We start from the raw sequence: 57,186 nt of genomic DNA, 5'->3' as shown, positions 1-57,186 counted from the left end.
AGGCGACGAGCTCCGGCGTCCGGTCGGCCGGCACCTCGAGGTACCCGGCGCCGGACTTCGTGCCGAGCTCGCCCGCGTCGACGTGCTGCTGCAGCGAGGACGGGGTGGCGAAGCGCTCGGGCCAGCGGGTCTGCAGTGACTCGAAGCAGAACGCGTACACGTCGAGTCCTGCCATGTCGGCAATCGCGAACGGTCCGAAGAACGGCAGGCGGAAGCCGAAGGTCGTCCGCACGATGGTGTCGATGTCGTCGGGGGTGGCGATGCCCTCGTCGACGATCTTCGTGGCCTCCTCGAACAGCGCGTACTGCAGGCGGTTCAGCACGAACCCGGTCGAGTCCTTCACCCGTGCCGACTGCTTGCCCGTCGCGGCGACGACGGCCTCGCCGACCTCGATCGCGTGCTCGTTCGTGGTGGGGTGCGGGATGAGCTCGACGCCGGGGATGAACGGTGCCGGGTTCGAGAAGTGCACGCCGAGGAACCGCTCCGGGCCCACGACGGCCTCAGCGAGCGACTCGATCAGGATCGTCGAGGTGTTCGAGCCGATGATCGCGTCGGGCCGGGCGGCTTCGCTGATGCGTCGGAGCGTCGCGTGCTTGATCTCGATCTTCTCGGGGACGGCCTCCTCGATGAAGTCGGCCGTGGCGACCGCTTCCTCGATGGAGGCGGCGGCGCTGAGGTGGGCGTCGACGCGCGCCACGGCGTCCGCGGGGAACAGGCCGTCCGCGACGAACTGCTCGGTCTCTGCGATGAGCCGGGCGCGGTTGGACGCGGCGATCTCGGCCGAGACGTCGGCGATCCGGACGGTGTGGCCGGCGAGGGCGAGGACCTGGGCGATCCCGCCGCCCATGTAGCCGGATCCGACGACGGCGATGTCGAGGGTGCTCATCGGGTTGCTCCTTCGTTGCTGGTTGCTGCAGTCGGGGTCGCCGTCGCGTCGAGCTTCGTCGTCGCGAGGACGGATCGGATGTACTGCTGGTTCGTGGCGCAGACGCCGAGGCTGTCCCCGCCGTACTGCTCGGTCATGACGATCCCGCGGAACCCGTCGGCGACGGCGTCGCGCAGGACCTGGCGGTAGTTGATGAGGCCCGTCTCCATGGTGCTCGGCACGCTCGTCGCCCAGCTGCCGTCGCCGGCCTCGTCACGCGTGTAGTTCTTCACGTGCAGGTAGTTCGTGTGCGGCATGGTCTTCGCGAAGAGCTCCCGCCAGTCCTCGATCGGCCGGTGGAGGCGGATGAGGTTGGCGACGTCCGCGTTGAGGCCGACGTTGTCGAGCCCGATGTCCTCGACCAGGCGCACGGCACTGTCGGCGGTGCCGAGATAGGTGTCCTCGTACAGTTCGAGGGCCATCGGCAGTCCGACGGAGGCGGCGTGCTCACCGAGCTCCCGCAGGCGCTTGACCGCCGCGTTCCAGACCTCCGGGTCGTCCGGGTCCTTCGGGCCCTGCGCGGTCCAGAACCACAGCGCGCGCTTCTGGGCCTCGGTGAACGGCTGGTGCAGGCCCGTCGAGAACACCTGCATGCCCCACTCGGCCGCCGCGTCGATGGTGCGGTGGGCGTACGCGAGGTTGTCCTCCTCGTGCCCGGGCTGGATGACGCTCTTGCGCTGCAGGTGCACCGACGGGATCCCGATGCCGTGCGACTTCGCGACGGCGAAGAGCTCGTCGCGGCGTGAGCGCTCGAGGTCGGCGGGGCGGATGTGGCTGTCGGCGAGTTCGGCGAGCGAGAACCCGGCGGCTGCGATCTGGGCGAACACGTCGTCCCAGACCTCGGCCGGGGCATCGTGGAACGTGGTGCCGTCGCGCGTGACCTGGGCGAAGCCGTGCAGACAGGCGGCGATCGGCCAGGTGTCCGACGTCCAGGTGGTGGGGTCCCAATCCTGGTCGACCCAGTCCTGCGGTGTGCTCACGGAATGCTCCTTCGCATGTCGGGGTTCGGCGATGAACCTCTTTCCTATAGGAAAGATACTCGCACCTCGACAGAGCGCAACCCCTGCGGGATCAGCTCGTGTGCGAAGCGTCCGCGCGCGACCGGAGCCGGACGGCGTCGATGTGGTGCCGCATCGCCGCGACCGCTTCGGCCGGGCCGACCGCGAGAGCATCGACCACCGCTCGGTGCTCGTGCACGGCGCGGTCGGTGTCGTCCCCGCCGCCCTCGACGATCTGCCGCATCCGGTGCACGCGGGTCGTGATGATCTCCGACATCTCCTCGAGGAACGGGTTCCGCGTGGCATCGAAGATCAGCTGGTGGAACTGCCAGTCGCTCCGGAAGAACCGGGCCATGAGTTCCTCTGACGCCTCAGCCGCACCGACCGCCGCGACCTCGTCGGCCACCGCAGCCTGCTCGTCGAGCGCCGTGCTGAGTCGCTCCCGCAGAGCGTCGACGTCACCGCGTGCGGCGAGCTCGACGGCACCGCTCTCCACGATGAGCCGGGCGTCGAACAGTGCCTCGAGTTGGTCGCCGGCCAGGGGTGGAGAGACCCGGTACCCCTTGTTCGCCTCTCGGGTGACGAGGCCGGTGCGTTCGAGCTGCACGAGGGCTTCGCGCACCGGCGTCGGGGAGACGCCGAGGGTTCGGGCGAGTCCGTCGATCGACAGCCGCATGCCGGGTTCGACGTCGTGGCCCATCAGGACCTCGAGCACCCGGTCGTAGACGCGGTCACGCAGGCCGAGCTGCGCGATGCGTTCGGTTCCGAAGCCGGGCATGGTCGTGGACATGGGTCGATCCTAGAGAATCCACGAATCCGACTGCTCGGCCCGGCGGAATCGGAGAGCATCCCCGTCAGGTCGTCCTCCGAGGGCAGTGCCGCCCGAAGCGTCGGTGGAAGGAGGTCGTACCGAGCGACGCCGACCGGGGCTCCGTGCCCGCTGAGGGCGTACCGCACGACCGGGTCGTTCTTGTCAGCCACGAGCAGGAGCCCAACGGTGCCCGAGTGCTGTTGGCGCCGGAGCCGGTCGACGTGGAAGAAGAGAAGATCGACGAAGAAGTCGTCACCGTGAACCTCGAAGTGGACTTGCCGCCCGACGAACGAAAACCCAGTGCCGAGCTCCCGGAGCGTGTCGATGATGCGGTCGACGAGCCGCTCCTCGAGCTGTCGCTCCGTTGCACCTGCGTCGAGCGCCAAGAAGTCGAGCACGTACGGATCGCGCGTGATCTGCTGCGCCAGATCGGAGTCAGCCTCGTCGAGGACACGGTCGAAGTTGGTCAGTGCTGAGGTGCGCTCGTGGGCGTTCGTCGCGACGTGGTGCTCGAGGACGTTCCGGGACCAACCGTGCTCGAGCGCTTGCGCCGCGTACCAGTCACGGCGCTCTCGGCCGTCGAGGCGACCGAGCAACACGGTGATGTGACCCCACGGAAGTTGTGCAACAGGCTGTTGCACGACATCCGGGCCAGGCCACGCTGCCGCGAAACCGCGCATGTAGAACACGTTCCGCCGTGAGAAGCCCTTCATCTCAGGAAAGGCGGTCCGGAGATCACGCGCCAACTGGTCCACGAGCCCACTCCCCCACCCGGCGGTCTGCTGGCGGTCGAGGATCATTGCGCCGATCTGCCAGTAGAGGCGGACCAGCTCCGTGTTGACACGGCGCTGCGCCGTGAACCTGGCGGATTGGACGCGCTTCTTCAGCGCATCGAGCGTTGCCGCGTAATCCTCGGGCAGGGCAGGTTGGGTCATCGCGAACGACCGTAGCCAGTGCGCGCGGTCAGCGGGCCCGTCCAGCCGATCCTGTGGACAGATCGACGACGCCGTCGCGTCCGCTCAGTACAGCGCCGCGATGCCTCGCAGATCGCCGAGCCCGAGTGTCCGCTGCGCCGTGTCGCACACCGTGGACGACGGCTTCATCACGAGCCCCGACTTCTGTGCCGAGTGCCCGAGCCCGTACGAGTGCCCCCACTCGTGCGTCGCGATGCCGCGCAGGTCGAACCGGTTGCCCGAGCAGGTGCCGGTCGATCCCCACCGGTGGCTCGTCGAGTACCGCTGGTCGGTCTCGAATGCGACCCCGCCCGTGAAGGACCAGATGCACGTCAGCGCAAGGGTCTTCGTCGGCAGCTTGCCCCACCCGATGACGCTCGTCCGGTTCGAGGTTCCGCAGCCCCCGTCAGCAGTGACCGCAGCCTGCTGCTTCGCGGTGCCGAGGTACTCTTGCGCCGCCGTCGACCGGACCGTCTCACCGCACGCCGTGATCGTGCCGGTCCAGGCCTCGGCACCGCGCTGGATCGCTGCGACGTTCGACACTCTCGCCCCGGTCGGGTTGTACCGCCACTGGACGGTGGACTCCCAGTGCGCGCCGGTCAGCACGTACGCCTTGCTCCCGCAGCTCGCGGACGTCGTGGCGCCGCTGTGCGAGACAGTGCCACGGATCGTCGCTCCGAGCGCTCGGCGCTGCTGGGCTGCGCGTTCCTGCCGGACGGCGGTGGGCGATCCGGCCCACACCTCGTCGACCTGCACGGCGATGCCCGCGGCACCACGGTTCGCGATCACCACGTCACCGGGGTCGGCGTTCCCTTCGGCGACCGGGGCAGCGGTGAGCGTGACGCCGGCGGCGGGTACCGCGAAGGTCCGGCCGTCCTCGAGCGCGACCACGCCGGAGCTGACGCGACACCCGGACGCCAGCTCGTGGATCGAGATGCTGCTCCCCTGGCAGCTGGGCGCTCCCGCGATTCCCGGTGCGGCGACGACCGCCGTCAGGGCGAGCCCGAGTGCGACCGCGGCTGCGGCCTTCCACGACGTGCGCACAGCGCCTCCTTGATCACGCCGTACCCGCACCCCGGTGGCGGACGGCTGCATCAGTGTCCGAGGGAGCGGAAGGGTCGACAAGCCCCCAGAACGGCCGCGGTGCGCAGAGCGGACCGGGTAACGTGCCGCCATGCCCTGGGGCGACACCGGACTCGACGACCACCAGATCGCGTTCGTGCTCCGCACGCTCCCCGATGCCGTCCTCGTGGCGGACGACTCGTGGGGCCTGCTCGACACGAGGGTCCTGCACGTCGTCGACGGCGACGTCGGCTACACCGTGAAGGCCTCGGGCCAGGACAACACCCACTTTCCCCGGGAACTCGAGGCGCACCGGACCGTGACCGACACCCTGCGCGCTGCCGGGGACACCGGTGCCCTCGTGGCCGCGGACGAACAGCACCGGGTCCTCATCCTCGAGCGCGTCCCCGGTCACCTCGCGCTCGGCACCGTGGACGAGCACGCCCCCGAGGTCCACCGGCAGGCCGGCGTAGTCCTCCGGCGTCTGCACGACCACGGAACCCGGCACGACCCGACGTTCCTGCTGCACGAGCAGGCGAAGGCGCTGGCCGCGCTCGATGCCCCGCACCGGATCTCGCCCGAAGTCGTCGCCCGGACCCGCGCGGCACTCGAGATGCTTCCCACCGGCCACCCGGACGAGCCCCTGGTCCCGACCCACGGCGACTTCCACCCGCGCAACTGGATCGTCGACGACGACGACGACCGCCACGGACGGCTCCGTGTCATCGACTTCGGCCGCTTCGGCTGGCGCCCAGCCGCCTTCGACCTCACCCGCCTCGCGGTGCTGCACTGGCAGGACGATCCGACCCTCGAAGCGGCGTTCTTCGACGGCTACGGCGACGATCCGCGCGAGTCGGACGCCTGGCGCTGGCTGCAAGTCCGCGAGGCCGTCGGTACCGCGACCTGGGCCTACGCCGTCGGCGACGAGGGCTTCGAGGCACAGGGCCACGACATGCTCCGGGGCGCCCTCGCCACCTTCTGACGGTCAGGAACGCGCGCGTCGAGTGACCAAGCGGTTCATTCGTGGTCCGGCAGGACCCCTGTGATTGCCAGGACGACGAACAGCGTCCCGCCGATCGCCAGGATCACGCCGATGAACCGAACGAAGCCCGGCGTCAACGGTCGTCCGTTCGCAAGGCGGTCACCGCCCAGCTTCTGCGCCCACTGGTTGAAGACGGCGATCGTGAGACCCCACAGGCCGACGATGGCTCCGCCGATCCCGAAGAAGAGCTGCGGGTTCATCAGTCGCTCCGCCGTGCGAGCTGTTGACGGAGGTTCCGGACGAAGACCACTTCGAGACCGACCGCGATCGCGAAGCCCACGATCGCGAACGCGATGTGGACCAGGTCGTGACCCGAAGTGAGCGCGATGATCGGCAGTGCAACGACGAGGACGCCACAAACGACCACGTTGAACATGGCACCGATCACCCCACCGGGAGAGCGGCCGGAGCGCTCGTCGGAAGAGTTGGGCATGTATCAGATCGTAGCGATGGCGCCGTCGCTCACGGCACCCGCACGAACCGCGGCGCCCCGCGATCCCGCAGCCGGAACCCGAGGTGCTGGTACAACCCGATCGCCCCGGTGTTCCCGGCAGCCGCGTGCATGAGCGGCGTCTCCCCCCGCTCGCGGATCCCGTGCGCGACGGCGAGCACCAGCCGACGCCCGAACCCCTGGCCTCGGTACTCCGCATCGGTGCACACGGCGCTGATCTCGGTCCACCCCGGCGGGTGCAGGCGCTCGCCCGCCATGGCGACGAGCCGTCCGTCGCGCCGGATGCCGAGGTACGTGCCGAGCTCGATCGTCCGCGGCAGGAACGGCCCCGGCTTCGTCCGCTCCACCAGGGCGGTCATCTCCGGCACGTCGTCCGGCGTCAGCACGACGGCCTCGGGGTCCGGCGCACCTTCGATCGCTTCACCGGTCAGCTGCACGCCTCCGGCGCCCTCGACGAGCTCCCACCCCGACGGCAGGACAGCAGCGGCACCGACGCCGAGCATCCCGCCCGACCCGAGCAGCGCCCGGACGTCGTCCCAGTCCTCGGCGCTCGGCCGCTCCGGGATCCCCGTCCACACCGACACGTCGGTCTGGTACCGGACGACCTCGCCACGGCGCTCGGCGAACCGTGCGTGGTGGCTGTTCAGCGCGGCCATCGCGGGTGCGTCGAGCAGCCGCGTCGGGGTGCCGTCGTCGGCGATGGTCAGGTCGAGCGTGCGGATCGCTGCGCCGCGGGCGTCGCCCCCGCGAAACCCGAGGTCCTCGATCCGCCGACGGTCGCCGTCCGCCCACCCGGCGGTGTCCGCGACGACCCCGGAGGCGTAGTTGTTCGTGGCGCGTTGGACGACCTGTTCGACGTCCGCTGCCGAGGTCACGAGGACCTCTCCGGGCTGGGTCAGGACGGTCGATCGCGCACTGGTGGTCACGGTTCCATCTTCCGACTCGGTACGGCTGACCGCCGAATCGTTGCACCGCGTGACGTGAAGGTGCGAGGTCCCGCACAGTGTGCGACCCGAACGGCCCCACCGCGTGACGTGACGGTGCGAGGTCTCGCACAGTGTGCGACCCGCGCGGCCCCGCACCGTGCACGGAACCTCGCACACTGCCCCCACGCCACGCCCCGCGCCCCGCGCGCGCCCGCCCGCAAGCACCCGCCCGCGCCCGCGCGCCGCACCGCGCCGTGCGCCTCACCCCAAGCGCGACGCCACGAACTCCACCATCCGCCGCACGAGCATCGCCCGCGATGACGCCCGCCGGTACTCGTGCCCCTCGCCCTCGAGCTCCAGGTACTCGACGTCGTGCGATCGATCGCGCAGCGCCGCGACCACCTGGTGCGCCTCGCCGATCGGCACGTTCGTGTCGAGTTCTCCGTGCACGACGAGCAGCGGCGCCGTGACGTCGTCGATCGCGCGCATCGGCGAGAGTGAGTCGAGCAGCGCAGCATCGTCGACGGGGTGCCCGTACTTCGTCGCAGCGGCGGCCGCGATCCACGGCTCGGTGTCCCGGTAGAACGTCGCGAAGTCGCTCATCCCGCACACCGCGACCCCGGCCGCGAACACGTCGGGCGTGAACGCCAACGACGCGAGGGTCGCGTACCCGCCGTAGGAGCGGCCCTCGACGGCAACGCGGGAGCGGTCCGCGTACCCGTTCGACACCAGGAACCGCGCGCAGTCCACGACGTCGGCGAGTGCGTTCCAGCGCAGGCCGAGGTCGTCGGCGTGCACGAACTCGTGCCCGTACCCGGACGAACCGCGGATGTTCGGTGCGAACACGGTCACCCCAGCGGCGGCGAGCGCCTGGTGCTGCGGCGAGAACGTGGGTCGCTCCTGCGACTCCGGTCCGCCGTGCAGGTGGACGAGCGCTGCGCGGCCGGGAGGCACAGCACCAGCAACGGGGTCGGCTTCCGCCGCCGACGGGGCCGGCTCCACGGCCCGGTACAGCCACCCGGTCAGCTCCAGTCCGTCACGCGCGCCGAAGCGCTCGAGCGTCGGTTCGACGAGCGTCGCGTCGGGCAGCACGGGCACGTCGGTGACCCGGCTCCAGGTGAGCGCGTTGGTGTCCAGCCGCCACAGTTCGCGGGGTCGGGTCGGCCCCTCGACGGCGAGGAGCACGCTCCGGCCGTCTCGGCTGAGCACGGGGTCGGTGACGACGTACCCGGGCAGGTCCGGCACGGGGGTGCGCGAGGCATCGTGCATGTTGATGAGGTCGAGCTCACTGCGGCCGTCGACGTTCCAGACGAGCAGCAGTGTGCGGCCGGCGTCGTCGGCGTCGAGGTACTCGAGTTCGGCGTCGGCGCGCTCGATGATCCGTCGGGGCGTGCCACGCCAGCCGTGTGGTCCGACCGGCTGGGCGACGAGTCCGCGGCGGGGCAGTCCGGCCTCGGTGGCGACGTAGGCGACGAGGGGGCTGGTCTCGCTCGCGGGCGAGGGCCGCAGGAACGCGATCTCGGCGGACCCGTCGGGGTCGTCGGCGAACAGGGCGTGGCTCTCGTCGGTCAGTCGGTCGACGACGACGACGAACTCCTGGCCGCGCTGCCCGTCACTGAGCACGACGAGGCGTTCTTCCACCGACAGGTCGAGGATGTGGATGAGTTCGCCGACGGCCAGGTCGTCGCGGTCGCCGGACACCGGGTCGACCAGGTACGAGCGGGCGGGCTGGTCGGGCTCGGTGGACGGCAGGGTGATGACGACCCGGTGTCCGCTGCGGCTCCACGGGCCGAGTTCGGCGTGCTGGTACCGCGAGCCGGCGATCTGCGCGGCGTCGGTGCCGTCCGGTCGGACCACCCAGACCTGCTGCTTCACGCCGCCGTCGGTGGCGATGGCCACGGCGAGCCACTCCCCGTCGGACGACCACGACACCCGGATCACGGGGTCGTCGGACAGCGCGATCCGCACCGGTTCGGGCAGTTCGCCGTCGACGACGACGTCCTGCACGAACACCTCGGGGGTGCCGTGCCGATCGGACACGAACGCCACGCGACGGGCGTTCCGGGTCATGGTGGGGCCCCACGACCCCCAGGCGGCGGCGAGCCGCTCACCCAGGTCGGCCGCGGCCCTGGTGGTGACCGAGGGGCGGACGTCGGCCGACGACGTGACGCTCGCCGCGCCTCCAGTCCGGACGGAACCCACGTTCACCGCACCCCCTGCTGCTGCAGCCACATCTCGATCAGGCCCAGCTGCCAGAGCGCGTTCGCGCCGATCTCGGTCCGCGTGCTGTTCGGGTCCTGGAGCATCCGCTCGACCGTACCCGGGTCGAACAGGCCGCGCTCACGTGCTTCCGGCGCGTGCAGTGCCGCGCGCACCCGCTCCAGGTAGGGGCCCTCGAGCTGCCGGATCGCGGGCACCGGGAACGACCCCTTGCTGCGGTCGATGACGCTGTCGGGGACGATGCCGCGCGACGCCCGCTTCATGACGCCCTTGCCGCCGTCCGACAGCTTGAGCGCGGGCGGGATCGCGCCGGCGAGCTCGACGAACTCGTGGTCCAGGAACGGCACGCGGGCCTCGAGACCCCACGCCATCGTCATGTTGTCGACGCGCTTCACCGGGTCGTCCACGAGCATGATCGTGGTGTCGCTCCGGAGTGCGGCGTCGACGCTCGTCTCCGCTCCCGGAACCGCGAACGAAGCGTCCACGAACGCCGACGGAGTGTCGTCGTCGCTCTTCCAGCGCTCGCCGAGCATGGCCTGCAGCGCCGGCCAGCGGCGGTCCATGAACACGGAACGGTAGGCCTCGGCCGCCTGGTCGCGCGGGACGTCGGCGAGCGGTGGGTACCAGTCGTAGCCGGCGAGGACCTCGTCGGCACCCTGCCCGGACTGCACGACCTTGACGTGCTGCGAGACCTCCTGGGAGAGCAGGTAGAAGGCGACGCAGTCGTGGCTGACCATCGGTTCGCTCATGGCGGCGACCGCACCGTCGATCCCGTCGAGCAGCCGAGACGACGGGATGTGGATGCGGTGGTGGTCGGTGCCGAAGTGCCGCGCGACCTCGTCCGAGTACTCGAACTCGTCGCCGGACTCGCCGCCCGCCGCCTCGAAGCCGATGCTGAAGGTCGCGAGGTCCTGCTGTCCGGCCTCGGCGAGCAGCCCGACGACCAGCGAGGAGTCGATGCCCCCGGACAGGAGCACCCCGACCGGCACGTCGGCGACCATGCGACGCTCGACTGCCGTGCGGAGCGAACCGATGAACGCCTGTTCCCAGTCCCGCTCGGACCAGTCGGCCTTCGCCGGGTCGCGCTCGAAGCGGGGCTCCCAGTACGTGGTGTCACGGAACGCGCCCGACGGCTCGACGACCCGGACGGTCGCCGGTGGGAGCTTGCCGACGCCCGACAGGATCGTCCGCGGTGCCGGCACGATCGAGTGGAAGCTCATGTACGAGGCGAAGGCGACGGGGTCGATGGACGTGTCGATGCCGCCACCCGTGCCGCCGTCCCCCGCCAGGATCGCGGGCAGGGAGCTTGCGAACCGCAGCCCGCCCCGGACCTCCGCGACGTACAACGGCTTGATGCCGAGCCGGTCCCGCGCCAGGACCAACCGGCCGCTGGCGTGCTCCCAGATCGCGATCGCGAACATGCCCACCAGGTGCTCGACGAACGCCGTGCCCCACTCCGCGTAGGCGGCGACGATGACCTCGGTGTCCGACGACGAGAAGAAGTCGTGGCCCTTGCCGCGCAGCTCGTCGCGGAGCTGCCGGTAGTTGTAGACCATGCCGTTGTAGGCGATCGTCAGGCCAGCACGCGGCACGACCATCGGCTGCGCGCCGGCGGTCGACAGGTCCACGATCGACAGGCGTCGGTGACCGAGCGCGACCGGCCCGCGGGCCCAGAGCCCGTCGCCGTCCGGACCCCGGTGCACCATGCACCCGGTCATCCGTGCGACCGCGCCCACGTCGGGGGACGTCCCGTCGAACCGGATCTCACCGGCGAGTCCACACATCAGCGTTCTCCTTCGGTCGTCGCCGACGCGGGAGCGCCGATGATCCAGGTGTCCTTCGCGCCGCCGCCCCGTGAGGAGTTGACGACCATGCTGCCCTCCGGCGCGACCCGGGTGAGCGCGACGTCGGCCAGGTGCGTGTCCTCCGGGCCGGTCCCGGTGACGTAGACGAAGGCGCGGAGGTCGACGTGCCGGGGGTCGAGTCCGGCCGGGCCGATCGTCGGGTGCGACGACAGCTGCACGACCTCTTGTCCGACCCAGCCGGCGGGGTTCGCGGCGATCTCACGGCGGCGTTCGGCGACCTCGGGGGCGCTGGCGCTCGGGCCGATGAGGACACCGCGGCCCCCCTCGCCGTCGACGGGTTTCGTCACGAGCTCACCCACCCGGTCGAGCACGGACAGTCGTTCGCCCTCGATGCTCGTCCGGTAGGTCGGCACCGACTCGAGCAACGGCTTCTCGTCGAGGTAGTACCAGATGAGGTCCGGCACGTTCACGTACATCGCCTTGTCGTCGACGAGCGCGTTGCCCGGCGCGTTCGCCAGGTACACGCGGCCCGCGGCTGCGACGTCGATGATCCGGGCACCCAGGTCGGGTGCGTGGTCCGCGGTCAGGGCGCTGGCGTCGCGGTCGATCCGCAGGTACAGCCCGTCGAGGACGTCCCCGGTCGTCACGTCGACCACGCGTCCGTCACGCACGTCCAGGTCCGACCCGGCCAGGAGGCGCAGCCCGGCCCCGTCGGCCAGCGTGCGGTGCTCGAACCACGCGCCGGCGGCGGGGCCGTCGCTGATCAGCGCCAGCACCGGGTCCGGGTTGCCGGTGACGGCCGCCGCGTTCACGCGGAGGGTGTCGCGCAGCCGATAGGTCACGCCGTGCGGGTCGCGCAGGTTCTCGGGGCGGGGAGCGTCGGGCACGACGTCGTCCATGAGCTCGCGGAGCGCGATGCCGTACGCGACACCGGAGGGTGAGCGCACGTTGTCCTCGAGGACCCGCCAGCCGCCGAACTCGTTGCGCACCAGGTCGAAGCCCATCACCGGCGCGCGGACCGCGTGCTCCGGCAGTCGTGCGGCGTCGGCGTCCCAGCCGTTCGCGCCGACGAACTGGTGCTCGTCCATCGCTCCGTCGGACACGATCCGGCGGGGGCCGTAGGCGTCGCGGAGGAACAGCTCGATCGCCCGGGCACGCTGCCCGAGGCCGTCGGCGAGCTGGCTCCACTCGTACGCGCTCACGGTGCGGGGCACCAGGTCACAGCCGAACGCCTGCACGCCGCCGTCGACCACGAACCCGACCTCGTGCTCGCGGGTCCAGACGTCGCGGGCCGCGCAGCGGTCGATGGTCGTGTCGGCATCCCAGCCGCGGAAGAACGCCGCGAGGTCGCGGAACGCCGGACGGGGCCGGGCTCCTGGGCCGATCGCCTCGTCCCCGGCGCGGACCCGGTAGGACGGCACCGTGGCGGGGGTCTGCTCGGGCCGGCCGGACGGGGTGCCGGCGGTGTCCTCGACGACCAGGGCCACGACGTCGTCGAGTTCACCCCGCTCGGCGTAGGCGGTGCGCTGTCGGTCCGTGGAGTTGCCACGCGCGAGGAGCGCCTCGGTGAGGTCCGCGACGGTGCCCCAGTCGCCGAGCTCCTCGAGCTGCGGGCGGAGCCGGTCGAGCAACTGCCGGACGGCCGTCTCGGCGGGCAGGCGCTCCGGGTGGCGGCCGAGGGCGAGGAGCTCACCGGTCAGCCCGCTCCGTGCTGCCTGCCACATCGCGGCACGGTGCAGGGGTTCGCTGCGGGGCTGCCACTCAGTGCCGGCCTCGACCGCGAGCTCGGCTTTCCGCACCGCGGCCCGGAAGAGCCCGGCGATCAGCACGGCGTCGTCGACGATCGGTGTCGCGTCGCAGACCCGGAGCTCGAGCGTCGGCGCATGGGACGACGGTCGCACGTCGAAGTAGGCCATCTTCTTGTCGGCGATCACGCCGGAGGCGATGAGGTCCTCGAGCATCGCGTCGTACTCGGCGGCGTTCGAGACCCGACCGAAGCTGCCGGCGGACGGCCACCGCTGCCAGATGATGCTGCGGAACGACGAGTACCCGGTGTCCTGCCCGTTCCAGAACGGACTCGACGCACTGAGGGCCAGCAGCACCGGCAGCACCGGCGCGACCCGCTGCGCGATCTGCACCGCGAGGTCCCGGTCGCTCACACCGACGTGCACCTGCAGGCCGCAGATGAGCTGCTCGTCGACGAGCATCCGGTACTGCTCCTGCATCCGGCCGTAGCGCCCGCCGCTGGTCAGCTCGAAGTCGGCGTACTCGGACCTCGGCGCGGTGCCGGCCGCCGCGATCGTGACGCCGGCGGGTTCGATGGCCGCGCTCAGCTCACTGCGCAGGTCGACGATCACCCGCCGCAGGTCGTCGAGGGTCCGCACCACGGGGGTGTTCGTCTCGATGGTCGTGCGCTGGAGTTCCGCGCCGAAGCGATCGGCGGGCAGCTTGGGCAGAAGGCGCGGGGCCTTCGCGGAAAGTCGGCCGGACTCGAGGTCGATGAGGTGCAGCTCTTCCTCGGCGCCGAGCGTCAGCTCTGCACTCATGGCTGGAACCTACGCGCGGCGGCTGTGGCGCGCGCCGCGGCACACCGCCCGACTCGTGCCCGTAACACAGCCGCCCCGGGCCGCCACCGTGCGAGGTTCCGCACAGTGTGCGAGGCGCGCGGCCCCGCACACTGCGCGGACCCTCGCACACTGCGGGCGGGAGCGGGCGCGGGCGCTCAGCCGCGGGTACGGGACAGGCGGCGGTTCAGGGCGCCGTTCAGCAGGGCGACGAGCAGCCCCACCGCGAACACGAGCGTGCCGAAGCACAGCACCTGCGGCGGCATCCCGGCCTTCGCGGCGCCGTACACGAACAGCGGGAACGTCACCGCCGGCCCGGCCACGAAGGACGTGATCACGTAGTCGTCGATCGACATCGCGAGCGCCAGCAGCCCGGCGGCGAGCATGCCCGGTGCGAGCAGCGGCAGCGTCACGAGCCGGAACGCCTGGAACGGTGTGGCTCCGAGGTCGCTCGCGGCCTCCTCGAGCACCCGCGAGGTCCCTGCGATCCGGGCACGGAGCACGACGACCACGTACGCCACGTCGAACGCCACGTGCGTGATGAGCACCGTCAGGAACCCGGTGCCGAGCCCGACCGACAGGAAGAACGACAGTGACGCGGACCCGACCACGATCGACGGCGCCGCGATGTCCGCGAACACCACGGCGTTCACGGCTCCGCGGCCCGGGAACCGGTACCGCTCGAGCGCCAGGGCCAACGGCAGGCCGATCGCCACCGAGACCACGGCGGCCAGGAACGCGACGACGACCGAGGTGACGAACGCCGCACCGAGCCCCGACACGTTCACGAGGTTGGCGTACCAGTACGTCGTGAAGCCGTTCCAGGCGAACGACAACCGGTTCGTGGGTGCGTCGTTGAACGAGTACACGATCATGTAGACGATCGGCACGAGGGTGATCGCGATGACCACCCAGTACACGATCGCGAGCCACGGCCCGCGGCGGTTGACCCCGTGCCGACCCGGTCGACGGGGGACGGAGCCGGTGACGGGCGACGAGGGTGCGGTGGTGCGGGGCGGTGCCACGGCGGTCATACGAGGTCCTCGAGGTCGTCGGTGCCGGAGACGCGGGCGTAGATGAACAGGATGATGCCGAGCACGACCATGAGCACGGTCGACAGCGCAGCGGCGACGTTGTACTGCTGGTTCCCGGAGTAGGCGTCCTGGATCGCCTGCCCGATCGTGTAGGTGTTCGTCCCGCCGAGGAGCGCCGAGTTCACCGGGTCCCCCACGCAGTCGATGAAGACGAGCAGCACCCCGGCGAAGATGCCGGAGCGGGACAACGGCAGCGTGGTGTGCCAGAACGCGCGGAACTTGCCGGCGTACAGGTCGTTGGCCGCCTCGCCGAGCCGGGGATCGATGCGTTCGAGTGCGGCGTAGATCGGCAGGACCATGAAGGCGAGGTCGTTGTACGCGTCGCCGAAGATCACCGCACCCCCGGTGCCGAGGATGTGGAAGTCCTTGCCGGCCAGGCCGAGCGCCTGCAGCGTCGTGACGACCGGCCCCTGCGACGCGAGCACGAACGCCCACATGTCGGTGCGGATGATGAACGACACCAGGAAGCTCACGAACACGAGCATGAGCAGCGGGTTCTTCCACCGCGGCGACACCCGGAACGCGATGAAGTACGCGACCGGGTAACCGACGATGATGGTCACGACCGTCGCAGCGGCGCCGTACCAGAGCGACCGGAGCAGGAACGTCAGGTACGGCACCTGCGGGTCGACGAACAGCGACGCGTAGATCCCCCAGTTCCAGGTGAAGGTGTAGCCGTCGTCCGGGTTGCCGGACATGAGCGAGACGATGAGCCCGGACAGCAGCGGGATGACGAAGAACACGCAGAGGTACGCGGTCCCGACCAGGGCGAGCAGGAACGGCGTGCTGCGACGACGCCCGCGGCGGACCGGGACATCGGGCGGAGCCCCGACCGACAGCGCGGTCACGACTGCACCACCGCGTTGAAGATGCCGTTCCACTCCGAGTACTCGTCGTAGTTCTTGAACACCCGGAACTCGTGCGACTTCTCGAGCACGGACGCGTCGGGGAACACCAGCGGGCTGTCCGCCACCGTCGCGTCGTCGAGCTCGTCGCGCACGTAGTCCTCGGCGGCGGGCACCGGACAGACGTAGTTGACCCAGTCCTCGACGATCCCGGCGGTCTTCGGCGTGTAGTAGAAGTTCATCCACTCCAGCGCCGACACGGGGTTGGAGGCTTGGCGCGGGATGAGCATGTTGTCGTGCCAGGTCATCTGTCCCTCTTCCGGCGTGACGAACTCGAGGTCGGGGAACCCGGACTGTTGCGCCTGGAACACGTCGCCCGACCACGCCTGGGTGATCCAGGTGTCGCCGTTCTCCAGGCGGTTGATGTAGCTCTGGTCGTAGAACCCGGTGACGCTCGGTCGCAGGTCACGGAGCCAGGCCTGGGCCTTCCGCCAGTCCGCGGGGGTCGAGGTCTCGGGGGCGATGCCGAGCGCGAGCAGGGCGAGTGAGCCGAGTTCGGTGTTGTCGCTCATCAACCCGATGCGCCCGGCGAACTCCGGGTCGAGCAGGTCCTTGAAGGACGTGATCTTCCGGCCGGTGTACTTCGGGTTGTAGGCGAGCCCGGTGAACCCGGTCTGCCAGACGACGGAGTGCTTGTTGTCCGGGTCGTAGTTCGGGTCCTTCACCGAGTCCGACGCGTTCGCGGCGAAGTTCGGCAGCCGCGAGTGGTCGAGCTCGCAGACGAAGCCGTTCTTGATCATCTCGGTGAGCTCGTACCCGTTCGTCATCACGACGAGGTCGTAGCCGGTGGCTCCCTGCGCACGGAGGATGGGCGAGACGGTCGCGTAGAACGTCGCGTTGTCCTGGATCACCGCCTGGTAGTCGACGGCGATGCCGGTCTTCTCCTTGAACAACGCGAGGGACTCGGACTTGCCGTGGTCGGAGTCGATGTAGAGCGGCCAGTTCGCGAACTTCAGCTCCTTGGTCGGCTTCGCGTCCTTCCAGAACGCGTCCCAGTCGACGTCGTTCTCGGCCATCGACGCGGCCGAGCCCTTGATGCTGCAGCCCGCGAGGAGTGCTGCGACGGCGGCGGCGCCGCCACCGGCCAGGAACCCGCGTCGGCTGACGCGGGCGGACGTCAGTCCGCGCAGCAGGTCCGGACCGGGCCCCGCGCCGGTCACGCGAGCGATCCTGCCGTGGCGGGTTCGGACTGGAGGCCCGTGGCGGCGTGGGTGGTGACGGTCGCGTCCGACGCGGGGTGCGCCTCCAGGCCGAAACCGTGGTCGACGCCCCACGTGAGCCAGACCTCGGTGCCGGTCGGGATCCTCGGCCCACCCTTCGAGTTCTGCGCGAAGACCGAGACGCGGCCGGCGCCGGGGACGTCGACGAGGTACTGGGTGCTGACGCCGGAGAACGAGACGTCGACCACGCGGCCGGGGCCGAGGATGTTCCGGCCGGCCTCGGGCGTGGGCTCCGAGGTGCGGATCTTGAGCTTCTCGGGGCGGACACCGACGACGACACGGCCCGTGGTGGCGACGGCCCGGTCGGTGGGGACGGCGATCGTGCCGGCGGGGGTGGCGACCACGAGCAGTGGGCCCTCGGTGCCGCGGACCTCGCCCTCGAGCAGGTTCGACTGCCCGAGGAAGTTCGCGACGAAGGCGGTGCGGGGCAGCTCGTAGAGGTCCTGGGGACTGCCCATCTGCTCGATCCGGCCGCCGTTCATCACGGCGACCGTGTCGGCCATCGTCATCGCCTCTTCCTGGTCGTGCGTGACGTGCAGGAAGGTGAGCCCGACCTCGGCCTGGATCGTCTTGAGTTCGAGCTGCATCTGGTGCCGGAGCTTCAGGTCGAGCGCGCCGAGGGGTTCGTCGAGCAGCAGGAGCGCCGGCCGGTTCACGATCGCGCGGGCCAGGGCGACACGCTGCTGCATGCCGCCGGACAGGGAAGCGGGGCGCTTGTCGGCCGAGGCGTCGAGCTCGACCAGGTGCAGGGCCTCGCGCGCCTTCGTCATCGGGTCCGGGATCCGGCGGCGCTTCAGCCCGAAGGCGACGTTCTCGAGCACGCTCATGTGCGGGAACAGCGCGTAGTTCTGGAACACCGTGTTGACGGGCCGCTGGTACGGCTTCGTCTCGGTCACGTCGCGGCCGCCGATGGTGATCGTGCCGCTCGTCGGCTCCTCGAGCCCGGCGACGAGCCGCAGCGTCGTGGTCTTGCCGCAGCCGGACGGCCCGAGCAGGGCGAAGAACGACCCGGCCGGCACCGTGAGGTCCAGGGCGTCGACCGCCGTGTGGCCGGGGAACGACTTGGTGATCTGTTCGAGCCGGAGATCGGCTCCCGATTCAGCGAACGTGCCGGTCATTGCCATGGTGCCTCCAGGGGGTGGTCGGCTTCAGCCGATGTAGGACATGACGTGCTTGATGCGGGTGTAGTCGTCGAACCCGTACTGGGACAGGTCCTTGCCGTAGCCGGAGTGCTTGAAGCCGCCGTGCGGCATCTCGGCGACGATCGGGATGTGGGTGTTGATCCACACGCACCCGAAGTCGAGGTCGCGGGCGAAGCGCATGGCCCGCGCGTGGTCGGTGGTCCACACCGAGCTGGCGAGTCCGTACTCGACGCCGTTCGCCCACGTGAGCGCTTGCTGTTCGGTCGAGAAGCGCTGCACGGTCTGCACCGGGCCGAAGACCTCCTGCTGCACGGCGCGGTCGTCCTGGCGCAGCCCGGCGACGATCGTGGCCTGGTGGAAGTAGCCCCGGTCGCCCTGTCGTGCTCCGCCGAGCGCGATGGTGGCGTGGTTCGGCAAGGTGTCGACGAAGGACCGCACGTGGGCGAGCTGGTTGGCGTTGTTGACCGGGCCGAAGTACGGGCCGACCGTGTCGGTGCCGGTGGCCCCGGCCGTGCCGGTGGTCGCGTTCGACCGGGCTTCCTCGGCGAGCGCCGCCACGAACTCGTCGTGGATGCCGTCCTGCACGAGCAGCCGGGTGGCGGCGGTGCAGTCCTGCCCGGCGTTGAAGAACCCGGCGGCGACGATCCCGGCCACCGCCGACGGGATGTCCGCGTCGTCGAACACGATCACGGGGGCCTTGCCGCCGAGCTCGAGGTGGGTGCGCTTCAGGTCGCCGGCAGCGGCGCGGGCGACCTCCATGCCGGCGCGGACGGACCCGGTGATGGACACGAGCTGCGGGGTGGGGTGGTCGATCATCGCGGCGCCGGTGGTGCGGTCCCCGACGACGACGTTGAGGACACCCGGCGGCAGGAACTCGGCGGCGACCTCGGCGAGCAGCAACGTCGACAGCGGCGTGGTGTCGCTCGGCTTCAGGACGGTGGTGTTCCCCGCGGCGAGCGCCGGGGCGAACTTCCACACCGCCATGTTGAGCGGGTAGTTCCACGGGGTGACCTGGGCGACGACGCCGATCGGCTCGCGCCGGACGAACGAGGTGTGGTCGGCCATGTACTCGCCGGCGCTCCGGCCCTCGAGGTTCCGCGCGGCTCCGGCGAAGAAGCGGATCTGGTCGACGGAGAGCAGGATCTCGTCCTCGACCAGGGTGGCCCGGGGCTTGCCGGTGTCGAGCGACTCGAGGTCCGCGAACTCCGCTGCCCGCTGCTCCATGGCGTCGGCGATCCGGAACAGCGCGAGCTGGCGTTCCCCGGGGGTGGTGCGACGCCAGGTCTCGAACGCGGTGCTCGCGGCGGTGAAGGCGGCGTCGACGTCGGCGGCCGTGGAGACCGGTGAAGTGCCGTAGACCTGCTCGGTGGTCGGGTCGATCAGGTCGAACCGGGTGTCCGCGCCCGACTCGACGAAGGCTCCGCAGACGAAGTTGCGCACCTCGTGCGTCGCGGTCACCGTTTCCGTCGTGTCCAGCATGGCGGTGATCCTGACACGGATTGCAGCAGTGCGGAAGACTTGTAACAACGGAAATCGTCGTGAAACACGTTGTTCACAACGGATTCCCTTGCGTGGCGGAACGCCCGCTGCCATGCTGTCCGGCATGGCGGCAGCACCACGACGTCCGGGACCGATCGACGACACCTCGAAACGGATCATCGAACAACTCCAGGCGGACGGCCGCCGTCCGTACGGCGAGATCGGCAAGGCGGTCGGTCTCAGCGAGGCGGCGGTCCGGCAGCGCGTCCAGAAGCTCACCGAGACCGGCGTCATGCAGATCGTCGCGGTCACCGACCCGATGCAGCTCGGCTTCCACCGGCAGGCGATGATCGGCATCCGGGTCAGCGGCGACACCCGAACAGTCGCCGACGCCCTCGAACAGCTGCCGGCGGTCGACTACCTCGTCATGACCGCCGGCAGCTTCGACCTCATGGTGGAGGTCGTCTGCGAGGACGACGACGACCTCATCGAACTGCTCAACGGCACGATCCGGGCCATCCCGGGCGTCGCCGGCACCGAGACCTTCGTCTACTTGCAACTCCGCAAACAGCTCTACGACTGGGGAACGCGATGACCATCTCCGAACAGCCCACCCGGCTCGGCTCCTACGACCCGTTCGCACCGGTCGACGACGCCGACCTGCAGCGGAAGTCCCGGGACCACCTGTGGATGCACTTCGCCCGACACGGTGCGAACCAGGCCGGTGCCGACGTGCCGATCATGGTCCGCGGCGAGGGACACCACGTCTACGACAGCCACGGCAAGGAGTACTTCGACGGGCTGTCCGGCCTGTTCGTCGTCGCCGCCGGCCACGGCCGGAAGCGTCTGGCCGAGATGGCCGCGAAGCAGGCGGAGACGCTGAGCTTCTTCCCGATCTGGTCCTACGCGCACCCGGCGGCCATCGAGCTCGCCGACCGCCTGGCCGAGCACGCCCCCGGCGACCTCAACAAGGTCTTCTACTCGACGGGTGGCGGTGAAGCGGTCGAGACCGCCTTCAAGCTCGCGAAGTACTACTGGAAGCTCCAGGGCAAGCCGATGAAGCACAAGGTGATCTCGCGGGCGGTGGCCTACCACGGCACCCCGCAGGGAGCACTGGCGATCACGGGCATCCCGGCGATGAAGCAGATGTTCGAGCCGCTCACCCCCGGCGGCTTCCGGGTGCCGAACACGAACTACTACCGCGCCGAGGAGATGGGCTTCCCGGGCGGCACCGAGGAGCAGTTCGGCTTCTGGGCGGCCGAGCGCATCCGCGAGATGATCGAGTTCGAGGGCCCCGACACCGTCGCCGCGGTCTTCCTCGAGCCGGTGCAGAACTCCGGCGGCTGCTTCACCCCGCCGCCCGGGTACTTCCAGCGGGTCCGCGAGATCTGCGACGAGTACGACGTGCTGCTGGTCTCCGACGAGGTCATCTGCGCCTTCGGCCGGATCGGCACCATGTTCGCCTGCGACACCTACGACTTCGTACCGGACATGATCACGTGCGCCAAGGCGATGACCTCGGGGTACTCGCCGATCGGCGCGACGATCATCAGCGACCGCATCTTCGAGCCGTTCTCCAAGGGCGACACGACCTTCTACCACGGCTACACGTTCGGCGGGCACCCGGTGTCGGCGGCCGTCGCCATGGAGAACCTCGACATCTTCGAGGAAGAGGGGCTGCTCGCGAACGTGCGGCAGAACGCCCCGCTGTTCAAGGCCGAGCTCGACACCCTGCTCGACCTGCCCATCGTCGGCGACGTCCGCGGTGACGGCTACTTCTACGGCATCGAGCTCGTCAAGGACAAGGCCACCAAGACGACCTTCGACGACGACGAATCCGAGCGACTGCTCCGTGGGTTCCTGTCGAAGGCGCTGTTCGACGCCGGGCTGTACTGCCGAGCCGACGACCGCGGCGACCCCGTGGTGCAGCTCGCACCGCCGCTGACCATCGGGCAGCCGGAGTTCCGCGAGATGACGTCGATCCTGCGGAGCGTCCTGTCCGAGGCCTGGACGAAGATCTGACCGTGAGCGGCTACCGGGGCGTCTCGTTCTGGCTCGACCAGCTCGCGTCCAGCGGACGCGACGACCTGACGCCCCGGCCGCCGCTCGACGGCGACACGACCGCGGACGTCGCGATCGTCGGCGGTGGACTGACGGGTCTCTGGACCGCCTGGTACCTGCACCAGGCCGACCCGGGCCTCCAGATCGTCGTCCTGGAACGCGAGATCGCCGGGTTCGGCGCCTCCGGTCGCAACGGCGGCTGGTGCTCGGCGCTGTTCCCGCGGTCAGCCGCGTCGATCGCCGAGGAGCACGGTCGCGACGCGGCACTCGCGCTCCGCGCAGCGATGCGCGACACCGTCGACGAGGTCGGCCGCGCAGCGTCCGAAGCCGAGGTCGACTGCGACTACGTGAAGGGCGGCACCGTCCTCTACGCACGCTCCGCGGTGCAGGAGCGCGCCGCCCACGACGAGGTCGCATCGTCAGCCGAGTGGGGCGACGACATGACCTGGCGCCAGGCACGACCCGGCGACGCCGCCGGCTCGGCCGGCGTCGCGTGGACCCCGGACTGCGCGCGGGTCCAGCCCGCAGCACTGGTGCGTGGCCTGGCGGCCGCCCTGGAGGCACGGGGCGTCCGGATCGCGGAGCACACGCCCGCCTCGTCCTGGGATCGCGGACGTGTGGTCACCTCGCGCGGGACCGTCACGGCCGGCGCCGTCGTCATCGCCGTCGAGGGCTACGGCGCACAACTGGAGCAGACGAAGCGGCGGATCCTGCCGCTGTACTCGCTGATGATCGCCACCGCACCGCTCCCCGCATCGGCATGGGACCGGATCGGCCTCGAGCACGGCCAGACCTTCTCCGACTACCGACACCTGCTCGTGTACGGGCAGCGCACGGCGGACGACCGGCTCGCGTTCGGCGGACGCGGAGCCCGCTACCACTGGGGGTCCTCGATCACGCCCGGGTACGACCGGGTCCCGCGGGTGTTCGCACACCTGCGTTCGGCGCTCGTCGACCTGTTCCCCGTCGTCTCGGACGCCCCGATCACCCACACCTGGGGCGGCCCGCTCGGGGTGCCCCGGGACTGGTGCGCGTCGGTGACCTGGGACGGCCACGTCGGGACCGCCGGCGGCTACGTCGGTGACGGGTTGTCGACGACGAACCTGGCCGGGCGCACGCTCGCCGACCTCGTCCGCGGGGTCTCGTCCCCGCTGACCGCGCTGCCGTGGGTGAACCACCGGTCGCCAGACTGGGAGCCCGAGCCGTTGCGGTTCCTCGGGGCGAACGCGGGCCTCGTGGCGACCGACCTGGCCGACCGCGAAGAAGCACTGACCGGGCGGCCGAGTCTGGCCGCGCGGCTGATGGCGCCGCTGACGGGAGGCCACTGATGGCTGCGCTCCATGCTGACGTCATCGTGGTGGGCGCCGGGGTCGCAGGGCTCGCCGCCGCACGGGCCCTCGCACTCGGCGGGCAGCGCGTGGTCGTGCTCGAAGCGCGGGACCGCATCGGCGGCCGCACCTGGACCGACACCTCGCTCGGGGTGCCGGTCGACCTCGGCGCCTCGTGGATCCACGGCATCGACGGCAACCCGCTGTGGTCGCTGGCGTCGTCGTTCGGCATCGAGACGGTCGAGTTCACGGTCGGGAGCTTCCAGTTCGACGGCCGGCCGATCGCCTGGCACGCCCAGTCCGGCGCCCGCCTGTCCGATGCCGACGCAGCGTCGTTCGTGGCAGACCTGCACACCGTCGACGCCGCGCTGCCCGCCGTCGTCGGGTCGGCCCCACCGCCGTCGACCTACGCGGCCGCCGTGGACACGGTGCTGCGGGCCCTGCGGTGGCAGGGTGACCGGGCCGCGCGGGTCCGCGAGTACATGGCGCACCGCTCCGAGGACCTCTGCGGGGCACCCGTCACCGTCCTCGACGCGCACGGGCTCGACGAGGAGCACGTCCCCGGCGACGAGGTCGTGTTCCCCGGCGGGTACGCGCAGTACGCCGCCGCGCTGGCCGACGGGCTCGACGTCCGGCTGTCCTCGGCGGTGCGCTCGGTGACGCACTCCGCCTCGGGCGTCGAGGTCCGACTCGAGGACGGTTCGTCCGTCACGGCGGGCGACGTCGTCGTGACCGTGCCGCTCGGGGTGCTGCAGGCCGGTGACGTGACCTTCGACCCACCGCTCGCCGACGCCGCCGCCGGTGCGCTCGGTCGGCTCGGGATGGGCACGTACGACAAGGTGTTCCTGCGGTTCCCATCGCGGTTCTGGGGAGACGCGTGGGTGGTCCGCCAGCAGGGGTCGGCCGGCGTCGACTGGCACTCCTGGTACGACATGTCCCGCGTGACCGGTGCGCCGGTGCTCGCCGCCCTGGTCGGTGGAGCGGGGGCCCGCCGGCTCGAGACCCTGCCGGACGCCATGATCGTCGAAGAGGCCGTCGAGGCGCTCCGGCGGATGTTCGGCCCGTCGGTCCCCGCACCGGAAGCCGTCCGGATCACGCGGTGGGCCGACGATCCGTTCTCGCGGGGGTCGTACTCGTACCTGCACGTCGGCGCGTCACCGGAGGACCACGACCTGCTCGGCACGCCCTCCGGCCGGGTGCAGCTCGCGGGCGAGGCCACGTGGGGCGAGGACCCGGCGACGGTGCACGGTGCGCTGCTGTCGGGGCTGCGGGCGGCCGGGCGGCTGCTCGGCCACGAGGTGGACCCGCTCGCGCTCGCCGAGACGCTCGCGCCGGTCCCGCTCGACCACTGAGCGGCTCAGTCGAACGCCGGGGTGTCCGCCGAGCACGTCACGGCCTTGCCCGCAGCCGAGGTCTCCGCGGCGATCTCGCGCTCGCCGTCGAGCAGGATCCGGCAGGTCGCGGTCGCGTCGGGTCCCGGTGTCGCGCGGACCGAGGCACGCTGCTCGGCGAGGACGATCGACTCGTGCTCCCATGCCGAGCCGCTCGTCTTCGCGGTACTCGTCTTCTGCGTCCCGAGTCGGTGCACCTCCGGGGCGTCACCGCGCTTCTCGGCGCCCTCGACACGGACGTCGGACAGTTCCGACCCGGCCGGCCCGTCGACCTGCACCTGGTACGTGACCGACCAGGCATCGCCGGTCTGCTGCTGGACGAAGGAGCAGCCGGTCGCGGTGAGGGCCAGACCCGCGGCGAGCACGGCGCCTGCCACGAGACGGACGGGGCGGTGGATGCGTTCGGTCATGGCTCCAGCCTCGGCGGTGTCGGGGACCGTGTCGTCCGCCGCTCGGAGCGTCGTGCTGCACCTCCGGGTGGATCCGTGATCCGCCTGGGGGCTGACACGTCCAGGGCCGACGCGCCGCCGTGTGTCCGCCGAGGGACCACCCCGTGCGCGACACTCACAGCGTGACCCCGACCCGGCCCCGCCACCGACACGAGCACCGCGCGCCGGTCGCGATCGCCGTCCTGGTGAACCTCGGACTCAGCCTGTTCCTGCCGAGCGAGGTGCTGTTCTTCCCGTCGTGGGTCGTCCCCGTGCTCGGTGTCCTGCTGCTCACCCCACTCGTCGTCTTCAACCCGCGACGGCTGACCCGCGAGACGACCTGGTCGCGATGGCTGTCGTTCTCGCTGGCGATCATGCTCACCGTCGCGAACCAGCTCACCGTGGTGCGGACGATCGAGGTGCTCCTCGGCGGGCACGCCGACGGGGGCGCCGTCCTGCTCACCGCCCTGCAGGTGTGGGTGAGCACCATCATCGCGTTCGGACTCGTGTACTGGGAACTCGACCGCGGCGGCCCGGTGGCGCGTCGCCGCCCCGAGCTGTGGACGAGTGACGAGGCGGACTTCCAGTTCCCCCAGGAGACCGATGCGAAGACGGCGGCGTGGCGACCGGTCTACCTCGACTACCTCTACGTCGCGATGACGAACATGGTCGCGTTCAGCCCGACCGACACCATGCCGATGACCATCCGCGCGAAGATGATCATGGCCTACCAGTCACTCGGCGGGTTCATCCTGCTGGCCTTGGTCATCTCGCGCGCGGTCAACATCATCAGCTGAGGTCGCTCAGGAGCCGTGTGCCTCCTCCGACACCGGCTGCCACTCGCGCCAGGTCGCCAGACGGGACTCGTAGTCCTTCTCGGCGATGCCGAGCGGCGCCTTGCCGAAGAAGACGCGCAGGGGCGGCTGCTCGGCGTCGACGACCTTGAGGATCGCCGAACGCGTCGCCTCGGGCTTGCCGGGGTCGGCGGCCGACGGGCGCTTCGACGCGGCTTCGCGGACGTCGGCGTACGCGGCGATCTCCTCGCTCTTCTTCGACGACGGTCCAGACCAGTCGGTCGAGAACCCACCCGGCTCGATGAGCGTCACGTGGATGCCGAAGCCGGCGACCTCCTGCGCCAGGGACTGCGACAGCCCCTCGAGCGCCCACTTCGACGCGTGGTAGGCGCCGACCGTCGGGAACGCGCTGATCCCGCCGATGCTGGACACCTGGATGACGTGCCCGGAACCCTGCTCCCGCATGATCGGTAGTGCAGCCTGGGTCACCCAGAGTGCCCCGAACAGGTTCGTCTCGAGCTGGGCGCGGACCTCGTCCTCGGTGAGTTCCTCGACCATGCCGAAGTGGCCGTAGCCGGCGTTGTTCACGACGACGTCGAGCGAGCCGAAGTGCTCCGCCGCGCGCTGCACGGCCGCGAAGTCCGCGGCACGGTCGGTCACGTCGAGCTGCAGTCCGAGGAACGTGTCCGGGAACTGGTCGACGAGTGCCTGCACGTCGTCGGTGTTGCGGGCCGTACCGGCGACGGAGTCTCCACGTTCGAGGGCGGCTTCCGCCCACTCGCGGCCGAAGCCCTTCGACGCTCCGGTGATGAACCAGGTCTTGCTCATGCTGTCTCCTCCTGAGATCTGACGCGATCAGGTAACGCTCCCCGCTTCAGTGGCACCTGGAGGTCCGGGTGACGGACGCGGCAAGCGGACAGCATCCCCAGGCCGAACGGCGGCAGGTCGGTGACGTCGCCGTGCTCGATGCCGGCGGCATCCGGCCGCTCGACGGCGCGCCGCTCGGTCAACCGGACACCCTCGAACGTCTCGTCAGACCCGCGCGGCTCGCGACCTACACGCGGCGGAACTGTGAAAGTGGACCTTGCGCTCATTGACCATGCGATCAACAATGGCGGGATGGACATCGTCACCGCTCCCCCGCACCCGTCTCCGCTGCGCCAGGACACCAGCACACTCCGCCGCACGACCCGCGTCGCGCTCGTGCAGATGCACTGGCTCGAGGATCCCGCTGCCCACCGCGCACAGCTCACCGACGGCATCGCCACCGCCGCGGCCAACGGCGCCGCGGCGGTGTTCCTCCCCGAACTCACCCTTCGCCGCTACCCGGGTGACACCCCCGCGAGCGGCGTCCCGAAGGACCTCGCCGAATCACTCGAGGACGGCCCGACCGTCGCGTTCGCCCGAGCACAGGCGATCGAGCACGGGGTGTTCGTGCACGCCTCGCTGTACGAGCGACCGGCGGAGGACGACCACCCCGAGGACCCGCGCGGCTACAACACCGCCGTCCTCCTCGCACCGGACGGCACCCTGGTCGGCCGGACCCGCAAGACCCACATCCCCATCAGCGCCGGCTACTACGAGGACACGTACTTCCGCCCCGGTGCCGACACCGACCCGTTCCCCGTGTACGCGCCCGAGGGCCTGGGTGCACGCGTCGGTCTGCCGACCTGCTGGGACGAGTGGTTCCCCGAGGTCGCTCGGTCGTACGGCCTCGCCGGCTCCGAGGTGCTCGTGTACCCGACGGCGATCGGCTCCGAGCCGACGTTCCCGGACTTCGACACCGCCCCGATCTGGCGGCAGGTCATCGTCGCGAACGGCATCACCGCCGGCCAGTTCATGGTGGTGCCGAACCGCTGGGGCGACGAGGGGGACATCACCTTCTACGGCTCGTCGTTCATCTCGGACCCGTTCGGCCGTGTGCTGGCCGAGGCACCGCGTGACGCCGACGCGGTGCTCGTGGCGGACCTCGACCTCGAGGCGCGCACGGAGTGGCTCCGGCTGTTCCCCTTCTACGTGACCCGCCGCCCGGACCTCTACGACGGCCTCGTGGCCCCGGTCGACGAGGCACGCCACGCGTACGGCGCACGCGACGCGATCGACGCGGCCCTGGCCGTGGAAGCGACCGACGCCGGGCAGGAGGCGCTCGCATGACGTGGGTGATGCCTCCCGAGACGGCTCCGCAGGAACGCACCTGGATGGCGTTCCCACGCCCCGGTCTGACGCTCGGTGACGACGCGGCGAGCGCCGAGGCGGCACGCGAGGCGTGGGCGGGCACGGCGAACGCGATCAGCGAGCACCAGCCCGTGACGATCGTCGTGGACCCGGTCGCACGCGCCGACGCCCGACGTCTGTTGTCGGCCGAGGTGGACGTGCTCGAAGCGCCCCTCGATGACTTCTGGATGCGCGACATCGGACCGACGTTCGTCGTCGACGACGTGACCGGCGAGCTCGGGGCCGTCGACTGGGTGTTCAACGGCTGGGGCGCGAACCCCTGGTCCACCTGGACCCGCGACGCCGAGATCGCGGCGACGGTGGCCTCGGCCGCGGGCGCCCGGCGGATCCCGTCACTGCTCGTCAACGAGGGTGGGGCGATCCACGTCGACGGTCGTGGCACCGTACTGGTCACCGAGACCGTGCAGCTCGACCCGCGGCGGAACCCGTACGCCGACCGGGAGCGCGTCGAGCTCGAGCTGGAGCGGACCATCGGTGCGACGAGGGTGATCTGGCTGCCGCGTGGCCTGACCCGCGACTACGACGGCTTCGGCACCCGGGGGCACGTCGACATGGTGGCGACCTTCGCCGGCGGGGCTGTGGACACCGTCCTGCTGCACGCCCAGCCGGACCCCGGCCACCCGGACCACCTCGTGATGCCGCAGATCCGGCGTGCGCTCGAACAGGCCACGGACGCGACGATCGTCGAGTTGCCGGCACCCTCGACGCTGAGCGACGACGGAGGCCCGGTGGACTGGAACTACGTCAACCACGTCGTGGTGAACGGCGCCGTGATCGCGTGCGCGTTCGGTGATCCGGTCGCCGACGACCGCGCCCGTGGCATCCTCGGCGACGTCTACCCCGGCCGTCAGGTCCGCTCGATCGACGCACGCGAGGTCTTCGCGCGCGGCGGCGGACTGCACTGCATCACCCAGCAGCAGCCGGCGATGTAAGCCGAGCCGCAGGCTCAGCCGGCGGCCTGCGCAGCACCGTCATCCGCGATGCCGGTGGCCATCGCCGCCGTGTACAGCGACCGCTCCCGTCCTGTACACCGCGGCCGGTCCGCGCAGGAGCGGCCCGTCGGTATGTTGCTCCGGACCGAACCGGCCCGCGCACCGTCGCGCGGACCCGAACCCCAGGGAACTCTCATGGCATCACCCATCGCGGTCTCCGCCCCGGCAGCACCGGCGCGGAGCGGTTCGCTGAAGCGGAGCCTCGGCCTCTGGGCCATCGTCGGGCTCGGGCTCGGCTACATGACCCCGACGGTGGTGTTCGACACGTTCGGCATCGTCTCCGGGCAGACCGACGGCGCCGTGCCGAGCGCGTACCTCATCGCGCTCGTGATCATGGCGCTGACGGCCATCAGCTACGGCAAGATGGTCCGCGTCTACCCTGCGGCCGGCTCGGCGTACACGTACGTGCGGGAGTCGATGCACCCCAACGTCGGCTTCATGGTCGGGTGGGCTTCGCTCCTCGACTACCTGCTCCTGCCGATGGTGAACGCCCTCATCATCCGGCTCTACCTCGAGCAGGTGTTCCCGGCGCTGCCCTCGTGGGTGACGGTCGTCGTCTACACGGTGTTCGTCACGACGGTGATCTGCTTGTCGATGCGCGGGACGTCGAACCTCAACATGGTGCTGCTCATCGGCGCGATCCTGGCGATGATCGCGTTCGTCGTGTTCACCGTCATCGAACTCGTGCACGGCGCGGGCGCGGGGACGATCGCGAGCACCGAGCCGTTCGTGCACGACGGGGTGACGATGTCGGCCCTGCTCACGGGTGCCACGGTCGTGTGCTTCTCGTTCATCGGGTTCGATGCGGTGACGATGTACACCGAAGAGGCGAAGTCGATCCGCATCATGCCGAAGGCGATCATGCTGACGGTGCTGCTCGGCGGTGCGATCTTCCTGGTCTCGGCGCACTTCGCCCAGCTCCGCTTCCCGACGAACACCCCGTTCGGCGAGTTCACGGACGACCCGCTCCCCCAGATCGGCCTGCTCGTCGGCGGTCCGGTGTTCCAGGCGGTCCTCGTCTCGGCCGGGTTCGTCGCGGCGCTCGCGTCGGGGCTGGCGTCGCACGCGAGCGTCGCCCGCATGCTCATGGTGATGGGGCGGAACAACGTGCTGCCGAAGCGCGTGTTCGGCTACGTGAACCCGCGCACGCACACCCCGGTGTTCAACGTCGTCTTCGTCGGGGCGGTCACGCTGCTGGCGATGTCGTTCTCGCTCGACACGATCTCGTCGTACATCAACTTCGGTGCCCTCGTCGCGTTCACGTTCGTCAACGCCACGGTCATCGTGCACTTCGCCGTGCGGCAGGGTCGCCGTCACACCGCCTCGGACCGCTGGAAGTACATCGTGCTGCCGGGGCTCGCGATGGTGCTGACCGGGGTGCTCTGGTCGCAGCTCCACGCCGACGCACTGATCGCAGGAGGAGTGTGGGCGGCGATCGGCTTCGCCTACCTGCTCGTCATCACGAAGGGCTTCCGGGTGCTGCCGAAGAGCTTCGACGAGAACCAGCCGGTCACCGGTGTGAACAAGCAGCTGACCGACCAGGCCTGAATCGACCCGAGCCGCCGAACCGCTGAGCCACCGACACCCGATCCACGAGCGAGAGGACGCCATGTACGCCGTCACCGACCCCACCACGGGCACGACCCTCGAGACCTTCCCGACGATCACCGACGACGAGCTCCGCGCCGCCGTCACCACCGCGGACCGCACCCACGGCTCGTGGTCCCGGACGAGCACCGTCGCCGACCGCGCCGCCCTGCTGCACCGCGTCGCGGAGCTGTACCGGGAACGCCGTGACACCCTCGCGGCCACGATCGTGCGGGAGATGGCGAAGCCGATCGACCAGGCCGAAGGCGAGATCGACTTCTGCGCCGACATCTACGACTACTACGCGGACCACGCCGAGGAGTTCCTCGCCGACCAGCCGATCACGTTGGCGGAGGGCTCCGAGGGCACGGCCTTCATCCGGAAGTCCTCGATCGGGGTGCTGCTCGGCATCATGCCTTGGAACTTCCCGGCGTACCAGATCGCCCGGTTCGCGGGGCCGAACCTGCTCATCGGCAACACGGTGCTGCTCAAGCACGCGCCGCAGTGCCCCGAGTCGGCCCTGGCCGTCGAGGCCGTCTTCCACGACGCCGGCTTCCCCGAGGGGGCGTACACGAACGTCTTCGCCACGAACGAGCAGGCTGCCGACGTCATCGCCGACCCCCGCGTGCAGGGCGTCTCGCTGACCGGTTCGGCCCGCGCGGGTGCCGCCGTCGCGGAGGTCGCCGGCCGCAACCTCACGAAGGTGGTGCTCGAGCTCGGCGGGTCCGACCCGTTCATCGTGCTCTCCACCGACGACCTGGACGCCGTGGTCGAGTCCGCGGTCGCGACCCGGCTCGAGGGCAACGGCCAGGTCTGCAACGCGGCGAAGCGGTTCCTCGTCGTGGATGACCTGTACGACGACTTCCTCGCGAAGTTCACTGCGGCGATGTCCGCGGTCGAACCGACGGACCCGTCGACGCCCGGAGCCGAGCTGGGCCCGTTGTCGTCCCCGGCCGCCGCCGACCGGCTGCAGGAGCAGCTCGCGTCCGCCGTCGCGCAGGGCGCGACCCTCGTCACCGGTGGCACCCGGCAGGGCAACGCCTTCGTGCCCACCGTCCTGACCGACGTGTCCCCGGAGAACGACGCCTACCGTGAGGAGTTCTTCGGTCCCGTGGCCGCCGTCTACCGCGTCGAGGACGAGGACGCAGCGATCACGATCGCGAACGACACCCCGTACGGCCTCGGCTCGTACCTCTTCACCACCGATGCCGACCAGGCACTCCGCGTCGCTGACCGCATCGAGGCCGGCATGGTCTACGTGAACATCGTCGGTGCGGACAGCCCGGAGCTGCCGTTCGGCGGCGTGAAGGCGAGCGGCTTCGGCCGCGAGCTCGGCCCCCTGGGGGCCGACGAGTTCGTGAACAAGAAGCTGGTCCGCATCGGCTGACGGACGTCCTGGGGCCGGCTGCAGACCGGACTGGAGGCGCGGTGCCAGCTGGCACCGCGCCTCCAGTCCGTCGTCCGGTCCCCGCTACTGCGGGTCGGCGGGCTCGCCGCCGGAATCCGTGTCGCTGTCCTGCTGCGGGTCCTCCGTGGCGTCGCCCGAGGGCGACCCGTCCGGCAGGTCCTCGGTGTACTGCTCCTGGTCCTTCGTGGGGTCGCTGGATCCGTTCGCTGTCGAGTCGCTCATGGTGCGGACGCTACGCGCGGCCGTCGCTGCGCCCGTTCAGACGGACGACCCGGCGGCACCGGATCCGGCGGCGACCGGGGTCGCAGTCAGGATCTCCTCGGCGACCGCACGTCCGATGCGGACCGCGCCGTCGACGTGCTGGTAGCCGTGCCCGGCGAGGTCGCTCGACGCGAACCGGATCGGGCCGACGGCCGCACGCTGGTCGGCGCCGTAGCGGACCAGACCACCGAGGTCGAAGCTCGCTGCGTACGCGCCGCGAGTCCACTCCTCGGTGCCCCAGTCGCTCTCGTAGTAGACGACGGGGCGCAGGGCCTCGTCACCGTAGTAGTGGGCGAGGGACGCGAGGACCCGGGCCTTCCGCTCCTCGGCACTGAGCGCGAACACGTCGTCGGCGTGCTGGTCGGAGATGAACCCGACGAGGGTCCCCTGCTCGGAGCCGTGGGTGGTGTTGTCGTAGGCCTCGTGCACGAGTTCGTAGGGGCTGAAGGCGGTGCCGGAGAGCCCCGTCCCACGCCAGAACGGCCGGTCGTAGACGGCGTGCACCTTGATGACGAAGCCCATCGACAGGTGCTGGTGCAGCTGGTGCTGGCGGCGGGGCAGCGGCGGCTCGTACGAGATCCGCGAGTACAGGGGCGGCGGCACGGCGACGAGGGCCCGGCGCGCCCGGACCTCGATGCCGCCGTCGGCGAGCGCCACGACGCCGTCGTCGTCCCACCGCAGGGTGCGGACCGGAGCGTTCAGGTGCACGTCGTCGCCCAGGCGCTCGGCGAGCCGCTCCGACACCTGCTGCATGCCGCCGACGACCCGCTTGTCCAGGATGAAGTCGGCGTCGACGAGGTTCTCGAAGCTGCCCGCCGATGCCGCCATCAGGAGCGCCTGCAGGGCCGAGAAGGCGTGGGCGGGCTTGGTGAGCATGGCCCCGGCGATGAAGAGCTCGATGTTCTCCGTCGCGACGCGGTCCTCGCTCAGGGTGTGCAGCCACTGCCGGAACGACACCTCGTCGAGTGCGCGGGCGTCCGGGGAGTCCCACGGGCGGTCCGGGTCGACCTTCGCGACGTACGTGTCGACGAGGGCGACGAGGCGCTCGATCTCGTTCGCGGTCGCCTCGGGGAGCGGGAAGACGTCGCCGGTGTACTCGGTGCGCGTGCCGTCGGCGTCGATGTAGACGCTGGAGCCCTCGCGGTACCGGTCGTACGTGTCCAGGCCGAGCTCGTCGAGGGTCTCGAGCAGCGCGGTCTGGTCCGGCGACACCCACTGCCCGCCGATCTCGAGGGTCACACCGTCGACGTCGTTCGTCCAGGTGCGGCCACCGACGCGGTCCCGCGCCTCGAGCACGGCGACGCTGAGCCCCGCGGCCCGGAGGCGGTTCGCGGCGGTGAGGCCGGTGACCCCGGCTCCGATGATGACGACGTCGCGTTCGGTCATCGTGCTGCTCCTTCGGTCGTGGCTGGTGCTGTGGTCGCTGCTGTTCCCCGTCCGCGGAACGGGTCCGGGGTCAGCGTGTACATGGTCTCGAGGTACTCGGCGATGCCCTCGCCGCCGCCCTCACGCCCGAGGCCGGACTGCTTCACGCCACCGAACGGGGCCGATGCGTTGGACACCACGCCGGTGTTCAGGCCGAGCATCCCGGTCTCGAGCCGCTCCATCAGTCGCTGTCCGCGGGCCGGGTCCTCGGTGAACGCGTAGCCGACCAGACCGTACTCGGTGTCGTTCGCGGCGGCCACGGCCTCGTCCTCGGTGCGGAACGTCCGGATGGCGAGCACGGGCCCGAAGATCTCGTCGCGCAGCAGGTCACTGCCGGGCTGCACGTCGGTCAGGACGGTCGGGGCGTAGAAGGTGCCGGGGCCGTCGACCGGGTGTCCGCCGGTGCGGAGCGTCGCGCCGCGGTCGAGTGCGTCGGTCACCAGGCGGTGCGCCTTGTCGACCGCCCGGTCGTCGATGAGCGGTCCGATGGCGACGCCGTCCTCGGTCCCCCGTCCGACGTGCATCGCGGCGACCCGCTCGGTGATGCGCCGCGCGAACTCGTCGGCGACGTCCTCGTGCACGAGGAACCGGTTCGCGGCGGTGCACGCCTGTCCGGTGTTCCGGAACTTCGCGGCGAGCGCTCCCTCGATCGCGAGGTCCAGGTCCGCGTCCTCGAAGACCAGGAACGGGGCGTTGCCGCCGAGCTCCATGCTCGTCCGGAGCACGGTGGTGGCCGCCTGCGCGAGCAGGGTCCGTCCGACCGGGGTCGATCCGGTGAACGACAGCTTCCGGAGCCGGGGGTCGCTGATGACCGGCTCCGACACCGCGGCGGCGCGGGTCGTCGGGACGACGTTCACGACCCCGGCCGGCACCCCGGCTTCGACGAGCAGGTCGGCGAGGAGCAGGGTCGTCAACGGGGTGAGTTCCGCGGGCTTCACGACCACCGTGCACCCGGCGGCGAGTGCGGGAGCGATCTTGCGCGTCGCCATCGCGAGGGGGAAGTTCCAGGGGGTGATCAGGTACGCGGGCCCGACCGGCTTGTGGGTGACGATCGCACGCCCGGTGCCCTCCGGGTTCGTGCCGTACGAGCCTCCGATGCGGACGGCCTCCTCGGAGAACCAGCGGAGGAACTCGCCGCCGTACGCGACCTCGCCGCGCGCTTCGGCGAGGGGCTTGCCCATCTCCAGCGTCATCAGGAGTGCGAACTCCTCACGGCGTTCCTGCAGCAGGTCGAACGCCCGGCGGAGGACCTCGGCGCGCTGCCGCGGCGGTGTGGTCGCCCAGCCGTGTCGCGCCGCGACCGCGGCGTCGAGTGCTTTCCCGCCGTCCTCCGGCGAGGCGTCGGCGATGTGCAGGAGCGTCTCGCCGGTGGCGGGGTCGACGACGGCGAAGGTCGCGTCGTCCGCTGCCGGCCGCCAGGTGCCGTCGACCAGGAGGCCCGTGGGGACGCGGTCGAGCACGGCCTGTTCCGCAGCGGGTCCGGTCGCGTCGGGGACGGACGGCCAGGCGGTCGTGGCGCTCGTCGCGGTCACGACGCGGCCAGCCCGTCGAGGACGACGGACAACCCGTCGCGGAGCAGCGCGTCGTCGATCGACAGCGGCGGCAGGAACCGGACGACGTTGCCGTAGGTGCCGGCGGTGAGCGCGATGACGCCGTGCTCGAACGCTGACCGGACCACCCGCCCCGTGAGCCCGGGGTCCGGGTCACCGGTCGCCGGGTCGACGAGTTCCATCGCGACCATCGCACCGCGACCGCGGACGTCACCGATGCGCGGGTCGCGGGCCTTGGCGGCCCGGAGCGTGTCGAGCAGGATGTCCCCGATCGCCGTCGCACGCTCGATCAGCCCGTCGTGCTCGAAGGCGTCGATCGCGGCGAGCGCTGCGGCGCAGGCGATCGGGTTGCCGCCGTAGGTGCCGCCGAGCCCGCCGACGTGCGCGGAGTCCATGATCTCCGCGCGGCCGGTCACGGCGGACAGCGGCAGCCCGCCCGCCATCCCCTTCGCGGTCGTGACGACGTCGGGGACGATCCCCTCGTGCTCGCTGGCGAACATGGCCCCGGTGCGGGCGAAGCCGGTCTGCACCTCGTCGGCGATGAACACGACACCGTTCGCGGTGGTCCACTCGGACAGCGCGCCGAGGAACCCCGGTGCCGGCACGACGAAGCCGCCCTCGCCCTGGATCGGCTCGATGAGCACCGCTGCGGTGTTCGTGGCGCCGACCTGCTTCTCGATCTGGCTGATCGCGCGCTTGGCCGCCTCGGGGCCGGTGAGCCCGTCGTGCAAGGGGTAGGACATCGGGACGCGGTACACCTCTGGTGCGAAGGGACCGAAGCCGTCCTTGTAGGGCTGGTTCTTCGCGGTGAGCGCCATCGTGAGGTTCGTGCGGCCGTGGTACGCGTGGTCGAACACCACGACGGCCTGCCGACCGGTGTGCTTGCGGGCGATCTTCACGGCGTTCTCGACCGCCTCGGCGCCCGAGTTGAACAGGGCCGTGCGCTTCTCGTGGTCGCCGGGGGTCAGCCGGTTGAGCGCCTCGGCGACGGCCACGTAGCCGTCGTACGCGGCGATCGTGAAGCACGTGTGCGTGAAGGCCTGGACCTGCTCGGTGACGGCTGCGACCACGCCGGGGTGCGCGTTGCCGACGCTCGTCACCGCGATGCCGGAGCCGAGGTCGACGAAGGAGTTGTCGTCCGCGTCCACCACGACCCCGCCGCCGGCCGCGACGACGGCGATCGGCACGGCGACGCCGACCCCGGCCGCGACGGCACCGGCCTTCCGCGCCATGAGCTCGCGCGATCGCGGACCGGGGACGGCCGTGACGAGCCGTCGTTCCTGGGGCAGCGAGGGGCCGCCGGTGGGCGCACTGATCGAGGGTGCTGCGGTGGAGGACATGCGGCGATGGTAGGAGCCGCGACCAGCCCGGCCCACTGTCCGCCGTGTACACCGAACCGGGCGCTGGTCGCCTCGGCGGATAGGGTGCGGTCATGCCCGCGACGCTGCGATCCCTCCTGCACCGTGCCGATCTGCGTCTGCGTCAGCTGACCGGGTCGGACGCGGACGCCCTCGATGCCCCGCTCTCCTGGCTGCACAGTTCGGACCTCGAGGACCCGACGCGGTTCCTCGCCGCCGGACAGGGGCTCCTCACCACCGGCACCCAGTTCGGGACCGAGGCCGTGGTCCCCGACGAGGTCGCCGACGCCTACGTCCGGCGCCTGGTGGACCGCGGCGTCGTCGCGCTCGGGTTCGGCACCGAGGTCGTGCGGGCCGGCACACCCGACGCGCTCGTCACGGCGTGCGAGCGCCACGGGCTCCCGCTGTTCGAGGTGCCGTACGAGACTTCGTTCATCGCGGTCGCGCAGGCGAACGCCGACGCCGTCGCCCGGGACGCGAACGCCCGGAACGCCTGGGCCCTCGCCGCGCAGCGCGCCATCTCGCTCGCCGCGATGCGTCCGGACGGACTCGGAGCGACCATCGCCGAGCTGTCCCGGCAGCTCGACGGGTGGGTCGGCCTGTTCGACGTCTCCGGTCGCCTCGACCGCGGACACCCGACGGACGGCGTCCCGGCGGCCGACCTCGAGCTCCTGCGCGACGAGGCGCTCCGCCTGCTGCGGGCCGGAGCTCGGGCGAGCCTGCCGGTCACGACCGACCACCACACCGGCTTCACGCTGCAGACGCTCGGCAGCGGCGGACACCTCAGCGGCGTGCTCGCGATCGCGAACGGCGGGGCGCTCGACCGTGCCGGCCGCGAGGTCGTCACCGCCGTCATCGCCCTCGCCGGCCTCGCCCTGCAGCAGAACCGCGAGCTGGCCAGGGCCCGAGGACTCCTCCGCACCGGGCTGCTCACGATGCTGTCGGTGGGCGACCCCGAGGTCGTGCAGTCCACGTCGCGCGAGGTCTGGGGGCCGCTGCCCGCCGAACCCGTCCGGATCGCGGCGCTCGACGTCGACGACCAGGACCTCGACACCGTCGTCGACCTGCTCGAGCTCTGGGTGCAGGACCGACCCGGGCAGCTCTTCTTCGCCGTCGACGACGCCCTCTTCCTCTGCGTGAACGCCGACGACACCGGGATCGTCGACGACCTCGTCGGCCGTTTCGACCTGCGCGCCGGACTGTCCGACGGTGCCGCGTACCGGTCGTTCGGCCGCGCCCGCACCGAGGCCGTGCAGGCACTCGACCGCCGACGCGAGGGACGCCCGGGAACCACCGAGTTCGGCGACCTGGCCCGCGAGGGCGTCCTCGCACACCTCGCCCACGTCGACGTGGACGCCGGAGCGGTCGCACGCGCCGTCCTCGCTCCCCTGCGCGATCACGACCGCGCCGCCGGCACCGAGCTCACCAAGACCGTCCGCACCTGGCTCGAGGAGAACTGCGAGTACGACCGCGCCGCGCAGACCCTCGGCGTCCACCGGCACACCGCCCGGGCCCGCGTGGAGCACGCCGGACGACTGCTCGACCGTGACCTCTCCGCCTTCGCCACCCGTGCCGACCTCTGGGCCGCCTTCGTCGTCGAGGGCGTGTGAGGCGCGGATACGGTGGGACGATGCCGACGACACCGGCCCGCCGGCGCCTGAGCCCGGCCGAGCGTGAGGCCCAGATCACCGCCGCCGCGATCGACGTCGCCCGCGCCGAGGGCCTCGCCGGCGTCACGTTGCGCGGGGTCGCGGCGTCGATCGGCGTCGCTCCGTCACTCGTCGCGCACTACCGGCCGAACATGGAAGACCTGGTGGGCGAGACCTTCCGCACCGTGGCGAGCACCGAGGTCGCCGAGGTCCGCGGGATCGTCGGCGGGGCGAACGACGGCGGGGTGCACGACGGCGGACCGGTCGGACGACTCCGCACCCTGCTCGCCTGCATCGCCGACCCCGCCCGGGACGACGTCGCGACACTGTGGGCCGATGCGTGGAGCATCGGCCGGTCGAACGCGGCACTGGCGGCGGCCGCTCGGGACGTCATGGACGAGTGGCAGCTCCTCGCGACCTCGGTCGTCTCCGAGGGGGTCCGCGACGGCGTGCTGCGCACCGACGACCCGGATGCCGTCGGTCGACTGCTCTTCGCCCTCGTCGACGCCACGAACGGGTACGCCCTCGTCGACTACCTCGATCGTCCGACCCGCGAGGGCCTCGTCCGCTCGACGATCGCCCGGGCCGTCGGCCTCGACGCGTCCGCCCTCGATCCGTCCTGATCCTTGGCCGGACCTCCCCCTTGTTGAAGTTTACGAGCTAACCTTCAACAAGGAATGCGGCGATGAAGGGTTCACGAGCATGGCAGGGACGGAACTGTCCTGGGACGAGCGCATGCTCCCGCGTCCGGACGACTGGGACCTCGTGTCCCGGCGCGAAGCGGACCTGCGAGCCCGCCCCTACCGGGCCGCTGTTCCGGCTCGCATCGCCGAGTCGGTGTTCTCCCTCCCACCGGCGACCCTGGCCGAGGCGGACGACGCCGCTCGTGCCATCACGCGGTTCGACGCCGAGTACGAGGCCTTCCCTGCGCCGTTCTCGGGCGTGCTCCTCCGCAGCGAATCCGCGTCGAGTTCCGAGATCGAGCACCTGACTGCCGGCGCGCGCGCGATCTCGGAAGCCGAGATCGACGAGCGGATCACGGGGAACGCCCCGCAGATCGTCCGGAACGTCCGGGCGATGGAAGCTGCGATCGCACTCGCGGACGACATCGGGGACGAGACGATCATCGCGATGCACCGCGAGCTGCTCGACGATGTGACGCCCGACCTCGTCGGGCGGTACCGCAACGAGCAGGTCTGGATCGGCGGAGCACTCCCGCACCTCGCGGTGTTCGTTCCACCCCACCAGGACCGCGTCGCCACAGCGATGGACGATCTCTTCGCGTTCACCAGACGCACGGACCTGCCTCTGCTCGTCCAGGCGGCGATCGCACACGCGCAGTTCGAGACGATCCACCCGTTCCCCGACGGCAACGGACGGACCGGGCGAGCCCTCGTGCAGGCGATCCTCCGGCGCGGCGGGTTGCTCCGGCACCTCACCATCCCCGTCAGCAGCGGGATCCTGACGGACCTCGACGCGTACTTCGACGGCCTCGGCGCGTACCGTCGCGGAGACCCCTCGGCGATCGTCGACGTGTTCTCGGCCGCTTCCATCGCCGGGCTCCGCAATGCCGAGCACCTCGCACGCGACATCCGTGCGCTGGGCGACGCCTGGGAGGGACGACTCCGGGGCCTGCGCTCCGACGCGACCGCGCGGAAGATCGTCGAACTGTCCGTGGAACACCCGGTGCTCAACGCCCGGCTGGCCGCGGAGCGCACGGGCGCGAGTGCACCCGCCATCGGGAACGCCTTCGAGCAGCTCGTCGAACGTGGCGTCCTCCGCTCCGGGAACTCGAAACGCCGGAACCGCATCTGGGTGAACCTCGAGGTCATCGACGCACTCGACGCGTTCGCCGCACGCAGTGGCCGCCGTCAGGCACCGCAGTTCTGAGCCCTTCCCCCGCCCTGCCCCGCGCGCGCGTTCGTCGGGCGTGGCGATGCCGGAAGAACCGACCACGGAGTTGCCGACACCGGCGTGTCGGGGGCGAGCCGCGCCTCCAGGCCGGATCTGGACGCGAACCGGTCCCGACTCCGCACAGCCTGCCGAACCAGCCCCCGGAAACACGGAAGGCCCCCGGATCTCTCCGGGGGCCTTCCGTGTTTCTGCCTGGTGCGCGAGGGGGGACTTGAACCCCCACGCCGTTTCCAGCACACGGACCTGAACCGTGCGCGTCTACCAATTCCGCCACTCGCGCCAGCCCCGAAACACTACCACGCACAGACTGCCTCAGGTGCCAACCACTACCATGCAGTGGTTGACGACCGACGACACTGGAGACGCATGGGCCTGCTGGACAACTTCGAGCGAGGGTTGGAACGCGCCGTGAACGGCGCGTTCGCGAAGACCTTCCGCTCCGGTGTGCAGCCGGTCGAGATCTCGAGCGCCCTGCGCCGCGAGCTCGACACGAAGGCCGCCGTGGTGTCGCGCGAGCGGATCCTGGTGCCGAACGAGTTCACCGTCCGTCTGGCGCCGCCGGACTTCACGCGGATGAACGACGTCGGTCGACCGCTGATCGACGAACTCACCCAGATGGCCCACCAGCACGCCGTCGCGCAGAACTACTCGTTCTCCGGTCCGGTCACGATCCGGCTGCAACAGGACGGCACGTTGTCCACCGGCATCCTGCAGATCGACTCGACGACGGTGCAGCGGGACGTCGCGTGGATCGCCGTCCTCGACATCGGGTCGCAGCGACACCGCCTGCAGCGGGGACGCACGGTCATCGGTCGTGGCAGCGACGCGGACATCACCATCGCGGACACCGGGACGAGCCGGAAGCACGTCGAGGTCCTGTGGGACGGCAAGCACGCCCAGGCCACCGATCTGGGCTCGACGAACGGCTCGAAGCTGAACGGCGCGCACTTCCAGCAGGCGATCGTGGAGCCGGACTCCACCATCGAGATCGGTCGTACCCGTATGGTGTTCCGGGTGATCCCCGAGAACGACGGAGGTGCTCGATGACAACAGGGCTGACCCTGCTCGTCCTGCGCTTCGCGTTCCTCGCGGTGCTCTGGCTGTTCGTCTTCGTGATCGTCTTCGCGCTGCGCAGCGACCTCTTCGGTCAGCGCGTGCGGACGATCCCCACCGATCCGAAGGCCGCCCCGTCGGGGCCGACCACCCCGACGATCCCCGCAGCAGCGCCCTCCGGCCCGGCATCGAACGGTGCGTTCACGGACCTCATCGGACAGCCTGGAGGCACGCAGCAGTCCGCCTCGCCGGCTGCGGTCCGCCTCGTCATCACCGAGGGCGCGCGCGAGGGCATGGAGATGCCGCTCGGCGGCGGACCGATCACGATCGGCCGCTCCAGCGAGTCCAACGTCGTCATCCGCGACGACTACACCTCGACCAACCACGCCCGGCTCGACCTCCGCGCCGAGGGCTGGCTCCTCACCGACCTCGAGTCCACGAACGGCACCTTCGTCAACGGTCAGAAGGTGAGCGCTCCCCTGATCGTGGCGGAGCGCACGCCGATCACGATCGGGACGACGACGTTCGAGCTGCGGCGGTAACCCGGCATGACCGCTCGCACGCTGAGCGCCGCTGTGTCCCACGTGGGACGCATCCGCGCGAACAACCAGGACTCCGGCTACGCCGGGGCGCACCTGTTCGCGGTCGCGGACGGCATGGGCGGGCACGCCGGCGGCGACGTCGCCTCGGCGATCGCGATCCGACGCATCAGGGAGGTCGACCGCGAGTTCCCGTCGGCCCACGACGCCGAGTTCGCGCTGCAGTCGGCATTGATCGCGGCGAACCAGCTCATCACCGAGACGGTCTTCGAGCACCAGGAACTCACCGGCATGGGCACCACGGTGTCCGCGATGATCCGGGTCGGCGAGCAGATCGCGATCGCCCACATCGGCGACTCCCGGATCTACCGGTACCGCGACGGCGAACTGCAGCAGATCACCTCGGACCACACGTTCGTCCAGCGCCTCGTGGACAGCGGCCGGATCACGCCGGAGGAAGCCGCCGTGCACCCCCGCCGGTCCGTGCTCATGCGCGTGCTCGGTGACGTCGACGCCGCGCCCGAGGTCGACACCGCGGTGATGGACATCCAGGCCGGCGACCGCTGGCTGCTCTGCTCCGACGGGTTGTCGTCGTACCTCGCCGAGGAACGCATCCGGCACGCCCTCGCGTCCACGATGGACGCGAACCAGGTCACGCAGCGCCTGGTGAAGGAGACGCTCGACCACGGCGCCCCCGACAACGTGACCGTCGTGGTGATGGACGTCACCGCGACCGAGGTGGACGACGACGACGACGCCGCGACCACCGTCGGTTCCGCTGCGGCACCGCTCACCTTCGAGGCGTCGACCGGCCGGAAGCCGATCCGCCTCCCCACGATCCTGCTGCACCCGCTCAAGGTGACCACCGCCCCGGAGGACTCGCACTTCGAGCCCGAGTCGGACCAGTTCTTCGCCGAGCTCATCGCCGAGGACCGCCGTCGCCGCATCCGTCGTCGCATCTCGTGGACCATCGCGCTCGTGGTGGCGATCGCCGCACTCGTCGGTGCCGTGTTCCTCGGGTGGCGGATCATCCAGGACCACTACTACGTCGGCACCGACAGCGGCACGGTCGCGATCTACAAGGGTGTGCAGCAGTCGATCGGGCCGTTGGCGCTCTCCGACGTGTACGAGGACACCGACATCACCGTGTCGTCGCTGCCGGACTACACCCGCGAGAACGTCCGCTCGACGATCAACGCGCAGTCGCTCGACGACGCCCGTGACATCGTCGACCGGTTGCGGAAAGCCGCCGAGACGGGCCAGGACCAGGCCGGAACCGGCGGTGACGGGGGCTCCACGACTTCACCGTCGCCCTCGCCGTCCTCGACCAGGTCGTCCTCGCCGACGCCGACCCCGACCAGGGGTTCGCGATGACGAACGCCACCGCCCAGTCCTTCACGCAGGCGATCACGATCAAGCTCCGTGAACCGGCACGCGCTCGGAACCTCGAGCTCGTGCTGCTCGTCATCGCCTGCGGCATCTGCGCGGGTGCGATGGTGCTCGTGCAGCTCGGCACCAAGGGCCGCCTGTTCGACACGTCCGTGCTGTGGGTCGGCGGGGGCATCCTCGGCCTCGCGCTCGTCATGCACGTGGTGCTGCGGGTCGTCGCGAAGAACGCCGACCCGTTCATCCTGCCGGTCGCCCTGGTGCTCAACGGCATCGGGATCGCCGAGATCTACCGCATCGACATCCACAACGGCCTGACCGGGTGGGACGCGATCGGCGTCAAGCAGATCGTCTGGACGATGCTCGCGATGGTGCTGGCGATCGCCACGCTGCTGCTCGTCCGGAACCACCGGTTCCTGCAGCGCTACCGCTACATCTTCATGTTCCTGACGATCGCGCTGCTGCTGCTGCCGATGCTCCCGGGCATCGGGTACGCGCCGGGCGGGGCTCGGGTCTGGATCCGCGTCGGGCCGTTCTCGTTCCAGCCGGGCGAGCTCGCCAAGATCACCATGGCGCTGTTCTTCGCCGGGTACCTGGTCACCGCGCGCGACTCGCTGTCGATCGTCGGCAAGAAGTTCCTCGGCATGACGTTCCCGCGAGCGCGTGACCTCGGTCCGATCCTGGTGATGTGGGGCGCGGCGATGGCCGTCCTCGTGTTCCAGCGCGACCTCGGCACCGCGCTGCTGTACTTCGGCCTGTTCCTCGTGATGATCTACGTCGCGACCGCACGGATCAGCTGGGTGGCCATCGGGCTCGTGCTGTTCGTCGGTGGTGCGCTCGTCGCCCAGAGCGTCCTCGAGTACGTGCACGGCCGCTTCGAGCAGTGGCTCGACCCGTTCAACCAAGAGGTCTTCAGCCGCGACACCCAGGCGAGCTACCAGCTCGTGCAGGGGCTCTTCGGCTTCGCGAACGGCGGGATCACCGGCACCGGACTCGGCCAGGGCCGGCCGTACATCACCCCCGTCGCCAACGCGGACTACATCGTCGCGTCGCTGGGCGAGGAGCTCGGCCTGATCGGCGTCTTCGCGATCCTGGCGCTCTTCATCGTGCTGGCCTCCCGCGGCATCCGCGTCGGGTTCATGGCGCAGGACGACTTCGGCAAGCTCCTCGGCGTCGGCTTCGGCTTCGTCATCGCGCTGCAGGTCTTCGTCGTCGTCGGCGGCATCACCCGGGTGATCCCGGTGACCGGCTTGACGACGCCGTTCATGGCTGCGGGTGGTTCCTCGCTCATCGCCAACTGGATCATCGCGGCGATGCTGCTGCGACTCACCGATTCCATCCCCGCCGAACAACGCGTCCAGCAGGGCGCGCTCTCCGCCGCGAGCGGGCGGTCCGCGCGCGCGACCAGGAAGGAGCGTCGTCGATGAACCGACAGCTCCGCGGTGTCTCGACCGTCATCGTGCTCATGTTCGTCGCACTCTTCGTGTCGACGACGTCCATCCAGTTCTTCTCGGCCGACCAGCTGCGCGCCGACTCGCGGAACTCGCGAACCATCCTCGCCAGTTACTCGACCAAGCGCGGTGCGATCCTCGTCGACGGCAGCCCGATCGCCGAGTCGACCCCGGTGGACGACCAGTACCAGTACCAGCGCAAGTACACGAACGGTGACCTCTACTCCGCCGTGACCGGGTACTTCACGATCGGGCAGGGCAACACCGGCATCGAGAGCGCCGAGAACACCGTGCTCTCCGGCAACTCGGACGCGTCGTTCTTCCAGAACCTCAACTCGATCCTCACCGGCCAGGACGTCCAGGGCGACAACGTCAACCTGACGATCGACCCCGACGTCCAGCAGGCCGCCTACGACGCGCTCGGCTCGAACAGCGGCGCCGTGGTCGCCATCCAGCCGAAGACCGGCAAGATCCTCGCGATGGTGTCGAAGCCGAGCTACGACCCGAACTCGCTGACGTCGCACGACACCGCAGCGGTCAAGGAGCAGTACGACGCGCTCATCGCCTCGTCGTCGTCCCCGTTGAAGAACCGGGCCATCGGCGGCGACCTGTACACGCCCGGATCGGTGTTCAAGCTCGTCGTCGCCTCGGCCGCGCTCGAGGGCGGCAAGTACAACCTCGACTCGACGTTCCCGAACCCGTCCCGCCTGCAGCTCCCCGGCACGAGCACGTACATCAACAACGCCGAGGGCGGCACGTGCGGTGGCGGCGACAAGGTGAAGCTCCGCACGGCGATCCAGTACTCGTGCAACATCCCGTTCGCGGAACTCGGACAGAAGCTCGGCTACGACGCGATCAAGAGCATGGCCGACAAGTACGGCTTCGGCGACGCGATCGAGGTCCCGATGGCCGCCACCGCCAGCCAGTACCCCGAGGTCGACTCGACCGCGCAGCTCATGCTCAGCGCGTTCGGGCAGGCCAGCGTCCGGGTGTCCCCGCTGCAGATCGCCATGGTGTCCGCCGGGATCGCGAACGGCGGCAAGGTCATGCAGCCCTCGCTCGTCGACTCGATCACCACGAGCGACCTGAAGACGGTCGAGTCCTTCTCCCCGAAGCAGTACAGTGATCCGCTGTCGTCCTCCGAGTCCGCTGACCTCACCGAGGCCATGCAGAGCGTCGTCAGCTCCGGGACCGGAACCAATGCCAAGATCGACGGTGTCGACGTCGCAGGGAAGACGGGCACGGCCGAAGGCGGAACGGGCGATCCCTACACACTCTGGTTCACCGGGTTCGCACCCGCGAAGGACCCTGAGGTCGCCGTGGCGGTCGTCGTCGGCGACGGCGGCGGACTCGGCCAGTCGGGAGTCGGCAACACGGTCGCGGCCCCGGTCGCGAAGAAAGTCATGGAGGCGGTGCTGAACAAATGAGACCCACCAGCGGACTCACCTTCGGTGGGCGGTACCAGCTCTCCTCCCGAGTCGCCATCGGCGGCATGGGAGAGGTGTGGCAGGCGACCGACCTCGTCATCGGGCGCACCGTCGCACTCAAGATCCTCAAGGACGAGTACCTCGGTGACCCCGGGTTCCTCGAGCGCTTCCGCGCCGAGGCCCGGCACGCCGCACTCGTCAACCACGAGGGCATCGCCAACGTCTTCGACTACGGCGAGGAGGACGGCAGCGCCTACCTCGTGATGGAGCTCGTCCCCGGCGAAGCGCTCTCGACCATGATCGAGCGCGAGCACACCCTGCCGGTCGACAAGGTCCTCGACATCGTCGCGCAGACCGCGAACGCCCTGCAGGCCGCACACGCGGTCGGCCTGGTGCACCGCGACATCAAGCCCGGCAACCTGCTCATCACGCCGGACGGTCGGGTCAAGATCACCGACTTCGGCATCGCGCGCATCGCCGACCAGGTCCCGCTCACCGCGACCGGCCAGGTCATGGGCACCGTGCAGTACCTCTCGCCGGAGCAGGCGAGCGGGCACCCGGCGTCGCCGTCGACCGACATCTACTCGCTCGGCATCGTCGCGTACGAGTGCCTCGCGGGCCGTCGCCCCTTCACGGGCGAGTCGCAGGTCGCGATCGCGATGGCGCACATCAACGAGCAGCCGCCGCCGCTGCCCGGGGACATCCCCGAGCCCGTCGCGGCCCTCGTGATCTCCTGCATCGCGAAGAAGCCCGCCGATCGGCCGGCCACCGCCGCCAACCTCGCCCGGGCCGCACAGGCGCTCCGTCGCGGGGACGTCGCCGCTGCGACCGTCGCGGTGCCGGCGCTCGCCCAGGGCGGCACCGTCGCGTTCAACCCGCCGCCGGGTCAGGGGAACGACGCCGCCACGGCACTCATCGGCACGCAGGCCGGCGCGACCGTGGGCGGACCGGGGGCACCTCGTTCGCCCGCCACCGACGAGGCCGAAGAGCCGAAGAAGAAGAAGCGCGCCTGGATCTGGTGGGTCGTGGGCATCGTCGTGGTGCTCGCGATCGCCGGAGTCGTCGGGGCGTTCGCCCTGACCGGCTCGGACAACGATCCCGACCCCACGCCGTCCACGTCGAGCACACCGAAGCCGACCCGCACGGAGACCCCGACGCCCACCCAGACACCGACCGAGACCCGCGTGACGGTGTCCTCGTCGGACTACCAGGGCCAGGACGCCGAGACGGTCGCGAACCAGCTCCGCGGCCAGGGTCTGCAGGCGACGGTCGAGGCCGGTGACAACGCCACGTCGGCCGACCAGGTCGGCACCGTGCAGTCGCTCAGCCCGGAAGGCAGCCTGTCCCCGGGCACGCTGGTCACCATCCGCGCCTACGGCGAAGTCCTGAAGGCGGACACCCCGGAGCGTGCGACCGGTGGCACCGTGAGCTCGTCCGGCCGTGTGACCTACAGCTGGCCGTCCTACGGCAGCTGCCCGGCCGGGTACTCCGACGTGACGTACACGTACACGATCGACAACGGCACGGTCGTGTCCAACGGCACGAGCTCCGGCTCGACCTCGGGCACCGCGGTGACCGTCGCGGCCGCGCAGTCCGGCACCGTGACCCTGTCCTACAAGGTGACCTGCAAGTCGCCGCAGTCCGGCACCACCGTGGTGTCCGACTCCTCGCCGGGTGCACAGGTCGAGTGGACCGAGCCCACCGACGAGGAGACGACGGACCCGAGCGACGGGATCAACCCCACCGAGACGCCGATGGACTGACCCCCGGACGGGGGCTGTCGACACCGTTCGGTAACGGTTCGCTCGACGGGTCGGTGACCAGCGTCTCACCAGGTGCGGCTGCCGTACACTAGCCCGGACCGACAGACGGAGGAGTACGTGCCAGAAGGTGTGACCGCGGGGATCACGCTCCTCGCCAACCGCTACGAGATCGGTGACGTCATCGGTCGGGGCGGCATGGCCACGGTGCACCTGGGCAACGACACCCGCCTCGGTCGCAAGGTCGCGGTGAAGCTGCTCAAGCCGAGCCTCGCCAACGACCCGGCGTTCCGCACCCGGTTCCGGCAGGAAGCCCAGGCCGCGGCGCGCATGGCGCACCCGACGGTCGTCCGCGTCTACGACGCCGGCGAAGAGACGGTGACGGAGAACTCCGGCGCCGAGGTGCAGGTCCCCTTCATCGTCATGGAGTACGTCGAGGGCCGCCCGCTCTCCGACATCATCGCCGAGGGCGCCGTCGCCCCGGACGAAGCAGTCCGCATCACCGAGGGCATCCTCACCGCGCTCGAGTACTCGCACCGTGCCGGCGTCGTGCACCGCGACATCAAGCCCGCGAACGTCATGGTCACGCACACCGGCCAGGTGAAGGTCATGGACTTCGGCATCGCCCGAGCCATCACCGACACGTCGGCGACGGTGGCGCAGACGACGTCCATCCTCGGCACGGCGTCGTACTTCTCCCCGGAGCAGGCCCGCGGCGAGACCGTGGACGCCCGCACCGACCTCTACTCCACCGGCGTGGTGCTGTTCGAGCTCCTCACCGGCCGTGCGCCGTTCCTCGGGGACACCCCGGTCGCCGTCGCGTACCAGCACGTCAGCGAGCAGCCCGTCGCGCCGTCGTCGATCTCCCCCGAGGTCTCGCCGGCGCTCGACGCGGTGACCCTGCACGCCCTCGTGAAGGACCGGACGCGCCGCTTCCAGAACGCCGCCGAGTTCCGGACCGACCTGCAGCAGGCGGCCGCCGGTCACATCCCGACGTCCAGCCGGAAGCTCCAGCAGCACGCGGCGAACGATGCCTCCACCGTGCTGTTCGGTGTCGACCCGCGCACCACCACGAACTCCGCCGCAGCGTTCCGCGAGCTCGACGACGACACTGCCGAGCACCGACCGCAGCGCACGCAGAACCGTCCGCCGGTCGCGTGGATCTGGGTCGGCATCCTGCTCACCGTCGCGGTCATCGTCGGCGTCGTGTTCTTCGTCGCCAACCTGCAGCCGGGCAAGCCGCCGGTGTCGTCATCGGTGAGCGTGCCGAACGTCGTCGGCTCGACCTACAGTGCAGCGGCGACCGCCCTCGACAAGAAGGACCTCACGGCCGTCAAGGTCGAGGAGAACTCCGACGACGTCGACAAGGGCCGGGTGATCCGCACCGAGCCCGGCTCCGGCACGAACGTCGGGCGCAACCAGAACGTGAACGTCGTCGTGTCCATCGGGCCCGAGCGCGTCCCCGTCCCGGACCTCGCCGGACAGTCCCAGGCCGCCGCTCAGCAGGCACTCGCGGCCGCCGGCTTCGAGGTCGGCGCGATCACCTCCGACTACTCGCCGGACGTCCCCGAGGGCACGGTCATGGCCTCCGACCCCGAGGCCGCGTCGCTGCACACCAAGGGCATCGTGATCAACCTCACGGTGTCGAACGGCAAGGTGCAGCTGCCCGACGTCACCCAGCAGCAGTTCTCCGACGCCAAGGCGTCGCTCGAGCAGCTCGGCCTCACGGTCACCCCGGCGCCCTCGTACTCGTGCACCGGTGGCATCGTCACGCAGCAGGACACCCCGGCCGGCGACGTCACCCAGGGCAGCTCGGTCGCGCTCACCTACTGCGCGGCGTCGAGCGAACCGACCCGTGCACCGACGTCGAGCTCCAACTCGGACGACGGTGACGACGGCGGCAACAACAACGACGACGGCGGGAACCGCGGCGGTCGCTGACCGACCAGGTCAGACGCTCGGCGACGCCACGCGCGGTGGCGTCCGCGCGACGACGTCACGCGCGGTGGCGTCCGCGCGGTGGCGTCCGCACGGTGGCGTCCGCACGGTGGCGTCCGCACGGTGGCGTCCGCACGGTGGCGTCCGCGCGACGACGCCAGGCGCGACGACGTCAGGCGCGGTGCGTCGCGATCCGGGGACCCAGGCCGTCGGCACGCTCGGCCGCACCGGAGAGCCCCGTCGTCTCGAGCCAGTTGCCGACCATGCGGTAGCCGCCCTCGGTCAAGACCGATTCCGGGTGGAACTGCACGCCGTACACGGGGTGGTCGCGGTGCTGGACACCCATGATGACGCCACCGCCCGTCCGCGCCGTCACGGTGAGTTCGTCGGGGACGGTGCCGTCCACGATCGCGAGCGAGTGGTACCGCGTCGCGGTGAAGGGGTGCGGGACGCCAGCGAACAGCACACTGTCGTCGTGGTCGACCTGCGAGGTCTTGCCGTGCATGAGTTCCTCGGCGTGGGTGACCGTCGCACCGAGGGCCTCGGCGATGGCCTGGTGTCCGAGGCAGACGCCGAGCAGGGGGACCCCGGCGGCGATGGCCGCGCGGACCGTGGGCACCGAGACGCCGGCGTCGGCCGGGGTGCCCGGGCCGGGAGAGAGCAGCACACCGTCGTACTCGGCGATGCGATCCGCGATCTCGGACTCCGGGAAGGCGTCGTTGCGGACGACGTCCGTCTCGGCCCCGAGCTGCTGGACGTAGCCGTTCAGCGTGTAGACGAAGCTGTCGTAGTTGTCGACGACGAGGATCCTGGTCATGGTCGGTTCACCGTACTCGTGGGGGATGTGTGCGGGTGTCCGTGGCCCGATCCACACGCGCTGTCACGGTAGGATACCGGCCATGGCCAAGGACAAGGACCGCACCAAGCCCGCCCGGAGGACCCGAGCCGACTCGGTCGACACCGCGGGGGACAGCCCCAATCCGGTGTGGTTCAAGCCGGTCATGTTCGGCTTCATGATCATCGGTCTCGCATGGGTGATCGTCTTCTACATCTCGAACGCCACGTTGCCGGTTCCGAGCCTCGGCTCGTGGAACATCCTGATCGGCTTCGGCATCATGTTCGTCGGCTTCCTGATGACCACCCGGTGGCGCTGATCCCCAGCCTCGAGACTTCCCGACGCCCGTCGCACCGCAAGGTGCGGCGGGCGTTGTCGTTCTCCACAGGCCTCCTGGGCGTAGGTGCCGGGATCCTCCACGATCCGGGCGGTTGTCCACACTTCTCCACACTCTCCACATCGCCGTCCACACCCCGCCCCCCGAGTTATCCACAGCTGAATCCACAATGGGGATAATCACACCCGTGTAACTCACCGCTTTGTCCACAGCTGTGGACAACTCGGCGGCGTCCTTGTGGAAAGGCCCGGCTGGCGGTTGCGGCGCGCAGTCATCGGACCAGACGGCGGACGGGAGGCCCGTGGCGGGCTGGCACCGTGCCTCCCGTCCGCCTGTTGGTCGCGAGGGCGACAGATGCCCGGAGCGTCGCGCAGTCTCATCCGCCAGCGCGACAGTTCCCCGCGGAAGTTCGGCGGCAGAGTGTCGCCTCCCGCGAGAGCGCGACATGCGAGCCACGGACGCGCGACGGACTGCGACCGCGCCGCTGGACCGCGGGAACGACGAACGCCCCGCCGCAGCAGCGACGGGGCGTTCGGTGACGCGGATCTGTGGAACTAGCCGATCGTGACGGCGTACCCGACCCCGGTCAGGGCGATGCCGACGACCGCGGCCGCGACCAGTAGTGCGATCTGCAGGGGCCGCTGGCGGATGTTGCGGGTCCGCGCGAACACGAAGCCCACGAGGAAACCACCGATGATCCCACCGACGTGCGCCTGCCAGGAGATGTTCGTCCCCGGCAGGAACCCGATCACCAGGTTCAGTCCGATGATCACGAGCAGCTGCACCGCGTTGTTGCCGAGGCTGCGCTGCAGGACGAAGAACGCCGCGAAGAGCCCGAAGATCGCCCCGGAGGCGCCGACCACCCAGGTACCGGGAGCCAGGAACGTCACGAGCATCGACCCGAAGATCCCGGTGATGAAGTACAGCGCCAGGAACCGCCAGGCTCCGAGCATGTTCTCGAGCATCCGACCGAAGATCCACAGCGCCCACATGTTGAACAGGATGTGGAAGATCCCCGAGTGCACGAAGAGCGCGGTCACCGCACGCCACGGCTGCGTCGGCAGCAGCAGCGAGTTGTACGCGAGCAGCCGCGTGAAGAAGCCACCGGTGACCTGGTCGAGCAGCCAGATGGCCACGGTGATCGCCACGATGACGACGGTCGCCTTCTGGTCGAGCATGGCGAAGCGGCGCCGGGCGACCGTCAGCCCACTGGGGGCTCCGGACGCCCGGCGGTTCGCCTGGAACTGTGCGCGCTGTTCACGCACGCACTCTGGGCAGTGCACCCCGACCGCTGCCGGCGTCTGGCACTCCGGGCAGATGGTCCGCCCGCAGCGCTGGCAGAGGACGAAGCTCTGCCGGTCCGGATGCCGGTAACAGGTGTTGTTCGGGTTGTACGCCTGGTCGGTCACGTGAGGATCAGACGCCTTCGACGTCGATGCTCTGGATGACCACGTCCTCGACGGGCTTGTCACGGCCGTCGGTGGCGACACCCTCGATGGCGTCGACGACGGCGCGCGACTCGTCGTCGGCGACCTCACCGAAGATCGTGTGCTTGCCCTGCAGCCACGGCGTCGCCACCGTGGTGATGAAGAACTGCGAGCCGTTGGTGCCGCGGCCACCCTGGATGCCGGCGTTGGCCATCGCGAAGATGTACGGGTTCTGGAAGGTGAGCTCGGGCGAGATCTCGTCGTCGAAGCGGTAGCCGGGGCCGCCGATGCCCTGGCCGAGCGGGTCGCCGCCCTGGATCATGAAGTCCTTGATGATGCGGTGGAAGACCACACCGTCGTAGAGCTTGTCGGTCGAGACCTTGCCCGTGCCCGGGTGGGTCCATTCCTGCTGGCCCGTGGCGAGGTCGACGAAGTTCTTGACGGTCTTCGGAGCGTGGTTGCCGAACAGGTTGACGCGGATGTCGCCCTTGTTGGTGTGGATCGTTGCGACAGCGGTGTGCAGAGACATGTTCCGATTCTCGCATGTACCGGCTGCGTACGGACCGGACCCACAGGTGAGGCTCCGTGACCTGTCAGGGACTCTGGTGGCAGGATGGGGTCACGCCGATCCGATGGAGGTACCAGATGACGACGATCGAGATCCCGCGCAAGCGTCGGAAGCAGATCAAGAAGCTCAAGGGCCAGACCGCCTCGCTCCTCGGAGAGCAGCGCAAGGTCCTCGAGCACGCGAACGCGATCCTGGCCGAAGCCCGGTCGAACGCAGCCGATGCAGCCCGCAAGGACATCGCCCCCCGCGTGCAGAACGCGATCGACAACGGCATCCGCCCTGCGGTCGCCACCGGGGTGCACGCTGCGACGTCCGCAGCACAGAGCGCTTCGCACAAGTTCCAGTCCGAGGTCATCCCCGGACTGGTGTCGACCGCTGGCTCCGTGCTCAGCGTCACCGACCTCGCGAAGGACCCCCGGGTCAAGAAGATCGTGAAGAACGCCCGCAAGAAGGGCAAGAGCGCCAAGAAGGCTGCGAACAAGTACGTCCCGTCGCAGCAGAAGAAGGGCATCGGCTTCGGCGGTGTCGCACTCATCATCGTCGGCGTGGTCGCCGTCGCTGGTGCTGCGTACGCCGCGTACCAGACGCTCCGCGCCGACGACGACCTGTGGGTCGCCGACGACGCTGACACGGCGGAGAAGCCCGCCGCCTGACCTCCCCGGTTCGTACGAAGGGCCCCGGCATCCCGCCGGGGCCCTTCGTCGTTCCCGGGTCCGGGACCCGTGCACCCGTCCGCCGCGTGCTCTGGACGCACCCGCGTCCCTGCCTGGAGGCTCGCACCGGCCTGGCCCCGCGCCTCCCGTCCGCCACATGGTCGCGCAACGCGCCCCGGGGACGCCGCCGAGAGGTCGCAACCTGTCGCCCAGACGGCGCGCAGACGACGGTTCCAGCCACCTCGATGCCACGCAAGCGGCATGTCGTGACCACTCGACGAGGAGGACTCGGAGTGGCGAACCCGGCCATCGCGACGCGGCGCGTTGCCGAAGGCGCGCAGACAAGCACGACGACCGAGCCGTCGGCGACGCCCGCGCCGCAGTGGCAGTGGCGCGCATGGGCACAGAACGAAGCCCCTGGGTAGACGACGAATTCGTCAACCAGGGGCTTCCGCGAGTGGAGCCTGGGAGAATCGAACTCCCGACATCCTGCTTGCAAAGCAGGCGCTCTACCAACTGAGCTAAGGCCCCGGGTGCCACCGAGATGCTCGGCGACGGGATGGAATTGTCGTGGTGTTCCGAAGAACTGGTGGGGCTACAAGGACTTGAACCTTGGACCTCTTCGTTATCAGCGAAGCGCTCTAACCGCCTGAGCTATAGCCCCTCAGACCGGATGAAAGCCTACCGTACGGATCCCGCAGAACGAAATCGAGTGGTCGGCTCATCCGGCCCGGGTGTGTCAGTTGTTCGTGAAGCCGACGAGCAGGCCGCCGGTGATGCGAACACTGAGGTTGTAGAGCACGCTCACGATGGCGCCGAGCACGGTGCCGACGACCACGTTGAGGATGCCCACGACGATGGAGAACCCGAGCACCTGGCCCAGCGAGAACTGGTCCATGATCGAGTAACTGTTCTGGCCAGTGACGTCCTTCAACAGGGCGTCCACCTGGGTGAACACGCCCGTCTGGTTGAGGATGACCCACACCAGCGCGGTGGCGACCACGATCACGATGGAGCCGGCCAGGGCGATGAGGAAGCTCAGCTTCACCATCGACCAGAAGTCGACGTAGACCAGCCGCAACCGCACCTGGCGGGTGCCGACGGGTCGCTTCGCCTTCTTCTGGAGCTTCTCGGCGACACTACTCATTGCTCGACTGGTCCTCTCCGGCCTCGTCTTCGACGGGCTCGGTTTCGTTGGGATCAGTGGAGTCCGGGGCCGCTTCGGCAGGGCTGACCGTCTCCACCGGGCCCGCGGGCTCGATCTCGGCGTCGTCCTGGTCGTCCAGGTTCCGCTCTGTGTTCCGGGCCACCGCGATGATCCGGTCGTTCTCCGCGAACCTCGCGAAGACGACGCCCATCGTGTCTCGACCCTTGGCAGGGACCTCGGCCACGGCAGACCTTACCACCTTGCCCGATTGCAGCACGACGAGCACCTCGTCGTCCTCACCGACGATGAGAGCACCCACAAGGTCCCCCCGGTCGACGGCCAGTTTGGCCACCTTGATGCCCAGACCACCGCGGCCCTGGACCCGGTACTGGTCGACGGAGGTGCGCTTCGCGTAGCCGCCCTCGGTCATGACCCAGACGTAGCCGTCGTCCGAGACGACCCGTGCGGCGAGCAGTGAGTCGCCTTCGCGGAAGGACATGCCCTTCACACCGGAGGTCGATCGGCCCATCGGCCGCAGAGTGTCGTTCGTCGCGGTGAAGCGGAGCGACATGCCCTGTCGGGACACGAGGAGCAGGTCGTCGTGCTCGTCGACGAGGAGCGCCTGGCGCAGCTTGTCACCGTCGCGCAGGTTGATCGCGATGATGCCGCCGGTGCGGTTCGTGTCGTACTCGGTGAGCGCGGTCTTCTTCACCAGGCCGTGCTCGGTCGCGAGGACGAGGTACTGGGCGACCTCGTAGTCGCGGATGTCGAGCACCTGCTGGATCTGCTCGTCGGGCTGCATCGCCAGCAGGTTCGCGACGTGCTGGCCCTTGGCGTCGCGCCCGGCCTCCTGCAGCTCGTACGCCTTGGCGCGGTAGACCCGGCCCTGGTCGGTGAGGAAGAGGAGCCAGTGGTGCGTCGTCGTGACGAAGAAGTGCTCGACGATGTCGTCGGCGCGGAGCTGGGCGCCACGGACACCACGGCCGCCGCGGTGCTGCGAACGGTACTGGTCGCTGCGCGTGCGCTTGACGTACCCGCCGCGGGTGATGGTGACGACCATCTCCTCTTCGGGGATGAGGTCTTCCATCGACATGTCGCCGTCGTACCCGAGCATGATCTCGGTGCGGCGGTCGTCGCCGAAGCGCTCGACGATCTCCTCGAGCTCGTCGCGGATGATCGAACGCTGGCGGCTCTCCGACCCGAGGATGTCCTGGAAGTCGGCGATCTTGCGCTCGAGTTCTTCCGCCTCGTCGTGGATCTTCTGGCGCTCGAGGGCGGCCAGACGACGGAGCTGCAGTTCGAGGATCGCGCGGGCCTGGATCTCGTCGACGGACAGCAGGTCCATCAGGCCGGTCCGGGCTTCCTCGACGTCGGGCGACCGGCGGATGAGGGCGATGACCTCGTCGAGGGCGTCGAGCGCTGCGAGGTAGCCGCGCAGGATGTGGGCGCGCTTCTCGGCCTCGCGCAGGCGGAACTGGGTACGGCGGACGATGACGTCGACCTGGTGCGCGACCCACGCGGAGATGAAGCCGTCGAGCGGCAGCGTGCGGGGCACACCGTCGACGATCGCGAGCATGTTCGCGCCGAAGTTCTCCTGCAGCTGCGTGTGCTTGTACAGGTTGTTCAGCACGACCTTGGCGACGGCGTCGCGCTTCAGCACGATGACCAGGCGCTGACCCGTCCGACCGGAGGTCTCGTCACGGATGTCCGCGACGCCGGCGAGCTTGCCGTCCTTGACGAGGTCGGCGATCTTGATCGCGAGGTTGTCCGGGTTGACCTGGTACGGCAGCTCGGTGACGACGAGGCAGGTGCGACCCTGGATCTCCTCGACGTTGACGACGGCGCGCATGGTGATCGAGCCGCGGCCGGTGCGGTAGGCGTCCTGGATCCCCTTGGTACCGAGGATCTGTGCACCGGTCGGGAAGTCCGGTCCCTTGATGCGCTGCATGAGCGCGGTGAGGAGTTCCTCGCGGGTGGCCTCGGGGTTGTCGAGGGCCCACTTCGCGCCCTCGGCGACCTCGCGCAGGTTGTGCGGCGGGATGTTCGTCGCCATGCCGACCGCGATGCCGACCGAGCCGTTGACCAGCAGGTTCGGGAACCGTGCCGGCAGGATCGCGGGCTCCTGGGTGCGACCGTCGTAGTTGTCCTGGAAGTCGACGGTGTCCTCGTCGATGTCCCGGACCATCTCCATGGCGAGCGGCGCCATCTTGGTCTCGGTGTACCGCGGAGCAGCGGCGCCGTCGTTGCCCGGCGAGCCGAAGTTGCCCTGGCCGAGCGCGAGCGGGTAGCGGAGCGACCACGGCTGCACGAGGCGGACCAGTGCGTCGTAGATCGCCGAGTCGCCGTGCGGGTGGAACTGGCCCATCACGTCACCGACGACACGGGAGCACTTCGAGAACGCGCGGTCCGGACGGTAACCACCGTCGAACATCGCGTAGATCACACGGCGGTGCACCGGCTTGAGGCCGTCGCGGACCTCGGGCAGGGCACGGCCGACGATGACCGACATCGCGTAGTCGAGGTAGGAGCGCTGCATCTCGAGCTGCAGGTCGACCTGCGAGATGCGGTCACCGGAGACGACGATGTCCCCGCTGTCGCCGTGGACGATCTCGGGCTGCTCGTCGGCGCCGTTCTCGTTGTCGTCAGCCATGTGGCTTCGTTCCCTTTCTGGACAGCCTGGAGGCTGT

Annotated in this window: 50 protein-coding genes and 3 tRNA genes (1 of these 53 running past the window's edge); 22 read left to right on the top strand and 31 right to left on the bottom strand. The window is 70.2% G+C overall.

The window, feature by feature from the left end; all coding sequences use genetic code 11:
* From EDF19_RS08485 to EDF19_RS08465, 5 genes are all read right to left on the bottom strand, one after another.
* On the bottom strand, window positions 1-886 hold the 5' portion of the coding sequence (locus EDF19_RS08485; RefSeq protein WP_123680447.1) for a 3-hydroxyacyl-CoA dehydrogenase family protein. It extends 68 nt beyond the left edge of the window; 886 of the gene's 954 nt are visible here — the first part of the coding sequence; the start codon lies at window positions 884-886; the stop codon falls past the left edge of the window.
* On the bottom strand, window positions 883-1,905 hold the full coding sequence (locus tag EDF19_RS08480) for a sugar phosphate isomerase/epimerase (protein WP_123680446.1): 1,023 nt from the start codon (window positions 1,903-1,905) through the stop codon (window positions 883-885). The genes EDF19_RS08485 and EDF19_RS08480 overlap by 4 nt, the downstream gene beginning before the upstream one ends.
* Window positions 1,906-1,996: 91 nt before the next feature.
* On the bottom strand, window positions 1,997-2,713 hold the full coding sequence (locus tag EDF19_RS08475; protein ID WP_123680445.1) for a GntR family transcriptional regulator: 717 nt from the start codon (window positions 2,711-2,713) through the stop codon (window positions 1,997-1,999).
* Window positions 2,623-3,669 (bottom strand): YhcG family protein, encoded by a 1,047-nt coding sequence (locus EDF19_RS08470; RefSeq protein ID WP_123680663.1) that lies wholly within the window; start codon window positions 3,667-3,669, stop codon window positions 2,623-2,625. Before EDF19_RS08470 ends, EDF19_RS08475 begins: the two co-directional genes overlap by 91 nt.
* Window positions 3,670-3,753: 84 nt before the next feature.
* Window positions 3,754-4,731, bottom strand: coding sequence for a matrixin family metalloprotease (locus EDF19_RS08465; RefSeq protein ID WP_185022748.1), 978 nt, complete (start codon window positions 4,729-4,731; stop codon window positions 3,754-3,756).
* A gap of 130 nt (window positions 4,732-4,861) precedes the next feature.
* On the opposite strand from EDF19_RS08465, the gene EDF19_RS08460 reads away from it, so the two are divergent.
* Entirely contained in the window at window positions 4,862-5,731 is an 870-nt protein-coding gene (locus EDF19_RS08460; protein WP_123680443.1) for a phosphotransferase enzyme family protein, read from the top strand.
* A gap of 35 nt (window positions 5,732-5,766) precedes the next feature.
* Here EDF19_RS08460 and EDF19_RS08455 read toward each other — a convergent pair whose 3' ends face one another.
* The 11 genes from EDF19_RS08455 to EDF19_RS08405 all read right to left on the bottom strand — a co-directional run bounded on the left by EDF19_RS08455 (window position 5,767) and on the right by EDF19_RS08405 (window position 19,597).
* Entirely contained in the window at window positions 5,767-5,991 is a 225-nt protein-coding gene (locus tag EDF19_RS08455; RefSeq protein WP_123680442.1) for a hypothetical protein, read from the bottom strand.
* Window positions 5,991-6,224 (bottom strand): hypothetical protein, encoded by a 234-nt coding sequence (locus tag EDF19_RS08450; RefSeq protein WP_148071060.1) that lies wholly within the window; start codon window positions 6,222-6,224, stop codon window positions 5,991-5,993. Before EDF19_RS08450 ends, EDF19_RS08455 begins: the two co-directional genes overlap by 1 nt.
* Before the next feature lie 29 nt (window positions 6,225-6,253).
* Entirely contained in the window at window positions 6,254-7,168 is a 915-nt protein-coding gene (locus tag EDF19_RS08445) for a GNAT family N-acetyltransferase (RefSeq protein ID WP_221180634.1), read from the bottom strand.
* Window positions 7,169-7,429: 261 nt separating this feature from the next.
* The gene (locus tag EDF19_RS08440; RefSeq protein ID WP_123680440.1) at window positions 7,430-9,376 is read right to left on the bottom strand and encodes a prolyl oligopeptidase family serine peptidase; all 1,947 of its coding nucleotides are present in this window, start codon (window positions 9,374-9,376) and stop codon (window positions 7,430-7,432) included.
* On the bottom strand, window positions 9,373-11,172 hold the full coding sequence (locus EDF19_RS08435) for an N-acetylglutaminylglutamine amidotransferase (protein WP_123680439.1): 1,800 nt from the start codon (window positions 11,170-11,172) through the stop codon (window positions 9,373-9,375). The genes EDF19_RS08440 and EDF19_RS08435 overlap by 4 nt, the downstream gene beginning before the upstream one ends.
* Window positions 11,172-13,739, bottom strand: a complete 2,568-nt coding sequence (locus tag EDF19_RS08430; protein WP_123680438.1) for a carboxylate--amine ligase/circularly permuted type 2 ATP-grasp protein — start codon at window positions 13,737-13,739, stop codon at window positions 11,172-11,174. The genes EDF19_RS08435 and EDF19_RS08430 overlap by 1 nt, the downstream gene beginning before the upstream one ends.
* A 176-nt stretch (window positions 13,740-13,915) precedes the next feature.
* On the bottom strand, window positions 13,916-14,791 hold the full coding sequence (locus tag EDF19_RS08425; protein ID WP_123680437.1) for an ABC transporter permease: 876 nt from the start codon (window positions 14,789-14,791) through the stop codon (window positions 13,916-13,918).
* Window positions 14,788-15,699: an ABC transporter permease gene (locus tag EDF19_RS08420; RefSeq protein ID WP_123680436.1), complete on the bottom strand. Its 912-nt coding sequence runs from the start codon at window positions 15,697-15,699 to the stop codon at window positions 14,788-14,790. Before EDF19_RS08420 ends, EDF19_RS08425 begins: the two co-directional genes overlap by 4 nt.
* Complete coding sequence (locus tag EDF19_RS08415) at window positions 15,696-16,916, bottom strand: PotD/PotF family extracellular solute-binding protein (protein WP_221180633.1); 1,221 nt, start codon at window positions 16,914-16,916, stop codon at window positions 15,696-15,698. The genes EDF19_RS08420 and EDF19_RS08415 overlap by 4 nt, the downstream gene beginning before the upstream one ends.
* The gene (locus tag EDF19_RS08410) at window positions 16,913-18,100 is read right to left on the bottom strand and encodes an ABC transporter ATP-binding protein (protein ID WP_123680435.1); all 1,188 of its coding nucleotides are present in this window, start codon (window positions 18,098-18,100) and stop codon (window positions 16,913-16,915) included. The genes EDF19_RS08415 and EDF19_RS08410 overlap by 4 nt, the downstream gene beginning before the upstream one ends.
* Before the next feature lie 24 nt (window positions 18,101-18,124).
* Window positions 18,125-19,597 (bottom strand): aminobutyraldehyde dehydrogenase, encoded by a 1,473-nt coding sequence (locus tag EDF19_RS08405; RefSeq protein ID WP_123680434.1) that lies wholly within the window; start codon window positions 19,595-19,597, stop codon window positions 18,125-18,127.
* 112 nt (window positions 19,598-19,709) lie between these two features.
* Here EDF19_RS08405 and EDF19_RS08400 point away from each other — a divergent pair, with 112 nt between their 5' ends.
* Genes EDF19_RS08400 through EDF19_RS08385 form a run of 4 tightly spaced genes read left to right on the top strand, consistent with a single transcriptional unit; the run spans window position 19,710 to window position 24,338 of the window.
* Window positions 19,710-20,192: an Lrp/AsnC family transcriptional regulator gene (locus EDF19_RS08400; RefSeq protein WP_035809531.1), complete on the top strand. Its 483-nt coding sequence runs from the start codon at window positions 19,710-19,712 to the stop codon at window positions 20,190-20,192.
* Window positions 20,189-21,619, top strand: coding sequence for an aspartate aminotransferase family protein (locus EDF19_RS08395; protein WP_123680433.1), 1,431 nt, complete (start codon window positions 20,189-20,191; stop codon window positions 21,617-21,619). The genes EDF19_RS08400 and EDF19_RS08395 overlap by 4 nt, the downstream gene beginning before the upstream one ends.
* 2 nt (window positions 21,620-21,621) lie before the next feature.
* Window positions 21,622-22,986, top strand: coding sequence for an FAD-binding oxidoreductase (locus EDF19_RS08390; RefSeq protein ID WP_123680432.1), 1,365 nt, complete (start codon window positions 21,622-21,624; stop codon window positions 22,984-22,986).
* Window positions 22,986-24,338, top strand: coding sequence for an NAD(P)/FAD-dependent oxidoreductase (locus tag EDF19_RS08385; RefSeq protein WP_123680431.1), 1,353 nt, complete (start codon window positions 22,986-22,988; stop codon window positions 24,336-24,338). Before EDF19_RS08390 ends, EDF19_RS08385 begins: the two co-directional genes overlap by 1 nt.
* Window positions 24,339-24,343: 5 nt before the next feature.
* Here EDF19_RS08385 and EDF19_RS08380 read toward each other — a convergent pair whose 3' ends face one another.
* Window positions 24,344-24,787: a hypothetical protein gene (locus EDF19_RS08380; protein WP_123680430.1), complete on the bottom strand. Its 444-nt coding sequence runs from the start codon at window positions 24,785-24,787 to the stop codon at window positions 24,344-24,346.
* 161 nt (window positions 24,788-24,948) lie between these two features.
* On the opposite strand from EDF19_RS08380, the gene EDF19_RS08375 reads away from it, so the two are divergent.
* Window positions 24,949-25,602: a DUF1345 domain-containing protein gene (locus EDF19_RS08375; protein ID WP_123680429.1), complete on the top strand. Its 654-nt coding sequence runs from the start codon at window positions 24,949-24,951 to the stop codon at window positions 25,600-25,602.
* A gap of 6 nt (window positions 25,603-25,608) precedes the next feature.
* On the opposite strand, the gene EDF19_RS08370 is transcribed toward EDF19_RS08375, so the two are convergent.
* Entirely contained in the window at window positions 25,609-26,427 is an 819-nt protein-coding gene (locus EDF19_RS08370) for an SDR family oxidoreductase (protein ID WP_123680428.1), read from the bottom strand.
* Window positions 26,424-26,609, bottom strand: coding sequence for a hypothetical protein (locus EDF19_RS08365; protein ID WP_148071059.1), 186 nt, complete (start codon window positions 26,607-26,609; stop codon window positions 26,424-26,426). The genes EDF19_RS08370 and EDF19_RS08365 overlap by 4 nt, the downstream gene beginning before the upstream one ends.
* 109 nt (window positions 26,610-26,718) lie before the next feature.
* Between EDF19_RS08365 and EDF19_RS08360 the strand changes: the two genes are divergently transcribed.
* From EDF19_RS08360 to EDF19_RS08345, 4 genes are all read left to right on the top strand, one after another.
* Window positions 26,719-27,753 carry a nitrilase-related carbon-nitrogen hydrolase gene (locus EDF19_RS08360; protein WP_123680426.1) on the top strand — a complete coding sequence of 345 codons (1,035 nt, stop codon included), beginning with the start codon at window positions 26,719-26,721 and terminating at the stop codon, window positions 27,751-27,753.
* Window positions 27,750-28,766, top strand: a complete 1,017-nt coding sequence (locus EDF19_RS08355) for an agmatine/peptidylarginine deiminase (RefSeq protein WP_123680425.1) — start codon at window positions 27,750-27,752, stop codon at window positions 28,764-28,766. The genes EDF19_RS08360 and EDF19_RS08355 overlap by 4 nt, the downstream gene beginning before the upstream one ends.
* A gap of 195 nt (window positions 28,767-28,961) precedes the next feature.
* Complete coding sequence (locus tag EDF19_RS08350) at window positions 28,962-30,374, top strand: APC family permease (protein WP_123680424.1); 1,413 nt, start codon at window positions 28,962-28,964, stop codon at window positions 30,372-30,374.
* Between the two features lie 61 nt (window positions 30,375-30,435).
* A complete protein-coding gene (locus tag EDF19_RS08345; protein ID WP_123680423.1) occupies window positions 30,436-31,800 on the top strand; it encodes an NAD-dependent succinate-semialdehyde dehydrogenase in 1,365 nt (454 codons plus the stop codon).
* A gap of 84 nt (window positions 31,801-31,884) precedes the next feature.
* On the opposite strand, the gene EDF19_RS19105 is transcribed toward EDF19_RS08345, so the two are convergent.
* From EDF19_RS19105 to gabT, 4 genes are all read right to left on the bottom strand, one after another.
* Entirely contained in the window at window positions 31,885-32,043 is a 159-nt protein-coding gene (locus EDF19_RS19105; protein WP_185022747.1) for a hypothetical protein, read from the bottom strand.
* A 36-nt stretch (window positions 32,044-32,079) separates the two neighbouring features.
* Window positions 32,080-33,468 carry an NAD(P)/FAD-dependent oxidoreductase gene (locus EDF19_RS08340; protein WP_221180632.1) on the bottom strand — a complete coding sequence of 463 codons (1,389 nt, stop codon included), beginning with the start codon at window positions 33,466-33,468 and terminating at the stop codon, window positions 32,080-32,082.
* A complete protein-coding gene (locus tag EDF19_RS08335; RefSeq protein ID WP_123680660.1) occupies window positions 33,465-34,967 on the bottom strand; it encodes an NAD-dependent succinate-semialdehyde dehydrogenase in 1,503 nt (500 codons plus the stop codon). The genes EDF19_RS08340 and EDF19_RS08335 overlap by 4 nt, the downstream gene beginning before the upstream one ends.
* 68 nt (window positions 34,968-35,035) lie before the next feature.
* Window positions 35,036-36,397: a 4-aminobutyrate--2-oxoglutarate transaminase gene (gabT, locus tag EDF19_RS08330; RefSeq protein ID WP_123680422.1), complete on the bottom strand. Its 1,362-nt coding sequence runs from the start codon at window positions 36,395-36,397 to the stop codon at window positions 35,036-35,038.
* Between the two features lie 92 nt (window positions 36,398-36,489).
* Here gabT and EDF19_RS08325 point away from each other — a divergent pair, with 92 nt between their 5' ends.
* From EDF19_RS08325 to EDF19_RS08315, 3 genes are all read left to right on the top strand, one after another.
* Entirely contained in the window at window positions 36,490-38,025 is a 1,536-nt protein-coding gene (locus EDF19_RS08325) for a PucR family transcriptional regulator (RefSeq protein ID WP_123680421.1), read from the top strand.
* 20 nt (window positions 38,026-38,045) lie between these two features.
* Window positions 38,046-38,687, top strand: coding sequence for a TetR/AcrR family transcriptional regulator (locus tag EDF19_RS08320; protein ID WP_123680420.1), 642 nt, complete (start codon window positions 38,046-38,048; stop codon window positions 38,685-38,687).
* Window positions 38,688-38,766: 79 nt separating this feature from the next.
* Window positions 38,767-39,954, top strand: coding sequence for a Fic family protein (locus EDF19_RS08315; protein ID WP_185022746.1), 1,188 nt, complete (start codon window positions 38,767-38,769; stop codon window positions 39,952-39,954).
* A gap of 217 nt (window positions 39,955-40,171) precedes the next feature.
* Here EDF19_RS08315 and EDF19_RS08310 read toward each other — a convergent pair.
* Window positions 40,172-40,258: transfer RNA gene (locus EDF19_RS08310), tRNA-Leu, on the bottom strand.
* An 86-nt stretch (window positions 40,259-40,344) separates the two neighbouring features.
* Here EDF19_RS08310 and EDF19_RS08305 point away from each other — a divergent pair.
* From EDF19_RS08305 to pknB, 7 genes are all read left to right on the top strand, one after another.
* Window positions 40,345-41,025 carry a DUF3662 and FHA domain-containing protein gene (locus EDF19_RS08305; RefSeq protein ID WP_123680418.1) on the top strand — a complete coding sequence of 227 codons (681 nt, stop codon included), beginning with the start codon at window positions 40,345-40,347 and terminating at the stop codon, window positions 41,023-41,025.
* Window positions 41,022-41,573 carry an FHA domain-containing protein gene (locus EDF19_RS08300; RefSeq protein ID WP_123680417.1) on the top strand — a complete coding sequence of 184 codons (552 nt, stop codon included), beginning with the start codon at window positions 41,022-41,024 and terminating at the stop codon, window positions 41,571-41,573. Before EDF19_RS08305 ends, EDF19_RS08300 begins: the two co-directional genes overlap by 4 nt.
* A 6-nt stretch (window positions 41,574-41,579) precedes the next feature.
* Entirely contained in the window at window positions 41,580-42,944 is a 1,365-nt protein-coding gene (locus EDF19_RS08295) for a Stp1/IreP family PP2C-type Ser/Thr phosphatase (protein ID WP_123680416.1), read from the top strand.
* A complete protein-coding gene (locus tag EDF19_RS08290) occupies window positions 42,941-44,383 on the top strand; it encodes an FtsW/RodA/SpoVE family cell cycle protein (protein WP_123680415.1) in 1,443 nt (480 codons plus the stop codon). The genes EDF19_RS08295 and EDF19_RS08290 overlap by 4 nt, the downstream gene beginning before the upstream one ends.
* Window positions 44,380-45,834: a penicillin-binding protein 2 gene (locus tag EDF19_RS08285; RefSeq protein WP_123680414.1), complete on the top strand. Its 1,455-nt coding sequence runs from the start codon at window positions 44,380-44,382 to the stop codon at window positions 45,832-45,834. The genes EDF19_RS08290 and EDF19_RS08285 overlap by 4 nt, the downstream gene beginning before the upstream one ends.
* On the top strand, window positions 45,831-47,597 hold the full coding sequence (locus EDF19_RS08280; protein WP_123680413.1) for a serine/threonine-protein kinase: 1,767 nt from the start codon (window positions 45,831-45,833) through the stop codon (window positions 47,595-47,597). The genes EDF19_RS08285 and EDF19_RS08280 overlap by 4 nt, the downstream gene beginning before the upstream one ends.
* Before the next feature lie 117 nt (window positions 47,598-47,714).
* On the top strand, window positions 47,715-49,535 hold the full coding sequence (pknB, locus tag EDF19_RS08275; protein WP_260217027.1) for a Stk1 family PASTA domain-containing Ser/Thr kinase: 1,821 nt from the start codon (window positions 47,715-47,717) through the stop codon (window positions 49,533-49,535).
* 169 nt (window positions 49,536-49,704) lie between these two features.
* Here the strand turns inward: pknB and EDF19_RS08270 are convergent, their stop codons facing one another.
* A complete protein-coding gene (locus tag EDF19_RS08270) occupies window positions 49,705-50,349 on the bottom strand; it encodes an aminodeoxychorismate/anthranilate synthase component II (RefSeq protein WP_123680411.1) in 645 nt (214 codons plus the stop codon).
* 82 nt (window positions 50,350-50,431) lie between these two features.
* Between EDF19_RS08270 and EDF19_RS08265 the strand changes: the two genes are divergently transcribed.
* Window positions 50,432-50,686, top strand: coding sequence for a cell division protein CrgA (locus EDF19_RS08265; RefSeq protein WP_123680410.1), 255 nt, complete (start codon window positions 50,432-50,434; stop codon window positions 50,684-50,686).
* 572 nt (window positions 50,687-51,258) lie between these two features.
* On the opposite strand, the gene EDF19_RS08260 is transcribed toward EDF19_RS08265, so the two are convergent.
* Together EDF19_RS08260 and EDF19_RS08255 are read right to left on the bottom strand one after the other, a co-directional pair.
* Window positions 51,259-52,113 carry a rhomboid family intramembrane serine protease gene (locus EDF19_RS08260; RefSeq protein ID WP_123680409.1) on the bottom strand — a complete coding sequence of 285 codons (855 nt, stop codon included), beginning with the start codon at window positions 52,111-52,113 and terminating at the stop codon, window positions 51,259-51,261.
* A 7-nt stretch (window positions 52,114-52,120) separates the two neighbouring features.
* A complete protein-coding gene (locus EDF19_RS08255) occupies window positions 52,121-52,660 on the bottom strand; it encodes a peptidylprolyl isomerase (protein ID WP_123680408.1) in 540 nt (179 codons plus the stop codon).
* Between the two features lie 116 nt (window positions 52,661-52,776).
* Between EDF19_RS08255 and EDF19_RS08250 the strand changes: the two genes are divergently transcribed.
* Window positions 52,777-53,352 (top strand): hypothetical protein, encoded by a 576-nt coding sequence (locus EDF19_RS08250; RefSeq protein WP_123680407.1) that lies wholly within the window; start codon window positions 52,777-52,779, stop codon window positions 53,350-53,352.
* A 458-nt stretch (window positions 53,353-53,810) separates the two neighbouring features.
* Here EDF19_RS08250 and EDF19_RS08245 read toward each other — a convergent pair.
* The 4 genes from EDF19_RS08245 to gyrA all read right to left on the bottom strand — a co-directional run bounded on the left by EDF19_RS08245 (window position 53,811) and on the right by gyrA (window position 57,149).
* Window positions 53,811-53,883: transfer RNA gene (locus EDF19_RS08245), tRNA-Ala, on the bottom strand.
* A 56-nt stretch (window positions 53,884-53,939) separates the two neighbouring features.
* Window positions 53,940-54,016: transfer RNA gene (locus EDF19_RS08240), tRNA-Ile, on the bottom strand.
* A gap of 75 nt (window positions 54,017-54,091) precedes the next feature.
* Window positions 54,092-54,499, bottom strand: coding sequence for a DUF3566 domain-containing protein (locus EDF19_RS08235; protein WP_027466922.1), 408 nt, complete (start codon window positions 54,497-54,499; stop codon window positions 54,092-54,094).
* On the bottom strand, window positions 54,492-57,149 hold the full coding sequence (gyrA, locus tag EDF19_RS08230; protein WP_123680406.1) for a DNA gyrase subunit A: 2,658 nt from the start codon (window positions 57,147-57,149) through the stop codon (window positions 54,492-54,494). Before gyrA ends, EDF19_RS08235 begins: the two co-directional genes overlap by 8 nt.
* Window positions 57,150-57,186 lie beyond the last annotated feature (37 nt).

It is taken from the genome of Curtobacterium sp. PhB115 (assembly GCF_003752025.1).
Taxonomy (GTDB): Bacteria; Actinomycetota; Actinomycetes; order Actinomycetales; family Microbacteriaceae; genus Curtobacterium.
This window is presented reverse-complemented; position numbering and strand designations above follow the sequence as displayed.

Coding starts and splice junctions, on each gene's coding strand:
- EDF19_RS08475 (WP_123680445.1), bottom strand. CDS start 2,713: ATGTCCACGACCATGCCCGGCTTCGGAACCGAACGCATCGCGCAGCTC.
- EDF19_RS08470 (WP_123680663.1), bottom strand. CDS start 3,669: ATGACCCAACCTGCCCTGCCCGAGGATTACGCGGCAACGCTCGATGCG.
- EDF19_RS08460 (WP_123680443.1), top strand. CDS start 4,862: ATGCCCTGGGGCGACACCGGACTCGACGACCACCAGATCGCGTTCGTG.
- EDF19_RS08455 (WP_123680442.1), bottom strand. CDS start 5,991: ATGAACCCGCAGCTCTTCTTCGGGATCGGCGGAGCCATCGTCGGCCTG.
- EDF19_RS08450 (WP_148071060.1), bottom strand. CDS start 6,224: ATGCCCAACTCTTCCGACGAGCGCTCCGGCCGCTCTCCCGGTGGGGTG.
- EDF19_RS08435 (WP_123680439.1), bottom strand. CDS start 11,172: ATGTGTGGACTCGCCGGTGAGATCCGGTTCGACGGGACGTCCCCCGAC.
- EDF19_RS08430 (WP_123680438.1), bottom strand. CDS start 13,739: ATGAGTGCAGAGCTGACGCTCGGCGCCGAGGAAGAGCTGCACCTCATC.
- EDF19_RS08425 (WP_123680437.1), bottom strand. CDS start 14,791: ATGACCGCCGTGGCACCGCCCCGCACCACCGCACCCTCGTCGCCCGTC.
- EDF19_RS08410 (WP_123680435.1), bottom strand. CDS start 18,100: ATGGCAATGACCGGCACGTTCGCTGAATCGGGAGCCGATCTCCGGCTC.
- EDF19_RS08405 (WP_123680434.1), bottom strand. CDS start 19,597: ATGCTGGACACGACGGAAACGGTGACCGCGACGCACGAGGTGCGCAAC.
- EDF19_RS08400 (WP_035809531.1), top strand. CDS start 19,710: ATGCTGTCCGGCATGGCGGCAGCACCACGACGTCCGGGACCGATCGAC.
- EDF19_RS08395 (WP_123680433.1), top strand. CDS start 20,189: ATGACCATCTCCGAACAGCCCACCCGGCTCGGCTCCTACGACCCGTTC.
- EDF19_RS08385 (WP_123680431.1), top strand. CDS start 22,986: ATGGCTGCGCTCCATGCTGACGTCATCGTGGTGGGCGCCGGGGTCGCA.
- EDF19_RS08380 (WP_123680430.1), bottom strand. CDS start 24,787: ATGACCGAACGCATCCACCGCCCCGTCCGTCTCGTGGCAGGCGCCGTG.
- EDF19_RS08370 (WP_123680428.1), bottom strand. CDS start 26,427: ATGAGCAAGACCTGGTTCATCACCGGAGCGTCGAAGGGCTTCGGCCGC.
- EDF19_RS08360 (WP_123680426.1), top strand. CDS start 26,719: ATGGACATCGTCACCGCTCCCCCGCACCCGTCTCCGCTGCGCCAGGAC.
- EDF19_RS08355 (WP_123680425.1), top strand. CDS start 27,750: ATGACGTGGGTGATGCCTCCCGAGACGGCTCCGCAGGAACGCACCTGG.
- EDF19_RS08350 (WP_123680424.1), top strand. CDS start 28,962: ATGGCATCACCCATCGCGGTCTCCGCCCCGGCAGCACCGGCGCGGAGC.
- EDF19_RS08345 (WP_123680423.1), top strand. CDS start 30,436: ATGTACGCCGTCACCGACCCCACCACGGGCACGACCCTCGAGACCTTC.
- EDF19_RS19105 (WP_185022747.1), bottom strand. CDS start 32,043: ATGAGCGACTCGACAGCGAACGGATCCAGCGACCCCACGAAGGACCAG.
- EDF19_RS08340 (WP_221180632.1), bottom strand. CDS start 33,468: ATGACCGAACGCGACGTCGTCATCATCGGAGCCGGGGTCACCGGCCTC.
- gabT (WP_123680422.1), bottom strand. CDS start 36,397: ATGTCCTCCACCGCAGCACCCTCGATCAGTGCGCCCACCGGCGGCCCC.
- EDF19_RS08325 (WP_123680421.1), top strand. CDS start 36,490: ATGCCCGCGACGCTGCGATCCCTCCTGCACCGTGCCGATCTGCGTCTG.
- EDF19_RS08320 (WP_123680420.1), top strand. CDS start 38,046: ATGCCGACGACACCGGCCCGCCGGCGCCTGAGCCCGGCCGAGCGTGAG.
- EDF19_RS08315 (WP_185022746.1), top strand. CDS start 38,767: ATGGCAGGGACGGAACTGTCCTGGGACGAGCGCATGCTCCCGCGTCCG.
- EDF19_RS08305 (WP_123680418.1), top strand. CDS start 40,345: ATGGGCCTGCTGGACAACTTCGAGCGAGGGTTGGAACGCGCCGTGAAC.
- EDF19_RS08300 (WP_123680417.1), top strand. CDS start 41,022: ATGACAACAGGGCTGACCCTGCTCGTCCTGCGCTTCGCGTTCCTCGCG.
- EDF19_RS08295 (WP_123680416.1), top strand. CDS start 41,580: ATGACCGCTCGCACGCTGAGCGCCGCTGTGTCCCACGTGGGACGCATC.
- EDF19_RS08290 (WP_123680415.1), top strand. CDS start 42,941: ATGACGAACGCCACCGCCCAGTCCTTCACGCAGGCGATCACGATCAAG.
- EDF19_RS08285 (WP_123680414.1), top strand. CDS start 44,380: ATGAACCGACAGCTCCGCGGTGTCTCGACCGTCATCGTGCTCATGTTC.
- EDF19_RS08280 (WP_123680413.1), top strand. CDS start 45,831: ATGAGACCCACCAGCGGACTCACCTTCGGTGGGCGGTACCAGCTCTCC.
- EDF19_RS08270 (WP_123680411.1), bottom strand. CDS start 50,349: ATGACCAGGATCCTCGTCGTCGACAACTACGACAGCTTCGTCTACACG.
- EDF19_RS08265 (WP_123680410.1), top strand. CDS start 50,432: ATGGCCAAGGACAAGGACCGCACCAAGCCCGCCCGGAGGACCCGAGCC.
- EDF19_RS08255 (WP_123680408.1), bottom strand. CDS start 52,660: ATGTCTCTGCACACCGCTGTCGCAACGATCCACACCAACAAGGGCGAC.
- EDF19_RS08250 (WP_123680407.1), top strand. CDS start 52,777: ATGACGACGATCGAGATCCCGCGCAAGCGTCGGAAGCAGATCAAGAAG.
- EDF19_RS08235 (WP_027466922.1), bottom strand. CDS start 54,499: ATGAGTAGTGTCGCCGAGAAGCTCCAGAAGAAGGCGAAGCGACCCGTC.
- gyrA (WP_123680406.1), bottom strand. CDS start 57,149: ATGGCTGACGACAACGAGAACGGCGCCGACGAGCAGCCCGAGATCGTC.